Source organism: Archangium lipolyticum, from assembly GCF_024623785.1.
GTDB classification, from domain to species: Bacteria; Myxococcota; Myxococcia; order Myxococcales; family Myxococcaceae; genus Archangium; species Archangium lipolyticum.
On sequence record NZ_JANKBZ010000010.1, the window covers coordinates 115343 to 173013 of the forward strand.

General features: G+C 67.5%; 46 protein-coding genes and 2 tRNA genes (2 of these 48 running past the window's edge). 30 read left to right on the forward strand and 18 right to left on the reverse strand.

All coding sequences use genetic code 11. The features are described 5' to 3' along the window. Positions 1 to 884 carry the 5' portion of an ATP-binding protein gene (locus NR810_RS22375; RefSeq protein ID WP_257455280.1) on the reverse strand. 2473 nt of this gene lie to the left of the window's left edge, so the window shows 884 of its 3357 coding nt (coding positions 1-884); the start codon lies at positions 882 to 884; the stop codon falls past the left edge of the window. Positions 885 to 1419: 535 nt separating this feature from the next. On the opposite strand from NR810_RS22375, the gene NR810_RS22380 reads away from it, so the two are divergent. The 3 genes from NR810_RS22380 to NR810_RS22390 all read left to right on the forward strand — a co-directional run bounded on the left by NR810_RS22380 (position 1420) and on the right by NR810_RS22390 (position 4671). After that, positions 1420 to 2658 carry a right-handed parallel beta-helix repeat-containing protein gene (locus NR810_RS22380; RefSeq protein WP_257455281.1) on the forward strand — a complete coding sequence of 413 codons (1239 nt, stop codon included), beginning with the start codon at positions 1420 to 1422 and terminating at the stop codon, positions 2656 to 2658. A 73-nt stretch (positions 2659 to 2731) separates the two neighbouring features. Next, positions 2732 to 4189 (forward strand): DNA-3-methyladenine glycosylase 2, encoded by a 1458-nt coding sequence (locus NR810_RS22385; RefSeq protein ID WP_257455282.1) that lies wholly within the window; start codon positions 2732 to 2734, stop codon positions 4187 to 4189. Then, positions 4186 to 4671, forward strand: a complete 486-nt coding sequence (locus NR810_RS22390; protein ID WP_257455283.1) for a methylated-DNA--[protein]-cysteine S-methyltransferase — start codon at positions 4186 to 4188, stop codon at positions 4669 to 4671. The genes NR810_RS22385 and NR810_RS22390 overlap by 4 nt, the downstream gene beginning before the upstream one ends. Positions 4672 to 4695: 24 nt before the next feature. Here the strand turns inward: NR810_RS22390 and NR810_RS22395 are convergent, their stop codons facing one another. Further along, positions 4696 to 5559, reverse strand: a complete 864-nt coding sequence (locus NR810_RS22395; RefSeq protein ID WP_257455284.1) for a hypothetical protein — start codon at positions 5557 to 5559, stop codon at positions 4696 to 4698. A gap of 253 nt (positions 5560 to 5812) precedes the next feature. Between NR810_RS22395 and NR810_RS22400 the strand changes: the two genes are divergently transcribed. From NR810_RS22400 to NR810_RS22425, 6 genes are all read left to right on the forward strand, one after another. Next, complete coding sequence (locus NR810_RS22400; RefSeq protein ID WP_257455285.1) at positions 5813 to 11098, forward strand: trifunctional serine/threonine-protein kinase/ATP-binding protein/sensor histidine kinase; 5286 nt, start codon at positions 5813 to 5815, stop codon at positions 11096 to 11098. Between the two features lie 40 nt (positions 11099 to 11138). Continuing rightward, complete coding sequence (gene pdxY, locus NR810_RS22405) at positions 11139 to 11996, forward strand: pyridoxal kinase PdxY (protein ID WP_257455286.1); 858 nt, start codon at positions 11139 to 11141, stop codon at positions 11994 to 11996. Positions 11997 to 12786: 790 nt separating this feature from the next. Further along, positions 12787 to 15390, forward strand: a complete 2604-nt coding sequence (locus NR810_RS22410; protein ID WP_456062034.1) for a DEAD/DEAH box helicase — start codon at positions 12787 to 12789, stop codon at positions 15388 to 15390. A gap of 3 nt (positions 15391 to 15393) precedes the next feature. Further along, positions 15394 to 17415 carry a coiled-coil domain-containing protein gene (locus tag NR810_RS22415; RefSeq protein WP_257455288.1) on the forward strand — a complete coding sequence of 674 codons (2022 nt, stop codon included), beginning with the start codon at positions 15394 to 15396 and terminating at the stop codon, positions 17413 to 17415. Between the two features lie 41 nt (positions 17416 to 17456). After that, positions 17457 to 18146, forward strand: coding sequence for a hypothetical protein (locus NR810_RS22420; RefSeq protein WP_257455289.1), 690 nt, complete (start codon positions 17457 to 17459; stop codon positions 18144 to 18146). Positions 18147 to 18154: 8 nt separating this feature from the next. Continuing rightward, complete coding sequence (locus NR810_RS22425) at positions 18155 to 19564, forward strand: EH signature domain-containing protein (protein ID WP_257455290.1); 1410 nt, start codon at positions 18155 to 18157, stop codon at positions 19562 to 19564. 222 nt (positions 19565 to 19786) lie between these two features. On the opposite strand, the gene sitI6 is transcribed toward NR810_RS22425, so the two are convergent. The 4 genes from sitI6 to NR810_RS22445 form a co-directional block, all read right to left on the reverse strand. Continuing rightward, a complete protein-coding gene (sitI6, locus tag NR810_RS22430; RefSeq protein WP_257455291.1) occupies positions 19787 to 20512 on the reverse strand; it encodes a SitI6 family double-CXXCG motif immunity protein in 726 nt (241 codons plus the stop codon). Between the two features lie 24 nt (positions 20513 to 20536). Continuing rightward, complete coding sequence (sitA6, locus tag NR810_RS22435) at positions 20537 to 21247, reverse strand: SitA6 family polymorphic toxin lipoprotein (protein ID WP_257455293.1); 711 nt, start codon at positions 21245 to 21247, stop codon at positions 20537 to 20539. Positions 21248 to 21308: 61 nt separating this feature from the next. After that, the gene (locus NR810_RS22440) at positions 21309 to 22208 is read right to left on the reverse strand and encodes a glycoside hydrolase family protein (protein WP_257455294.1); all 900 of its coding nucleotides are present in this window, start codon (positions 22206 to 22208) and stop codon (positions 21309 to 21311) included. Positions 22209 to 22239: 31 nt separating this feature from the next. After that, positions 22240 to 23421, reverse strand: a complete 1182-nt coding sequence (locus NR810_RS22445; protein WP_257455295.1) for an alpha/beta hydrolase — start codon at positions 23419 to 23421, stop codon at positions 22240 to 22242. Positions 23422 to 23611: 190 nt separating this feature from the next. Between NR810_RS22445 and NR810_RS22450 the strand changes: the two genes are divergently transcribed. Then, the gene (locus NR810_RS22450) at positions 23612 to 24904 is read left to right on the forward strand and encodes a carboxypeptidase-like regulatory domain-containing protein (RefSeq protein ID WP_257455296.1); all 1293 of its coding nucleotides are present in this window, start codon (positions 23612 to 23614) and stop codon (positions 24902 to 24904) included. A gap of 332 nt (positions 24905 to 25236) precedes the next feature. On the opposite strand, the gene NR810_RS22455 is transcribed toward NR810_RS22450, so the two are convergent. Next, positions 25237 to 25833, reverse strand: a complete 597-nt coding sequence (locus NR810_RS22455; RefSeq protein ID WP_257455297.1) for a hypothetical protein — start codon at positions 25831 to 25833, stop codon at positions 25237 to 25239. A gap of 249 nt (positions 25834 to 26082) precedes the next feature. Here NR810_RS22455 and NR810_RS22460 point away from each other — a divergent pair, with 249 nt between their 5' ends. The 3 genes from NR810_RS22460 to NR810_RS22470 all read left to right on the forward strand — a co-directional run bounded on the left by NR810_RS22460 (position 26083) and on the right by NR810_RS22470 (position 28883). Beyond that, complete coding sequence (locus NR810_RS22460) at positions 26083 to 26400, forward strand: hypothetical protein (RefSeq protein WP_257455299.1); 318 nt, start codon at positions 26083 to 26085, stop codon at positions 26398 to 26400. Between the two features lie 174 nt (positions 26401 to 26574). Continuing rightward, the gene (locus NR810_RS22465; protein WP_257455300.1) at positions 26575 to 27300 is read left to right on the forward strand and encodes a hypothetical protein; all 726 of its coding nucleotides are present in this window, start codon (positions 26575 to 26577) and stop codon (positions 27298 to 27300) included. Positions 27301 to 28004: 704 nt separating this feature from the next. Beyond that, the gene (locus NR810_RS22470; protein WP_257455301.1) at positions 28005 to 28883 is read left to right on the forward strand and encodes an endonuclease/exonuclease/phosphatase family protein; all 879 of its coding nucleotides are present in this window, start codon (positions 28005 to 28007) and stop codon (positions 28881 to 28883) included. 46 nt (positions 28884 to 28929) lie between these two features. Here the strand turns inward: NR810_RS22470 and NR810_RS22475 are convergent, their stop codons facing one another. Next, positions 28930 to 29703 carry an alpha/beta hydrolase gene (locus NR810_RS22475; RefSeq protein ID WP_257455303.1) on the reverse strand — a complete coding sequence of 258 codons (774 nt, stop codon included), beginning with the start codon at positions 29701 to 29703 and terminating at the stop codon, positions 28930 to 28932. 117 nt (positions 29704 to 29820) lie between these two features. On the opposite strand from NR810_RS22475, the gene NR810_RS22480 reads away from it, so the two are divergent. From NR810_RS22480 to NR810_RS22490, 3 genes are all read left to right on the forward strand, one after another. After that, positions 29821 to 30507: a response regulator transcription factor gene (locus tag NR810_RS22480; RefSeq protein WP_257455304.1), complete on the forward strand. Its 687-nt coding sequence runs from the start codon at positions 29821 to 29823 to the stop codon at positions 30505 to 30507. Continuing rightward, positions 30479 to 31672, forward strand: a complete 1194-nt coding sequence (locus NR810_RS22485; protein ID WP_257455306.1) for a sensor histidine kinase — start codon at positions 30479 to 30481, stop codon at positions 31670 to 31672. Before NR810_RS22480 ends, NR810_RS22485 begins: the two co-directional genes overlap by 29 nt. Before the next feature lie 108 nt (positions 31673 to 31780). Next, positions 31781 to 33538 (forward strand): ELWxxDGT repeat protein, encoded by a 1758-nt coding sequence (locus NR810_RS22490; RefSeq protein WP_257455307.1) that lies wholly within the window; start codon positions 31781 to 31783, stop codon positions 33536 to 33538. 37 nt (positions 33539 to 33575) lie between these two features. Here the strand turns inward: NR810_RS22490 and NR810_RS52615 are convergent, their stop codons facing one another. Continuing rightward, on the reverse strand, positions 33576 to 33869 hold the full coding sequence (locus NR810_RS52615) for a peptidoglycan-binding domain-containing protein (protein ID WP_257455309.1): 294 nt from the start codon (positions 33867 to 33869) through the stop codon (positions 33576 to 33578). Between the two features lie 385 nt (positions 33870 to 34254). Here NR810_RS52615 and NR810_RS22500 point away from each other — a divergent pair, with 385 nt between their 5' ends. Next, positions 34255 to 34866 (forward strand): hypothetical protein, encoded by a 612-nt coding sequence (locus tag NR810_RS22500; protein WP_257455310.1) that lies wholly within the window; start codon positions 34255 to 34257, stop codon positions 34864 to 34866. 123 nt (positions 34867 to 34989) lie between these two features. Then, positions 34990 to 35526, forward strand: a complete 537-nt coding sequence (locus NR810_RS22505; protein WP_257455311.1) for an N-terminal phage integrase SAM-like domain-containing protein — start codon at positions 34990 to 34992, stop codon at positions 35524 to 35526. A 45-nt stretch (positions 35527 to 35571) separates the two neighbouring features. Here the strand turns inward: NR810_RS22505 and NR810_RS22510 are convergent. Together NR810_RS22510 and NR810_RS22515 are read right to left on the reverse strand one after the other, a co-directional pair. Beyond that, a tRNA-Asp gene (locus NR810_RS22510) sits at positions 35572 to 35648 on the reverse strand. Between the two features lie 36 nt (positions 35649 to 35684). Continuing rightward, positions 35685 to 35756: transfer RNA gene (locus NR810_RS22515), tRNA-Val, on the reverse strand. Between the two features lie 192 nt (positions 35757 to 35948). Between NR810_RS22515 and hemE the strand changes: the two genes are divergently transcribed. The 5 genes from hemE (at position 35949) to fadJ (ending at position 41865) form a co-directional block, all read left to right on the forward strand. Beyond that, positions 35949 to 36986, forward strand: coding sequence for a uroporphyrinogen decarboxylase (hemE, locus tag NR810_RS22520; protein WP_257455312.1), 1038 nt, complete (start codon positions 35949 to 35951; stop codon positions 36984 to 36986). An 82-nt stretch (positions 36987 to 37068) separates the two neighbouring features. Continuing rightward, positions 37069 to 37629: a hypothetical protein gene (locus NR810_RS22525; protein ID WP_257455313.1), complete on the forward strand. Its 561-nt coding sequence runs from the start codon at positions 37069 to 37071 to the stop codon at positions 37627 to 37629. Further along, complete coding sequence (locus NR810_RS22530; RefSeq protein WP_257455314.1) at positions 37629 to 38198, forward strand: hypothetical protein; 570 nt, start codon at positions 37629 to 37631, stop codon at positions 38196 to 38198. Before NR810_RS22525 ends, NR810_RS22530 begins: the two co-directional genes overlap by 1 nt. Positions 38199 to 38320: 122 nt before the next feature. Beyond that, complete coding sequence (fadI, locus tag NR810_RS22535; protein WP_257455315.1) at positions 38321 to 39625, forward strand: acetyl-CoA C-acyltransferase FadI; 1305 nt, start codon at positions 38321 to 38323, stop codon at positions 39623 to 39625. After that, positions 39625 to 41865, forward strand: a complete 2241-nt coding sequence (fadJ, locus tag NR810_RS22540) for a fatty acid oxidation complex subunit alpha FadJ (RefSeq protein ID WP_257455316.1) — start codon at positions 39625 to 39627, stop codon at positions 41863 to 41865. The genes fadI and fadJ overlap by 1 nt, the downstream gene beginning before the upstream one ends. 63 nt (positions 41866 to 41928) lie before the next feature. On the opposite strand, the gene NR810_RS22545 is transcribed toward fadJ, so the two are convergent. Continuing rightward, positions 41929 to 43860 carry a CocE/NonD family hydrolase gene (locus NR810_RS22545; protein ID WP_257455317.1) on the reverse strand — a complete coding sequence of 644 codons (1932 nt, stop codon included), beginning with the start codon at positions 43858 to 43860 and terminating at the stop codon, positions 41929 to 41931. A 117-nt stretch (positions 43861 to 43977) separates the two neighbouring features. Here NR810_RS22545 and NR810_RS22550 point away from each other — a divergent pair, with 117 nt between their 5' ends. Beyond that, entirely contained in the window at positions 43978 to 45108 is a 1131-nt protein-coding gene (locus NR810_RS22550) for a mannosyltransferase family protein (protein WP_257455318.1), read from the forward strand. Then, positions 45105 to 45791 carry a class I SAM-dependent methyltransferase gene (locus NR810_RS22555; protein ID WP_257455320.1) on the forward strand — a complete coding sequence of 229 codons (687 nt, stop codon included), beginning with the start codon at positions 45105 to 45107 and terminating at the stop codon, positions 45789 to 45791. Before NR810_RS22550 ends, NR810_RS22555 begins: the two co-directional genes overlap by 4 nt. Here the strand turns inward: NR810_RS22555 and NR810_RS22560 are convergent. Continuing rightward, positions 45746 to 46612, reverse strand: a complete 867-nt coding sequence (locus tag NR810_RS22560) for a ChbG/HpnK family deacetylase (RefSeq protein ID WP_257455511.1) — start codon at positions 46610 to 46612, stop codon at positions 45746 to 45748. The two genes, NR810_RS22555 and NR810_RS22560, sit on opposite strands and share 46 nt — an antisense overlap. Before the next feature lie 4 nt (positions 46613 to 46616). Then, positions 46617 to 47411, reverse strand: a complete 795-nt coding sequence (locus NR810_RS22565; RefSeq protein ID WP_257455322.1) for a glycosyltransferase family 2 protein — start codon at positions 47409 to 47411, stop codon at positions 46617 to 46619. A gap of 240 nt (positions 47412 to 47651) precedes the next feature. On the opposite strand from NR810_RS22565, the gene NR810_RS22570 reads away from it, so the two are divergent. The 3 genes from NR810_RS22570 to NR810_RS22580 all read left to right on the forward strand — a co-directional run bounded on the left by NR810_RS22570 (position 47652) and on the right by NR810_RS22580 (position 51721). Then, positions 47652 to 48494, forward strand: coding sequence for a diguanylate cyclase (locus NR810_RS22570; RefSeq protein ID WP_257455513.1), 843 nt, complete (start codon positions 47652 to 47654; stop codon positions 48492 to 48494). Positions 48495 to 48704: 210 nt separating this feature from the next. After that, the gene (locus NR810_RS22575; protein ID WP_257455323.1) at positions 48705 to 50255 is read left to right on the forward strand and encodes a response regulator; all 1551 of its coding nucleotides are present in this window, start codon (positions 48705 to 48707) and stop codon (positions 50253 to 50255) included. Continuing rightward, positions 50252 to 51721, forward strand: a complete 1470-nt coding sequence (locus NR810_RS22580) for a sigma-54-dependent transcriptional regulator (protein ID WP_257455324.1) — start codon at positions 50252 to 50254, stop codon at positions 51719 to 51721. Before NR810_RS22575 ends, NR810_RS22580 begins: the two co-directional genes overlap by 4 nt. On the opposite strand, the gene NR810_RS22585 is transcribed toward NR810_RS22580, so the two are convergent. Further along, positions 51718 to 53049: a replication-associated recombination protein A gene (locus NR810_RS22585; protein ID WP_257455325.1), complete on the reverse strand. Its 1332-nt coding sequence runs from the start codon at positions 53047 to 53049 to the stop codon at positions 51718 to 51720. The two genes, NR810_RS22580 and NR810_RS22585, sit on opposite strands and share 4 nt — an antisense overlap. 100 nt (positions 53050 to 53149) lie before the next feature. Between NR810_RS22585 and NR810_RS22590 the strand changes: the two genes are divergently transcribed. Together NR810_RS22590 and NR810_RS22595 are read left to right on the forward strand one after the other, a co-directional pair. After that, positions 53150 to 53995: an NAD(+)/NADH kinase gene (locus NR810_RS22590; protein ID WP_257455326.1), complete on the forward strand. Its 846-nt coding sequence runs from the start codon at positions 53150 to 53152 to the stop codon at positions 53993 to 53995. 6 nt (positions 53996 to 54001) lie between these two features. Continuing rightward, a complete protein-coding gene (locus NR810_RS22595) occupies positions 54002 to 54772 on the forward strand; it encodes a YdcF family protein (RefSeq protein ID WP_257455327.1) in 771 nt (256 codons plus the stop codon). A gap of 3 nt (positions 54773 to 54775) precedes the next feature. Here NR810_RS22595 and NR810_RS22600 read toward each other — a convergent pair whose 3' ends face one another. From NR810_RS22600 to coaD, 3 genes are all read right to left on the reverse strand, one after another. After that, complete coding sequence (locus tag NR810_RS22600; protein ID WP_257455328.1) at positions 54776 to 56350, reverse strand: bifunctional metallophosphatase/5'-nucleotidase; 1575 nt, start codon at positions 56348 to 56350, stop codon at positions 54776 to 54778. A 241-nt stretch (positions 56351 to 56591) separates the two neighbouring features. Further along, entirely contained in the window at positions 56592 to 57338 is a 747-nt protein-coding gene (locus NR810_RS22605) for an MBL fold metallo-hydrolase (RefSeq protein WP_257455329.1), read from the reverse strand. Continuing rightward, on the reverse strand, positions 57338 to 57671 hold the 3' portion of the coding sequence (coaD, locus tag NR810_RS22610) for a pantetheine-phosphate adenylyltransferase (protein ID WP_257455516.1). 161 nt of this gene lie beyond the right edge of the window; the window shows 334 of its 495 coding nt (coding positions 162-495); its start codon lies beyond the right edge, outside the window; the stop codon is at positions 57338 to 57340. Before coaD ends, NR810_RS22605 begins: the two co-directional genes overlap by 1 nt.

Here is a 57671-nt window from a genome sequence, read left to right on the forward strand (position 1 = left end):
GACTCGTCCAGTTCCCTGTGCGGGGACACGCCCGCCACCAGCACGCCATAGGGCGCCTTCTGTCCCGGCTGGGAGATGGGGAGCAGCACCGCCGAGTGGGGCGACTCGTCCCAGGGTCCTCCCGGCAGGTCTCCGAAGCGCGCGCGCACGTCGGTGACCACCTCCATGTGCCCGGTGGCCGCCACGCGCGCCAGGGGCCAGCCCTGGCCGTCCGGCCCGGTGAGGCTCGGGTGCCCGGGGCTCGCCGCTCCGCCTTCCACCAGCCCCGCGGCGCTCAGCAGGGTGGCCTGGGTGCGCCGCTCATCCAGCTGATACATCAGCGCGAACGGCACATCCGCGGGGTTGGCCGAGAAGGTGCGCGCGGCCTGCCGGCACGCCTCCTCCACGGAGCGTGCCTCGCTGACGTGCCCGGCGAGCTGCCGGAGGGTGCGCAGCCGCCGCTCGCCGATGACACGCTCGGTGGTGATGTTCACCGCGGCGAAGATGCCTTCCACCTGGCCGGTCTCGATGCCGATGGGGCTGTAGGAGAAGGTGAAGTATGCCTCCTCCAGGTAGCCCGCCCGGTCGATGAGGAGCAGCTGGTCATCCGACCACGTCGCCGCGCCCGTGGTGCGGACGCTCTCCAACATGGGGTGGATGACGTGCCAGATCTCCGCCCAGGCCTCGCGGGCCGGACGGCCCAGGGCCAGGTGCGGGTGCTTGCGCCCGAGCGTGGGGATGTAGGCGTCGTTGTAGAGGACGACGAACTCGGGTCCGCAGAAGAGGACGATGGGGAAGCGCGAGGTGAGGCAGATGCTCACCGCGCTGCGCAGCGACTGGGACCAGCCCTCCACGGGGCCCAGCGCGGTGGCCCCCCAATCGAGGGCCCGCATGTGAGCGCCCATCTCTCCGCCTCCCGCGAAGATGTCGCCGGGCTTCAAGGAGGCGGGGCAGGGGGTCGTCTCGGGTCGTCGCGGGGTGAGGTGACGCACGGGTTCCCTGTCGAAGTGCTCTCTCATGTGGGTCGTGGAGGCGGGCCCTTCCGCTTCCCAGGCTCCAGGGGAACAAGAGCGCCGCCGGACATGGCTAACAGCAGCGCCGGACGGAGGATTCGCCCCGGAGATTTTCCGGGTGGCGGCGGGGCTTCCTCGGGTGGGCGATCGGCTGTCCCCTTGGCTCTCCCAGAGAGCACGCACGCCGGGTGCGGGGGGATTGGCCAGTGGCATGCCGTTCTCCCTCCACAAGGGCTTCTCATTTCGTGAGAAAACCAGAACTCCCTGCTTCTCTTGATTTCTGATGACGCTTGAGCGTCATGATGTTATGGTGTGGCTGTCGTTTTTTGGGGTGGCTGAAATGTTTCCAGGTCGTACCAGGAGTGAGTCTTGTTGTGTTGCCCGGTGCCACGCGTCTGGTGGCGGCGGGTGGCGGGGGTCGAAGCGGGTGCTGCGCGCGCTCCTGGTGGTGTGGGGGTCGCTGACCCCCGTGGTGGCATCCGCCACGCAAGTCCAGGGTACGCTCTCCACGCCCACGGTCTGGAAGAAGAGCGGCAGCCCCTACGTGCTCACGGGGGATGTGACGGTGGGGTGGGGTACGACACTGGTCATCGAGCCCGGGGTGAAGGTCATCGCCGCGAAGCAGGACGCACTGCGGTCCGGGGCGGATGAGCAGCGCGTGGAACTCATCGTGGACGGGGCGCTGGTGGTGCGAGGCACCGAGGCCCGGCCGGTGCGGTTCACGTCTGGAGAGGAGCCGGGGTCCTGGTACGGCATCCGGGTGAGGGGAGGCCGGGGGACGGTCATCGACGGAGCGGTCATCGACCGGGCCTGGCAGGGCCTGTCGCTGGACATGGGCGCGGTGGTGCGGAACACCTCGGTGAGCGACACCGTGGAGGACTGCGTGCGCGTGGGCTGGGGCAGCGCGACGCTGGTGGACAACCGGCTGAGCGGGTGTGGGGCCAACGGGGTGAGCGTGGCGGAGGGGGCGCGGGTGCGGATGGAGAAGACGGTGGTGACGGGCAGTGGGGGCCACGGGGTCGAGCTGCGGGGCTGGGGCGAGCTGATCCACGACACGTTCCACGCCAACGGGGCCGCGGGTGTGGCGCTGCTCGGCGAGAACGAGGCGTCGGTGGTGAGGGACAGCCTCATCACGTCCAACGAGGGCCATGGCGTGTACAAGGCGTCGGCGGCCCGGGGCGTCCTGCTGTCCAACAACGTCTGGGGCAACGCGGGTGGGGACTACGGGGCCGCCGCGTTCGCGGGGCAGGGCTCCATCTCCGTCAATCCGCTCTACGTGTCCGCGACGGATCTGCGGCTGAGCGCCGGCTCGCCGGGCAGGGGCGTGGCCACGGATGGGTTGGACCTGGGTGCCTTCTCGAGCCCCAGGGGCGCCTCCCTTCCGGACGGTCTGCTGGCGGCGGCCTCCGTCCGTGGCACTCGGGTCTTCACGGTTCCGGTTCCGGGGCGCGCCCGGGAGCGCATCGTGGCGGCCAGCGGTGTCGCACTGGCGTCCAGCAAGGTGGGCAAGGCGGGTGGCCGGTCCACGCGGTGGCACGGGCTCTCCCCCGAGCGCAGGAGACGGGGCAAGTCCTCCGTGGCGGGCACGCTCGCCTCCGTGTCCCGCAATCCGTCCCGCATCCGCTCCGTGGTTCATGAGAGCGGGCTGACGGCCCTGGAGCGCTAGGGACCCTATTTTCGCGGTCGGGTCCGAAAACGGCCAGACAGGGGTATTCGTCCACGCTACGAATGCCCTCGTGATGCAGACGCTGGAAACGGAAACCTGCTACCGGGCCCTGACCGCGCGAGACCGGCGCTTCGACGGGCTCTTCTTCGTCGGGGTGTCGACGACGGGCATCTACTGCCGGCCGGTGTGCACGGCGAGGACGCCCCGCCAGGAGCGGTGCTCGTTCTACCGCACGGCGGCCGAGGCCGAGCGCGCGGGCTACCGGGCGTGCCTCCTGTGCCGCCCCGAGCTGGCGCCGGGCAGCGCGCCGGTGGACTCGGTGCCCCGGCTCGTCGCGTCCGCGGTCTCGCGCATCGAGGGGGGCTTCCTCAATGAGTCCTCGATCGACGCGCTCGCGTCGGAGCTGGGGGTCACCAGCCGGCACCTGCGCCGGGCGATGGAGTCCGAGCTCGGTGTCTCGCCGGTCGAGCTGGCCCAGTCGAGGCGGCTCGCGCTGGCCAAGCAGCTCCTCCAGGACACGGCGCTGCCGTTGGCGGAGATCGCCTTCGCGAGTGGCTTCCAGAGTGTCCGGCGCTTCAACGCGCTCTTCCAGTCACGGTTCGGGATGCCGCCTTCGGCGCTGCGGCGGAAGAGTGGCGACACGGAGGGCGCGCGCTCGCTGGTCCTGCGGCTGGATTACCGCCCGCCGCTGGATTGGGAGCAGCTCCTGGGCTTCCTGCGCGGGCGCGCCATTCCCGGGGTGGAGCTCGTTGGTGGGGACGAGTACCGGCGCACGGTGCGGCTGGGGGGCAGGACGGGCTGGCTGACGGTGCGGCGGGACGGGAAGCGCCCCGCGCTCCTGGCCGAGGTCTCGCTCTCGCTGGCGGGGGTGCTGATGCAGGTGGCGGCGCGGTTGCGCGCGCTCTTCGATCTGGACGCGAGGCCGGAGGTCATCGCGGAGTGCCTCGGGCGGGACGCGCTCCTCGGGGAGCGGGTGAAGCAGCATCCCGGGCTTCGTGTGCTGGGGGCGTTCGATCCTTTCGAGCTGACGGTGCGCGCCATCCTCGGGCAGCAGGTCTCCGTGCGCGCGGCCACGACCTTGAGTGGGAGGCTCGTCGCGCGCTTCGGCGAGCCCGTGGACAGCCCGCATGCGGAAGCCTCCCGGCTCTTCCCGTTGCCGGAGACGTTGGCGGCGGCGGGGGAGGACGACGTGGCGGCGCTGGGAATGCCCGGAGCCCGGGCTCGAAGCCTCCTGGCCGTGGCGAAGGCCGTCGCGGAGGGCACCGTGCGGCTGGACGGGCACGCGGAGGTCGACGCGACGATGGCGGCCCTCGAGGCGCTGCCGGGCATCGGGGCCTGGACGGCGCACTACATCGCGATGAGGGCCCTGCGCTGGCCCGATGCGTTTCCCGCGAGCGATCTCGGAATCCGCAAGGCACTCGGAGGACTCACGGCGAAGGCGGCCGTGGAGCGCGCCGAGGCCTGGCGGCCCTGGCGGTCCTACGCGGCGGTACACCTCTGGACGTCTCTCTCGGAAGGAGCAGGCGGATGACGCTGTACACCACGACCTTGAAGAGCCCGGTGGGGCCCCTGCGTGTCTTCGCCACGGAAGGAGCGCTGACGGCCATCTACCTGGAGAACCACAAGCGGGCTCCCGTGCTGGAGGCGACCGGGCGGGAGGATCACCCGGTGCTGCTGGCCGCCCGGCGCCAGTTGGAGGAGTACTTCGCGGGGGAGCGGGTGACCTTCGAGCTGCCGCTCGAACCGGAGGGAACGCCGTTCCAGCACGTCGTGTGGAAGGCGCTCCGGGAGATTCCGTCGGGCGTCACCTGGTCCTACGCGGACCTCGCGCGCCACATCGGGCGGGCGGGCGCGGCGCGGGCCGTCGGGTCGGCGAACGCGAGGAACCCGCTCTCCATCGTCGTCCCCTGCCACCGGGTGGTGGGCACCGATGGGAAGCTCACCGGGTACGCGGGGGGCGTACCCGTCAAGCAATGGCTGCTCGAGCACGAGCAGCGGCACCGGAGGCCATAGCGGGGACGGCCTCCGGAGCTGTTCTCAGATGTTCCAGCGGATCATGCCCTGGAGGGTGTTCTCCGCCTTGCCCGGGATGAGGTAGCGGTGGAAGGCGAGCTGGTACTCGAAGCCCAGGTACAGCTTGGCCGGGGTGAACCGGATGAGCTTGCCGAAGTCCCACAGGAACTGGGGCTGGGCGAGGAAGAAGCGCTGGCCCTTGGTGAGATCGAAGGGACCGGGGTTGCGGTGCGCGCCCTCACCAAAGAGGCCGGTCTGGAAGAAGCCGGCGAAGATGAAGTCCTGGGTGCCCAGCGCGAAGGACTTCTGCCACGCCGCGCCCACCTGGAAGTCCACGCCGCGGAAGACGTAGTCGTCACGGATGACGGTGGTGACCGTCACGAAGTCCATGGCCGGCACCGCGAGGTCCCACTGCAGGCCGTAGTAGTTGAGCATGCCGAACTTGGAGACGTGCTCCGCCTCGTACTTCAGCGACACGTTGGAGATGGGGCCCCAGTTGAGCGGTCGGCCCAGCACCTTCTCGGCGAAGAACTTGCCCGACAGCGTCAGCGTGATGCCGCCGAAGAAACCGCCCTTCTCGTTGAGGCTCTTGACGTCGGCGAGGGCGCTGTTGAAGGGGCCGGTGATGTCGTAATAGAGGAACATCGTCCCGAACTCCCACGCCTGGAACGCCTTGATGCTCAGCGTGGTGCGGGAACCCCCACCGTTGAAGTCCTCGTTGAAGCAGTCGACGGCGCCCCGGTAACGGCCGCTCACCGGGTTGATGTTGTTCTCGTTGCCCGTCCAGCACGGCGCGTGGAGAAGCTCGAACCACACCCCGGCGGAGGCGTTGGTCGAGGACAGCAGGGCGGCGAGCAGCGCGAACAGGTACAGCGGTTGACGGATCATGGGGGTCCCCTGGGTGCGCGCGTGTTGTGGATTGCCGGGGGGTGAGCAGTCAAGCACTCGCTTGACGGCTCCCTGGGGATCGTAGCCACACCTGGAGTCATGGGCTCGCGGGTCTTGACGCATCCCTCCTTCCCGGGGAAGGAGGCGTTCCCGGGCCTGGTCCCGCCACGCGTTGCGGAGCATGCGGGGGTCGTGTTCCCATCCTCGAAGGACTCGCGGGCGATTCATGCCGAGCCGAGCCACGGGGGGCACCATGCTCAACATCCCAGGATATACCCTCCGAGGGGCCATCAAGCCCACCGGCGCCAACCAGCTCTTCCACGCGGTGCGCGATGCCGATGGCCAGTCCCTCATTCTCAAGACGCCCACGGCCGCGTCTCCCGGACCGCGCGAGTCCGAGCGCTATCGCCGCGAGCTCGGCATTCTTCAGCGGCTTCGGGGCGTGAAGGGAGTCGTCCAGGTCCACGCCTGCGAGCGGCTCCGCGACCGCCCGGTCCTGTTGTTGGAGAAGGTGGAGGGCCAACCCTTGTCGGAGCTGCTCACGGGGCAGCCCCCCGAGGTGGCTCGTGCCCTGGACCTGGCCATCTCCCTGTGCTCCTCACTGGCCGAGCTCCACTGCCGCGGCATCATCCACAAGGATCTCAAGCCCTCCAACATCATGGTCGCGCCCTCCGGTGAGACGTGGCTCATCGACTTCGGCTCGGCGACCCCGCAGCTCGTCGAGCATGTGGAGGCGGTGCCCGTCCCCCTGATGGAGGGGACGCTGGCGTACATGTCCCCCGAGCAGACCGGGCGCATGAACCGCGCGGTGGACTACCGCACGGACTTCTACTCGCTGGGCGTCACCCTCTACGAGCTGCTGACGGGCGTCAGGCCCTTCCAGGGGCGCGATGCGCTCGAATGGTTCCATGCCCACATGGCGGTGGCGCCCGTGCCGCCGGTGGAGCGGGTGCCGGGCCTGCCGCCCGTGCTGTCCTCCATCATCGTGAAGCTGTTGGCCAAGGTGGCGGAGGAGCGCTACCAGAGCGCGGAGGGGCTCAAGGCCGATCTCGATCGGTGCCGGGACAACCTGTTCCGGGGCGTGCACGAGGATTTCCCGCTGGGGGTGTACGACCTTCCCACCCGCTTCCAGCTCCCACAGCGGCTCTACGGGCGGGACGCGCACGCCGCCGCGCTGCTCCAGGGCTTCGAGCGTGTCGCCCGGGGAGGGAGGCCGGAGCTCGTCCTGGTGAGCGGCTACTCGGGTATCGGCAAATCCGCCGTCGTGCACGAGCTGCACAAGCCCGTGGTGCGCCAGCGCGGCTTCTTCCTCAGCGGCAAGTTCGACCAGTTCCAGCAGGCCAGCCCCTATGCCACCCTGGCCCAGGCCATTCGAGGGCTGACGCAGCAGTTGCTGGCCGGCAGCGACGAGGAGCTGGCGCGCTGGCGGGAGCACCTGGTGGAGGCCTGGGAAGGCCATGGCCAGGTGCTCGTGGACGTGGTGCCGCAGCTCGAGCTCATCGTCGGCAAGCAGCCCCATTGTCCCGAGCTGCCGCCCTCCGAGGCCCAGCACCGCTTCCAGCGGGTGGTCCGTCAGTTCCTCGGCGTGTTCGCCACCCCGGAGCATCCGCTCGTCGTCTTCCTGGATGACCTGCAGTGGGCGGATCAGGCCAGCCTCCGGCTCATCCATCACCTGCTCACCCATCCGGAGACGCCGCCGGTGCTGCTCATCGGCGCCTGGCGTGACAACGAGGTCGGTCCCTCCCACCCGCTGGCACTGGCGCTGGCGGAGCTGCGCAAGGCCGGCGCGCGGATGACGGATGTCCAGCTCGAGCCGCTGAGCCTCGGGGAGGTGCGGCAGCTCGTCGCCGACACGCTGCCCGGTGCGGGCGCGGAGGTCGTCGAGCCACTCTCGGCGCTGGCGCGTGAGAAGACCGGCGGCAACCCCTTCTTCCTGCGGCGGTTCCTGCTGACGCTCCACGAGGACGGGCTGCTGATGCGCACGCCGGAGGGCAGGTGGCGCTGGGATGCCGAGGCCGTCGGGCGCAAGGGCTACTCGGACAACGTCGTCGACTTCATGGCCGGCAAGCTGCGTCAGCTGCCCCTGGAGACGCAACACCTGCTGCGGCTGGCCGCGTGCGTGGGCAACGCCTTCCCGCTCCAGATGCTGGCCCGGGTCTCCTGCGTCGCGGAGGCGGCCGAGGTGGAGCGGGGGCTGGAGCCCGCGTTCCAGGAGGGTCTCCTGGTCCACGTCGGTCCGGAGCAATACCGGTTCCTCCATGACCGCATCCAGCAGGCGGCCAGTGCCTTCATTCCCGACGAGGAACGCAAGGCCGTCCACCTGCGCATCGGCCGGTTGATGCTGGAGAGCCTGTCTCCGGAAGAGGTGCAGCAGAAGCTCTTCGATGTCGTGAGCCAGTTCAACGCGGGCGCCGTGCTCCTCGCTGCCCCCGAGGAGCGCATGCGCGTGGCGCGCCTGAACGAGCAGGCGGGCTCGCGGGCCAAGGCCTCGAGTGCGTTCCGTTCGGCCGCCACCTATTTCTCCACGGCCTTCCAGATGCTGCCCGGCAACCCGTGGGACACGGACCCGGATCTGGCCTTCAAGCTCCGTCTGGAGCACGCGAGCTGCGAGTTCATGAGTGGCAACGCCGCCGAGGCGCGCCGCCTGGTGGAGGGGCTCCTGGCCCGGACCCGCACCCGCCAGGAGACGGCGGCCGCCTACTGCCTGAAGACCAACATCCTCATCGGGGGAGGGGACATCCATACCGCCGTCACCAGCCTCCTGGAGGGGCTGTCCCTGATGGGCATGCCGATGTCTCCCCATCCCTCCTGGGAGGAGGTGATGGCGGCCGACGAGGAGCTGCGGACGCTGCTGGGGGACCGCTCCATCGAGAGCCTCATCGAGCTGCCCCTCACGGACGACCCGGACCTGGAGGCGGCGATGAGTCTGCTCGGGGCCTTGTTCGCACCGGCGTACGTCACGGACTCCAACCTGCTCATCCTCCACCTGAGCCAGATGGTCATCCTCAGCCTCCGCCATGGCAACACGGCCTCCTCCGTGCACGGGTACTCCTGGTACGGCATCGTGCTGGGCCCCGCCTTCAAGCGGTACCGGGAGGCCCAGGCCTTCGGCCAGCTCGCCTGTGACCTCGTCGAGCGCCACGACCTGGCCGCCCTCCGGGGGAAGGCGTTCTACGGGCTGGAGATCATCAGTTATTGGACCCAGCCCCTCTCCACCTGCCTGGAGCTCATTCGCGAGGCCTTCCAGTCCGCGCTCGAGGCCAGTGACATCCAGGTCGCCGGCTACTGCTGCAACCACATCGTCACGGATCGTCTCACGCTGGGACACGACCTGGAGGAGGTCTATCAGGAGTCCGTGGCGCGCCTGGACTTCGTCCGTGGGGCTGGCTTCGTGGACTCACGGGACATCATCCACTTCACCCAGCGTTACGTGCAGCAGCTGCGTGGCCTCACGCCCTCGTTCGACTCCCTGAGCGGGGATGACTTCGACGAGGAGGCGTTCGAGGCGGCCCTGTCGGCGGAGCGCATGAGCACCTTACGGTGCTGGTACTGGATCATGAAGATGCAGTCGCGCTTCATGTGCGGTGCCTACCAGGAGGCGCTCACGGCGGCGGCCAGGGCCCGCGAGCTGCTCTGGTCCTCACTTGGCCACATCCAGCTGCTGGACTTCCACTTCTTCCACGCCCTGTCCCTGTCCGCGTGCCTGGGGGAGCTGCCGCCCGGGGAGCGGGAGCGGGCCCTCGAGCGGGTGCGCGAGGACCATCGGCAACTGGCGGAGTGGGCCAGCACCTCGCCCGAGACCTTCCACGTGCCCGAGCGGCTCGTCTTCGCGGAGCTGGCTCGCGTCTCGGGCCGGCAGGATGAAGCCTTCCGCGCCTACGAGGACGCATTCCAATCCGCTCGGGCGCGGGGCTTCGTCCATTACGCCGCCCTCGCCAGTGAGCTGGCGGCCCGCTTCTGGCGCGAGCAGCGGATGCCCTCCATCGCGGACTCCTACGCTCGCAAGTCCCACGAGGACTGGCTGCGCTGGGGCGCGAAGGGAAAGGCCAGGCACCTGGAGACCTGGTGGCCGCACCTGGCCTTCAGTGACACCCCCGAGGACTCCTCCACGGACACGGGCTCCGCCCAGATCGACGCGCTCACCGTGGTGAAGGCCCAGCAAGCCATCTCCGGGGAGATCGTCCTCGAGCGGCTGGCGGACACGCTGCTGCGCGTCGCCATCGAGAACGCCGGTGCCCAGCGTGGAGCCCTGTTGCTGCCCGACGGAGACAAGCTCTCGGTCGTCGCCGTCTCGGACACCTCACCCGAGGGCTCCGCTGTCCGCCCGGACGGGCCCGTGCTTCCGTGGCCCCTCATCTCCTACGTGAAGCGCACCCGGGAGCACGTGCTCATCGGCGATGTCACCCAGCCCCACTCCTTCTCCTCCGAGGCCTGGTTCGAGCATGGCCGTGCCCGCTCCGTGCTGTGCCTGCCGCTGCTGCGCCAGGAGGAGTTCCGCGGCGTGCTGTACCTGGAGAACGACCTCGCCACCAACGCCTTCACCCCGGCGCGCCTCTCGTTGCTCGGCCAGCTGGCCTCCCAGGCGGCCATCTCCATCGAGAACGCCCGGCTTTACGCCGAGGTCCAACGCGCCGAGACGGCCCTGCGCCGCGCCAATGACGAGCTGGAGAAGCGGGTGGAGGAGCGCACCCGCGAGCTGAAGCAGACCCAATCCCGGTTGGTGGACATGGCTCGCTCGGCCGGCATGGCGGAGATAGCGGCCAACGTGCTCCACAACGTGGGCAACGTCCTCACCAGCGCCGTCATCAACCTCCAGACGATGCGCGGGATGGTGGGCTCCTCACGCATGGGGCGGTTGAAGCAGGCCACCCTGCTGCTCGAGGAGCACCGCGACGACCTGGCGGACTTCCTCACGCGGAACCCCAATGGCTCCCGGCTGACGAGCTATCTCTCCGCCCTCGCGGACGCGCTGCTCTCCGAGCGGGTGTCCCTCGAGGAGGGGCTGAATGCGATGGGCCTGCACATCGAGCACATCCGCGCCATCGTCCACGTCCAGCAGAACTACGCCAGCAACACGATCGTCACCGAGGAGTGCGACCTCTCCATGCTCGTGGATGATGCGCTGAGCATCCAACGGCCCTCGCTCCAGCGCCACGGCATGATCGTCACCCGGGGGGTGTTCCCCTCGCTGCCCAGGGTGCGCCTGGACAAACACAAGGTGCTGCAGATCCTCATCAACCTGTTCAGCAACGCCAGGAACGCGACGCAGTCGCTGCCATCGGGACAGCGTCACATGAGCGTGCGGCTCGAGGCGGTGGGCGACGTGGCGCGCATCCAGGTGGAGGACAACGGCATCGGCATCGCGCAAGAGCACCGCGAGCGGCTCTTCTCCCAGGGCTTCACCACGCGCGAGGGCGGGCATGGCCTGGGCCTGCACTCCAGCGCGCTGGCGGCGAAGATGCTGGGGGGCCGCCTCACGCTGGAGAGCGAGGGACCCGGCAAGGGTGCCATCGCCACGTTGGAGCTCCCACTGTCGTAGGAGGTGGACGCGAGGGCTGGCTCGTGGCAGTGAATACCTCGTGGCCATTCTCTCGATCCAGTCTCATGTCGCCTATGGGTACGTCGGCAACCGGGCGGCGACCTTTCCGCTGCAGCGCCTCGGTCACGAGGTGTGGACGGTCAACACGGTGCAGTTCAGCAACCACACCGGCTACGGCCAGTGGCGAGGCCAGGTGTTCGAGCCCTCGCATGTGGCGGAGGTGGTGAACGGCATCGCCGAGCGCGGTGTGCTGGCGGAGTGCCAGGCGGTGTTGTCCGGCTACATGGGCAACGCGGAGACCGGCTCGGCCATCCTCGAGGTGGTCGCGAAGGTGCGGGCGGCCAACCCGAAGGCGCTGTACTGCTGTGATCCGGTGATGGGGGATGTGGGCCGGGGCATGTTCGTGAGGCCAGGCATTCCCGAGTTCATGCGCGAGCGGGCCGTCCCGGCCGCCGACATCACCACGCCCAACCAGTTCGAGCTGGAGTTCCTCACCGGCCGGAGCGTGCGCTCCCTGGACGATGCGTTGAAGGCAGCCGCGGCCCTGCGTGAGAAGGGCCCGCGCGTGGTGCTGGTGACGAGCCTGCTGCGGGAGGAGACGGCTCCGGGGACGATCGAGATGCTGGCGGCCACGGATGCGGGTGCCTGGCTGGTCCTCACCCCGCAGTTGCCGATGCAGCCGCCGCCCAATGGAGCGGGCGACGCCGTGGCGGCGCTCTTCCTCTCGCACCTGCTGCGGGGCCGGGACGCGGGGGAGGCGCTCGGGGAGACGGCCGCCTCCATCTTTGGCATCTTCGCCGCCACGCATGCGGCGGGCTCACGGGAGCTGCGGCTCGTCGCCGCCCAGGAGGAGCTGGTCTCGCCTTCGCGGCGCTTCTCCGTGGAGCGGGTGGCCTGAGCCAGGAAGGACGAAGGGCCGGGAGCCGACTCGCGATTTCAGGCCCTTTATTGGTGAAGAGTACGGGAGCACCTGGGGGGCTCACGTAAGGCGAGGTTGGCCTCATCCTGGTGGCCCATGCCCATCATCCTGTGTGATGTTGAGGCTCGAACTGCCACATCCAAGAAGGCCCAAGCCCCCTGGCTCCCTGTGGTGCCCCTTCTGGGATGGTGGCCAAGATCGGCGTATGCTCCGCAGGGACTGCACTGTGAGTGTACCAGCGTGGTGCTCCGGCCCGGGGCTCTTGTCAGCGGTCTTTCTCTGCCTGCTGCCTCCAAGATGAGGAATGGCTCGAGGAGTTCGGCTCCTTGAAGGCGTGACCTCGCGTCCCTCCGAAGCACTCCTGCTGCCTGGGTGTTTCCGGCTTCGTATGTTCAACGGCGACTTCGGGTCTCACCGCGTCGAAGAAGACTTCCGGTCCGGGTTTCCATGCACTGGCGCAATCTGAGATGCTCAAGCCACCCGCCCGGAAATCTGCCAAGCCGTGCATCCAAACTCTCACGCTCCGTCCTGCTTTTGGTCCATCGAATCCGACCGGTTGAGCATTTCCCTGAGCGCTCTTCCTCCGGAGATTGCCTCCCGTGTCGCTTTGCGCGAAGACGAATGGCTGGCGAAGGGCTGGCTCGACGCCCATCATGTGCGCTTCTCTGCGACACAATGGGTCGCACTCGGACGCCCCGTCGAGCGCGGGGCGGACGAGGAAGAGCGCACTTGTCTTCAGGATGAGTGGGTTGCACTTCAGCACCTGCTCATGGACTTGCTCGGTCTCGAACGGCAATCCATCCGTTGTGACGTGGTGGGCGTCCCAGGCAGCCCTAGTGCGAAGTACAGAGTCCGAATCGATGGGGAACTGATTTCGACCACATCTGTCGTTTTCCCGTGGTTCGTGGCTGCTGACGGCAGCGCGCCTCGCCCCTTGAGCCCGACGGCTGCCTGGGCCTGCGCCGAAGCTCGTCTCGCGAGCCACGCATCAGCACAGGAACAGCTTGCGCGTGTGGCACGAATCCGCAATGTGCTGGACGACACCTCACGGCTACTTTCTGGACGGGTTCAGTTCACCCCTGCAGGCTATTTTGGAATGTTCGAGCCCCAGTCGGTGGTGCGAGTGGGGCTGCGCTGGGAATCGGACCCAGACGCGACGGACGTTGTCTCTTTACACCCCTACGCCGTCCTTCCGGATGGCACTCACGCTTCGCTGCCTCTGGGCAGCATACGACCTGGTGGGATCGCAGGGAACGACAGCCGCCGACCCCTGGTTCTTCCCGAGGGGGCTACTGAAGTACTGGAAAACATCCGTCCTCTGCAGCGGCGCCTTGTTGGTGACGTCCAGCGGGAGCTGGCAGACCCATCAGCCGTCGTTCCCGAGGGACTGGACGCGGATTCCATCCTGGACCTTTCTCAATACTCTCAGAGAGTCATGGGGTTCGAAGTCCTTCGTGGCCGACAACCTCCTGAGAGAACGGAGGGCTCCGGGCTGGAATGGATCGATCCTCCCGCCGACGCCGGAGCGTTCTCGTTCACGTTCCAGGTTGAGCAGGGCGAGGGCCTTGCGCCCATGTCGCTCCAACTGCGCTCACGGGAAGAGGCTCTGCTTCTTCTTTCGCAGAACGACACCGCGATGGCTCGGGGGGACGGTACTCCGTTGGTTGTAGGAGGAAATCGGCTGCTTCCGAGCGAAGAATTGGGACGTCAGCTTCGCATTGCGCTCCAATTGTCGGAGCCACCTTCGGATGAGGGAGTGCCTGGAGCGGGCTTGGAGAAGGCACAGGGTACCAGGGGGCGCCAGGCTGCCATCGTACGCGAGCTGGAGGCCACTCTTGTCAACCCCGACAGAACCCTCGTGGATGCAGATCCTGTTCCATGGGACCTCCTGCATACCGCGCTGCTGCCGGGCGTGGAACTCAAGCCTCATCAACGTCATGGAATCGAGTGGCTGTGGCGCCACGCCAAATCCCAAGATTCCGGCGTCCTGCTCGCGGATGACATGGGGCTCGGCAAGACGTTGCAGGTCGCCTGTTTCCTCACGCTCAGACGCTTGGATGCTCTGGGGGTTGTGCGTCCGCAACTCGTCGTTTGTCCCACCATCCTGCTCGACAACTGGCGCCAGGAACTTTCTCGTTTCTTCGAGGCGCGAGTCTGGCCGCAACCATTCATCCTGCACGGTCCTGGGTTGCAGGCGGTAGCACGCCCAGATGGGCTCAACACTGCCTTCCTTGAGCGTCAGGACCTGATTCTCACCAATTACGAGACGCTCGGAGCACATCAGCGCTCCCTGCTGAAGATGGACTTCGATGTCGTCGTCTTTGATGAGGCGCACAACCTCAAGAATCCGGACACGCTGCGCTCGCGCGCCGCACGCGCCCTCAAGCGCTCCTTTGCGGTCGCATTGACGGGTACCCCAGTCGAAAATGAATTGATCGATGTTTGGGCCATCTACGACGCCGTCCAGAGCCGGGAGCCGCGCGTATTCGGAACACGCGCCTCCTTTCGCGAAGAATACCAGGGCGAACGCGCCGTGGAAACCTTGCGGCAGCGGCTTGGCTATCCTTCCGCCAACTGCACGCTCCTTCGGCGCGAGAAGGCAGATGCTCTCAAAGACCTTCCTCCAAAGCTTTCCCAGAGAATTGCCGTCGAGATGACCATGCTTCAGGAGGAACAGGAACGGCTCATCGCCCAGCAGGCGCAGAAACGAGGCATGCTCTGGGCGCTCGCGGCATTGCAAAAGCTTTATCAGCATCCGGCTCTTCTCTCGGAGTCTCGTGGAATGTCAACCGCGACAGCGCTTCGCGAAAGTCCGAAGACGCGACTGTGCCTGGAGTTGCTGGAGCGGATAGAGAGTCAGGGAGGAGGCGCTCACGCTGAGAAGGCCCTGGTCTTTGTCCTCTCCCGCGCGATGCAAGATCTGCTGTCGCAGCTCCTCAAGGAGAAATTTCAACTCAAGCGCGTTCCCATCCTCAATGGAGAGCCTGAAAACCGTCGATTGGCCCTGGATTTCATCGATGAGTTCTCACGCGCCCATGGCTTCCAGGTTCTCATTCTGAGTCCGTTGGCCGCAGGGGCCGGGCTCAACATCGTTGCCGCGAGCCATGTCATCCACTATGGGCGATGGTGGAATCCCGCGAAGGAGGACCAGGCTACGGACCGCGCCTATCGCATCGGTCAGGTTCGCCCGGTCCACGTTTACTACCCGTTGCTCCACCGCCAGGGACGCGCAGACGCGGGGTTCGACATGCGGCTGCACGAGTTGGTGGAGCGCAAGCGAGCCATGGCACGTGACTTCTTGTCACCCGAACTGAACGACGCGAAGCAGTACACGAGCGTTTTCCAGGAGCAGGGTGCCGCAGGAAAAGGCTGAGACATGTCACTTGTATCACTTCTGCAGAACATCTCTCTTCTCCAAGCCCTCGGGTTCATCGTAGGGCTCACGCTGCTTGCGGTAGGGCTCGTGTTGTGGCGGTGGAAAAATCTGTTGCAAGCCATCCGTGCATTGGATGGAAGCCTGACGGACCTTCTTTCCGGCAGGATAAAAGAGCCTGACTCCGGAGTAGAAGGACGGGCCTTATGGCGCGCCGTCCGCGAACAGCTTGTCTTCCCCCCTGGACTCCAGCGGATCCCAGGGCCTGTGCTCATTCGGGCTTCTCCCTCACAAGAGCTGCGTGAGAGTTGTCGCGCCTTGTTCCGCCACTCTTCTGGCCATGGGCTTGGCAAAAACCTGACGGGAATTGCGCTGGTCATCACGTTCAGTCTTCTGGGCAGTGTACTCGTCGGGCCCGTTCAGGGTGCACTGGCCGGCAATGGGGCTGGTTCTGGCTCTCAGGCGGACTTGCTCTCTCAAGCCATTGGTCAGATGGGTGCCAAGTTCTTCGTTTCCGCCGCAGGCCTCATTGGCTCGTTCATCTTCCAATGGATTGCTTCCACACTTGAGGGAAGGCTGTTGGCCCGGCTGGACGCGATGCGTGCAGGATTCGAGTCCAATACCCAGACGCTCGAAGCGCATGAAATCGAGCTGGCGTCCGCGCGCAAGGACGTCCTGGGAACGCTGAAGGGCGAACTTTCCCAGACTCGCAGGGAGCTGTCCGAACGGCTCGAACACCTGGAGAGCGTGAACGTCTCCATCCAGGACATCGGCACCGAAGTACGGACCCACTTCGGGACAATGATGAAGGAGCATGTCGGCGATGTCATCACTCGACAGCTCACCGCCGTGGAGAAGGCTGTTCGAGAAATCGCCACGGAATTGCAGCGCTCCATCGCGTCAGGCTTTGCCACGACGCTGCAAGAGGAGATGTCGAGGGTTCGCGAGCACTTGGAGACAATCCAGAAGGCGCTCTCCGAACGGCAGGAGCATGACCTTGGCCGCATCATCGAGCAGCTCCGGGATACGGTGTCTGGAGGCTTCCAATCTCAGTCCCAAGATATGGCACGCCAGATGGCCGAACTCGTGGGTGTGCTTCCTAGACTTGAGCGCCAGTTCGATGCCATGTCGCAGACGATGGGCAGCAATGCGCGTCAGTGGGGACTCGAAAACCAGCGGGCCATCGACGCGCTGGGCGAGAAGGTCACCGCTCTTGTGGGGAGCTTCGATAAGGTTCGTGACGGTTTGGAGACCGCTGTAGCGCGGGTGCTCAAGGCTTCAACCGAGTCTTCCCATCGGCTTGGTTTGGAGAACCAGCAGGTACTCGGTCAGCTGGAGAGTACCGTCTCTTCCGTGATGGGCGGCTTCAAAGATGTTCTCGCGGGAATGAACGAGAGTACCCAGCGACTCATGAATGCCGCGTCTCGTTCTGCCCAGAACCTCCAGGAGCACACGGTGCGCCAAGCGGGAACCCTGAACGAGCAGGTGGAGGCACTACGCGCTGCCGCAGCGGCGGACATGAGCAACGTTCAGGCAAGGTCTGCGGAGTTCGCAGAGATCATGGGGACGACCCAGGACGGACTGCGCAAGCTGACCGAGCAGTTGCGCGACACCGCAGCTCGGCTTGTCTCCGCGACACGTGAAGTCGTGGGCACTCAAGATGGTGCGAAGGGGGTCTCGGTCAGGATGGAGCAGGTAGCGGAGCGCCTGATTGCGACGGCAAACTCGTTCCAGCAGCTTTCGGAGGAACGCTTGAGCGTGGTCAGGCAGGAGGAGCATCTGCTCAGTGCCCAGCGTCAGGCCCTCGACCAGGTCAGCCCCGTCCTCAATGGGTTGACCCGCACCTACGAGGAATCAATAAATCGCCAAGCACAGGTGTTGAGCAGCCAGTGGGCAACAGTCATAGAGCGGCTCGACTCGGTGGTGGATCGGACATCGGGTGAATTTGTCCAAGGAGTAGAGGAGCTTACCGATGCGGTGAAAGAGCTCAAGCAGACCCTACAGCCACGGGTGAGGCATACGTGAGTTCGTCAGGAGAGGGGAGCGACCGGTCTCTTGCGGATCTCATGGCCGGTGTCGCGGTGGTGTTCCTGCTGTTAGCGGTCATCTTCATTCTTGAGGCGCGTAAGCAGCGGGAAGCCGCCATCCTGGAGAAGGAAGCGGCCATTGGAAAGGTGGATTCACAGAAGGAAGGTGTCCAGGCCTCACTCCTGGCCTTACGAGAAGACCTGATCTCGCTGGATGCCACGCTCGATGGAGGATTCATCGCGCTTAGCGGGTTGGATGGTGGAGTGAATGCGTTGGAAATCGAGTTCAAGAACCTGCAATTCGGACTTGGCCAGTGCCGCACGCCCCTTGCCTACGTGGAGCAGTTCGAGCGAGGCGCCATTCCTCTCATCCACCGGGTCTGCGAGGCCGTAGACGGCATGAGGGACGCTGGTGCGGAGCCCAGCATCATTCTGGAAGGGCACACGGACGACCGCCCATTCCTCGGTACGAGTGGAGAATGTGGTGTCCGCAACGGGGTTGCACAGGTCAGCTTCGAGAACAACGTCCGCGCCAGCGCTGCCCGTGCGCAGGAGGTGTTCTTCACGATACGCAGTCAGCTCAGGGATGCAGGCTACGAATTGGACTGTCTGGATGCGAACTTCGTCGTTTCGGGGCGGGGCCAGACGGCACCGCGTTCCGGAACGACTGGCAGTGACCCATCCAATCGCCGGCTCGTCATCCGGGTCCGCGGCGACTTGCGTTTGTAGGAGGCGTCATGGGCCTGGATTCGTGGCTCAAGGAGACTTCTGACCGGCAGCGACTCTTTCTGGCTGGGCTCGACACATTCCATGAGCAGGTCGTAACCGGGATGCGACAACTCTCCGCACGCGTGGAATCCGCTCATCAGAGGGCCGACGACCGGGAGCCGGATCGCATTTTCCGAGCGCGCCAGACGCTCGACGTCCAAGCCGTTCTCGGCAAGCTGGACGCACGCAATCTCGCCAGCCTGTCGCGTCGTGAGTTGAGGGCGATGCCTGGTCTGTGGCGCGAGGTGGGGTTGGAGCGTATGGAATGGTTCCTCACGCAGAATCCCGAGAGTTGGCCTCGGTTGGTACGCCAGCGACTTCGTGACTGGAGCCTGTACGAGGATGGCTCGCAACAGGTTGCATGGGCGCGGCTCGCGGGCAGGTGTCCGACGGACTCTCGCTCATTACGGGGGAACTTGCCCCTATCAATCGAGGGGGTGCTCGGTCGAGAGGGTCCAGGGCTTCTCGCTACGCATTGGAAGGACCGGCCTTTGCTTGAGGTAATTGAGACGCTGCGAGGCGCGGGGGTGAAGCCAAACACCGCCTATGCAGGCCACGTCGTGGCGGAGTACCTCCTCCGAAGAGTTCAGGCGCGTTGGGATGTCTCCGAGAGCTTGGCGTTTCTCCTGGACGACTCACGCGGACGGGCATGGTTGCCGCACGTGGCCACGGAAGGGACTGTGTCCTCCGTTCCATTGGTGGCCCGCGTGGCCGTGGTGGCGGCGGCGCTGGACTGCCGGGCGCGTGGGCAGATCAGCGCGGGAGTCCGCGGGCGTCTTGAGGAGCGCCTCGTGTCTAGGGATAGTGTTTTTGGCGATCCCCGTCTCAAGACCTTGACCGAGGCATGGACCCAGGTCCGACAGCGCGCCAAAGAGGCTTTCGATGACTTCTTGGCCGCTCTCATTCAGCAGGATCTTGAGTTCTTCTTTGAGCGTGCGATGAGGGAGCAGGATCGACGTAGATTCTGGCTGCGCTATCTTGGTTCCATCCGGAGGACGACGTGCTGGCTTGACTCGATGACGTACGACGAGTTGTTCCGAAAGGTCGCGACACTTCCGCCAGAGCAGCAGGCCGCTTTCAGGAGAGCCAGGAGGCTTTCAAAGGGGCGGGTGAGTGCATTCTGTCTGTGGTTCGAGAGCTACGTGGTGGTCGAGTTTTCTGATACTGGCAACGCGGCTTTCATTTATCGGCATGCGAATCTCGAGCAGAAGCTTCGGGGCGAGGAGGCCGAGAGCGCCAGCGATCTCAATGACGGCCTCAGCGGGGGATTCGCCTCGCGACGGCTGATTCACGGTGGACAATGGCAGACTCGGTTCCAGCTGGCACTGCTGGAACTCGGCATCGAATGGGACCGTCCTGCTCAGAAAAGGACTCGCTGAGGTTCCTGTTTCGGCGCGACCCGATGCTGTCCTACCAGACCTCAAGATGCAGGGGGTGTACCGGACCATGTGGAACAGTGATCCTACCCTGAGTTTTGTGGACGCACGGTGGTGCACCACCGGGTGTTGTGCGTCCAGGACGGAAGAGGGGTTCTTCCCGAGCAAGGATCCCTTGAGGTGTGCGGGGCTGGTCGTCGGGGGCGCAGGTGCCGCCCACGCGGCTCAGCGAGCCTCCACCTCCTGGAAGACGACCCCATCCAGCTCCAGGCGGTGCACCGCGTCCACCAGTCGCTCGTTGGCGACGATGATTCCCGAGACCTCGCCCAGGCGGAAGATGTCCACGTGCTCTGGAATCCGTGTGGCGTCGAGCCAGTAGGGGTCCGGGAGCATGAAACCCTTGTCGACATTGCACACGGGACACCGGGGCTGCTCGGGCGGCAGGCAGCCTGGGTGGAGCTGCCCGTGGGACTCGAGCTGGATGTCCCGCAGCTCGGGTGCCTGTTTGGTGCGGAAGCGCACCTGGGTGGGGCAGCCACGGAGGCCGCGGATGCCCGCATCCTGCAATCGCTCCAAGGCCTCGCGGCGCATGCAGAGGGACATGGCGTTTTGCATGAAGAGCTGGCCGAAGTAGCCCAGGCCTGTTCCCTGGAGTGGGCCGAACACCGCTCCTGGTTGCAGCACGGCGCCAGGAGGTGCCAGTGGACGCACGAGCTCGCGCCGCCGGATGAATTCCTCGTGTGGGACGGGCCAGGCACTGGACAACTTCTTCAGCTCTTCGGGTGGCAGCCCCGAAAGGTCCACGCACGGGTATTGAGCAAATGTATGCATCTCTGGCTGCAGATGACAGGCCGGGCAGGGCTCCACACCGGGCAGCTTCCACGCGTGCGAGGCGTTCAGGTTGCCCGTATTACGCGGCGATGGGTCTCTGGTGAGCGCGTAGAACTTCATACGTTCGTGTCTGCTTCCTGGCTGTCAAGGAGCGAGAAGCTGGGGTCCAGGCGGAGACACTGGAGCGGAGTAGGGCCTGACGGGACCGGCAATGTCGAAGCGCAAGGCCAGCTCAAAAGCCTTGCGAAGCAGCTCCTCCGGCGGCACCCGGCGGTACCGATTGGCCTCGTAGAACTGCCGCCATGCCGCGTTCCATGATCCGCCATTCGCGCCGCTGTGGATGCGCAGATGCACGTGCTCGGGGAGGACCATGGTCCACTGGTGGATGTTGATGCCACATTGATTGAACCAATCCCTGAACTCCCGCGCTTGGGGAAAGAGGTGATGCTTGAGCAGCTTGCCTTCGAGCCGGGGAAAGGCGGGTAGGAATCCCTGGCGATAGCGGAAGTGGAAGGTCAGCCGGGGTCGGGCGTCCTCCCGAAGCCCCGCGCGTCTCCAATTGCGCTGAGTCCCAGGGGGGCGGAAGGGAAGGCGATAGAACTGCGCCAGCTCCGCGTCATGCGCCAGGGGCACGTGCGCGAGTGCCTCAGGGTCCACGTCCGCACAATCGAAGAAGGCGCATTCGCCTTCGTCACAGGCGAGTACGACGCACTGGTCGGCGTCCGCGTCGTCGCAGGCAGTGGTGTCGTCAGGCTTCGTCCTCTCCCCTGCGTGCGAGACAGGTGCGGAGGTGGCGCACGCGGCCAGTAGAAGCGTGGCAAGTAATAAAGCCCGGTGTGGGAGGGCTCGAGTCATGTCCGGCTTCTCCGTGGAGCGGGTGGCCTGAGCCTGATGGTGGCCGGGCCCTCGCCGCGTGTCAGCGGAAGGGCAGGGAGAGGTAATGGGCGCCCAGCTCCGTCACTGTTCCCGGAGCGCCCAGAAGGCTGGCGAAGCACGGATCGTTCGTCCACCGCCCCGTGAACCAGGCGTAGCGGAACACATCCTCACGGCTCTCGCAGACCGCCACCATCTCCGTCATCTGGGCCTTCTGCTTGGCGACCGAGTCGATCTGCGCGCCATCCTTCTGGCTGTGGCAGTTGGCGAATTCCGTGACCCAGAACTGCTTGCCGTACTTCTTGAGCCGGTCCAGCTGGCCCGCGAGCCCGTAGTCGTACCAGTGGAACGCGAGGTAATCGATGCGCGGGTCACGGTTCCCGTTGGCCGCGCGGTAGGCCGCGTAGAACGCATCGAGCCAGACGACCGGATCCGAGTAGCCCGGATAGGTTCCCCAGTTCATCCCGGGGCCGACCAGCTTGACCCCCGTATTCGCGGCGACGCTCTCGTACCTGGGCCACAGCCGCGCCGCGTCCTGGGGCGACATGTTGGCCTGGTCCGTGAGGTTGGGCTCGTTGAGGAGCAGCAGGTACTTGATGTCGGGATGGGCCTTGAGGAACGCCTCGATGCTCTCGGCGTTGAAGTTTCCGTTCCACAGCATGGGGATGAAGTCCATGCCGTAACGGGACTGATGATCCGAGGGCACATTCCGGTGGGGCTGCGGGCTCCAGTTGTACCACCAGCTCACCCCTGGAGAGAGGGCGGCGAGGTCCTCCGGAGTCGCGAGGTCGAAGGCGATTCCCCGCTTGGCGCTCTTGGTGGGAAGGGTGGGCGTCTGGGTGCCCGCGTCCTCGGGCGATGAGTCGCCCGTGTTCGGCGTGCTCGAACCACAACCCAGCAGCATCAGGATCGCGATGAATGACGGCGCGACTCGGCGTCTCATGTGTCTTTGCCTCCGACTGAGAGGCGTTCTATCAGGCGGGGCGCTTGGGAGTGTCCTGAAAGGCGGCGGCGAGGAACCGCTCCACGGCCCAGGTGGTGATCTGTCCTCCCGGTCCCGCGGGGTTGGCATCACAGCCGTGGGTGGCCCAGGGGAGCTCGAGCTGCAGGTGGGGGACGTTGGCCTGATTCAGGCGCCTGGCCAGACGCCGGCTCTGTTCCGCGAGGACCAGCTCGTCCCGGGTCCCATGAACCAACAGGGTGGCAGGCGAATTGGGGAGCACGAAGTCGATGGGCGACGCGGCATCGAAGCGCTCCTGGACTTGTGCAGGCGTTCCGCCGAGGTACTCGCTCAGGGTCTTGGGGCTGTCCATCACCCGGGGGTTGGTGGGGTTGGCCCAACCCCAGTTGAGATCCGTGGGCGCATACAGGGCGACGACCGCGCGGATCGCCGGATCTCGAGCCGTGTAGGCGGCGAGCAGTGCCAGCTGGCCACCAGCGGAGCGCCCGAGGATGGCGATGCGGGAAGCATCCAGCTCCAGCTGGGAGGCGTTCTCTCGCAGCCAGTCCAGCGCGGCGAGCACGTCATCGCGCTGGGCCGGGAAGGTGTGACGGGGCGCGAGCCGGTAGTTGATCGCCGCGACCGCGTGGCCTCGGGCGGCGAGATAGCTGTTCAGCCAGTCGAGCTGGGTGCTGTCCCCGCTGTTCCAGGAGCCCCCGTGGATGACCACGACGAGCGGCAGGGGCCGGGGCGCCTCGGCGCTGCGGTACAAGTCCAGTTGCAGGGCATGGCCGTCGACCTCCCGGTAGGTGTGCCGGGTGGGGGTCACCCTGGGGGTGGAGACCGAGAGCAGATCACCCAGGACCAGGGGCGCGGTCCGCGCGGGAGCACCGGGGAGCGCACGGGGCTGGACGGGTCCGAAGGTCTTCGCGAAGTGCGCCTCCAGCTCTTTCACGTACCGGAGGGCCCGGAGCAGGGAGGAGAGCAGGAGAAGCACGGCGAGCGTGGCCAGGACCCACGTGAGCCGAGCGCCGAAACCCGTTCCACCGGGCAGCAGCAACAAGAGGAGCGGAAGGCCGGCCAGCACGTGGCCCCACTCGGTCGCGGCCACGGCGGGCTTCCAGAGGGAGCCCAGGGGAGCCTTGAAGAAGCCCAGCAGACCCAGCCCGAAGAGCAGGCCGGCGAGAATCAGACGAAGGGTGTCGAGTGGTTCCACTGAAGGAACACTACTCCAGACCGCGACGGAGCTGGCACCCGCCTCGATGAAGCCGGGTCAGCGCCTGCTACTCGGTGGCCCCCTGGTCCCCGACGCGCTCGGAGTCCTCGAAGACGTCGAGCTCGGGCGCTGACTGGGAGGTGTCGCCCGCCGCGTTGACAGCGCCAGGCGGCTGCGCTGGTGTGTCGCCATGCTCCTGCCCCTGGCGGCCACCCTCCTCGCGCTCGCATCCGCTGCGGCGCCCTGGCCTTACGGCGACTCGGCGAAGGTCCCCGAGCACACGCTGAGGGTCCGCGTCCTCGTTGGGGACAAGCCGGCGCCGCTCGAGACCGAGGTGCGCTTGTACGCACCCAGCATGCTCTGTGGTACCAGCCAGCGCAGCTCGGCGCCGCTGCGCCACCCCGACGCCGAGGGCTGGGTCACCTTCGAGAAGGTCGGCGAGGTGAGGGACGTCCAGGCCGAGCACCCGGCGCTCGGCTCCGCCTCCGTCTGGCCGGAGTCCACCGACGAGACCGCGACCATTGTCTTTCCCACCGGCCTGTCGATCAGCGGAAAGGTCGTCGACGAGAAGGGGAGGGGAGTCGCCGAGGCCCGGGTGTACGCGGTTCCCAAGGTCGAGGTCGAGGGGGGCTACCGGGCCCTGGTGGAGACGAGGTCCGGGCACACCGCCTACGCCGAGCGCTCCCGGCTGTCACAGCCCGACGGCACCTTCGAGTTCTGGGGCCTGCGCGAGGGGGCCTGGGCCATTGTCGCGGACGGCTTCGATGGCGTTCCCTCGCCGGCGGTCGAGGTCCAGGCCGGTGCGCGGGAAGTGAGTGTTCCCCTCTTCACCCGGTTCCGCTTCGGCGGACGGGTGGTGGACGCGGACGGGCGGCCGGTTCCCAAGGCCCGGATCGTCGTGGCGTTGTCTCCCCGCGTGAAGGTGTCGCCTCGTCCGGAGGGCGGTTGGGAAAGGTCGAAGGAGGCCTACGCCCGGCTCTTCGAGCCCATCCCCGACGGTTTCAACCTCGAGGGCTACGGGAAGGGCTTCGACGCCGACGCGCAGGGTGCCTTCGATGGCTTCGTCCCAGTCGCCGGCCCGATCGTCGTGGAGGCGCTCGCGCAGTGCATGGCCAGCCAGAAGGCCGAGGTCTCGGCGGGCGGCCCCGCCATTGAGCTGCGCCTCCCGCCCACCGCGCGGTTGACGGGCCGCGCGCTCGGTCCCGACGGAAAGCCCGTCACGAAGCTCGAGCTCAGGTTCGAGGCGCGGCGGAACGCGAAGATCCATTGCCCCGAGAAGTCCAACCTCGAGCTGACCACTGTCGACGGCCGGTTTTCGGTCGACGGGTTGCCGGGGTTCGACACGATGATCGCCCAGGTGCCCGGCTTGCCCTCCGTGCGCAGGAAGATCGCGCTCAAGCCGGGCCGCGAGCTGGATCTCGGTGAGCTGCGGTTCACCTCGGTGGAGCCGCGTGTGCGCCCGCGCAAGAAAGAGGCCCCCTGAGCGGCTCGGGTCGTATCTTGACGTCCATGCGGACGTCCCTCATCCCCCTGTTGACGCTCCCCGACTTCCCGCTCTCGGAGCACGAGCCTCTGGCCCAGGGCTTCCTCGCGCTCGGGTTGCGGAGTTGAGTGGATCTGGCGTGTGCGCGAGGCGTGCATCGCCGCGCTGGGCCCTCGCGCCCTCCCTTCGGGCACACGGAACCAGACATAGACGCGGACGTGGGCGTCGCTGCTGCGCTGGGCGATGATGCCCCGGCAGTTCCCGACGCCGGCCGGAGGAGATGACCTGGAAGCGGGAGGGACCCTGCTCGAGGTCGAGTCTGTCCCTGACGCCTACCACACGTTCTGGAAGAAGAATGACCCGCCCAGCAAGGCCGGGTTGCCCAGGGCCTGCTCGGCATGCAGGAAGTCCTCGGCCGTGCCGAGCAGCAGCTTCGGCGCCTCTCCCAGTGACGGCACGAGCGCCACCACCATCGTGACGGGTACGCCGTCTGCTCGCAGCTCGAACGAGAGGAGGCGCCCGCTCCGGCTGGGGCCCCGCATGCCGAGCCGTAGGTTTCGCAGGAACACTTGCGTCTGTACCCATTCCCGGGAGAGGGATGCGAAGTCCGGCGTGTCCGGCTCGCCGCCCAGGAGCACCGCGCGCATCCGCTGCGTGGCGGGCTCGTCCCTGGTGGACAGGAGCAACTCGCACAGGAGCTTCAGGGCCGGCCGGGCGAGCGACTCGGGAGTGCGTGGCATGAGGAACGCCTGGCCCATCAGCCCCACCTCGTCGACCAGCGGAGTCACCTCTCGGAGTGACACCTGGCTCACCTTCGGTCCCCTGGCCTGTTCCTGGTTCAGCACGTGCATCCGCGCGGTCGTGTAGGACTCGCCCGTCTTCTCCTGACGTGCGCGGACGCGCTTCTTCAAGTTCTTCTTGAGGGTCATCGCCCACCTCTCGCGGCGCGAGAAGCCCCATGCGCTCGTCGCCCGCTCGAGAAGCGAGTGCGATGTGGACCCACGGCCCGAGGAGAGGACTCCCCTTTGCCCTCCCGGCGCGCCAGGCATGGGCTGGCGAACGAGGGTTGCGCGTGGACCGACGCGCTCATCGTCAAAGCTATGGGTCCGGTTTCCAGGGCGCCAACGGATACGCGTGAGACATCACCCGGGTCGGGAAGGTCGTCGGTGGAGCGACCCATGTGGCAAAGGCTTGCTCGCTGGGCCAAGGCCTGCGCCGGTACGTGGAGCGGGACACGCGCCAGGTTCCTGAAGCAAGGCCCTGCCAACGACAGGCAGGGGCTGGAACGGCTGTGCCGCTACGGGGCGCGCGGCGCGGCGCTGCTTACTCCCACGTCTCGCAGTCCTTCACCATTTGGCAAGGCGCTGGTACCGCGCTGGTTCGCCGAGGAGGAGGGCGGCCTCGTCGAGGCGGAGCAGGAGCGCCTCGGGCCTGTGGGTTACGTCACCACGGCCTTGGGCGAGGACTTACAGACCAACCGAGCAGACACGAAATGATTGAACAAAATTCCGACGCACGTAATTACTCTGCATTGTGAGCACCTGAAGACAGGGATGTTTCTGACCTCCCATGAAGGTTTGTCTGAGTAATACATCCAGAACGATGTTGCTGGGTTGGATGCTGCCAACCTGACATTTGCGTGGCACCTTGCATGCCGAGGAGGGCTCCAGATGGAGCAGCCCGAGTCGGAAATCAAAGTCTCTGCTGAGCAAGCTAGTCAGGCAACGACTCCGGTAACTGGCCACCAGCCAGCGCCACCTTCCGCCCCTGTGCAGGTTCCCACTGAGCCCTCCGCCAAGGAGGTTGCGGCAGGGGTCATCAAGGAAGAGTTGCTTCTCATCGGACTGCTGGTCCTGTTGGTTGGACTTGTATCGACGCGCGCCTATTACGGAACGTTCGGCGTCCGGTACCAGTCTCTAGATCTGCCTCCCACCCACTTCATCATCCGTGGACTCACGACCGTCGTGGAGCAGCCCTTGCTGCTTCTTCCGTACGTGGCTTCACTTGGAATCGTCGCCTTTTTTGGCGTCGGCTCCTCCAAGAAAAGCACTCTGCGGAAGCTGCTCGCCTATATCAGCATCCTGGTAATCATCGCTGCCTCTGGATGGCTTGCGTTCTGGACAGGATACCTCTCTGCGCGCCGCGATATGTACGACAAGACGAGCATGCTTCCCCGCATCGTGGCTCTCGATGGTCTGAATGTGTCAGTAGCTCAGGAACTTCGAATTGCCAACGAGCAAACCCGTCTCTTGTTCTCAGGGGACGACTTCATGGTCGTCTTCACCCCGCACTCCGATGCAGAGAATGCAACCCCCGGACGGGAGGATGACTTCCGTCCCATCCTCTTCTGGGTGAGCAATGACACCATCAAGATTCTCCAGACGACGTATCCTTAGCGCCTGTTTGTTCTGGCTCGGCACTCTGGCACCAGTTGGTGCGGCGTGGGCCGACTCCGTTCGAACCTCGACCGGAGTACAGAAGGGCAGAGTCGTCTCTATCGACAAGACCGGTGTCGCCATTGCTCTTTCCTGTGACGAAACCAGGACTACGGTGCTCAACGACTGGGAGTCAGTGATGTTCGACTCCAAATGCAAGAACTACATTACAAGGAACGAGGCGGCATTTGGCGGCTCTGGTAATGCTGGCGTGGAGCCATTACACGATACGGGGGAGGTCGCCATGGGGGGGACCGGGTCCAAGGATCCTGCCAATCCGAATGAGGTGGAGCATCAGCGGCGCCAGGCCTGCTCCTTCGTCGTCTCACACAAGCAGGGCGAGCCCATCTGGGCGCGAAGCGTTGAGCTATCGGCGGACCGGTCCACGGTCTACATAACCCCCCTCCAGGGTGCAGCGCAGGCCCTTGGCCGTGAGAAGGTCATCCTCGTTCGGCTCGACTGCTGAATTGAGCCTGCGCCTACATTGCTCGTCGCGAAGGCCCGCCGGAGAAACCTTTCCTGGGTTGCTGACGGGTAGCATTGTCCCAAAAGGCTTGTGACAGCAGGGCGCACGGAGCGAAGCCGGTTCCCTCGCCCATGGTGCGTACGACCTTTCCGAAGAGCACGCTCGTAACGGCTCGCCGCCCCCTCTGGACGGGACGAGGATGCGCGCGCCCAGCTCGGGCTGGGTGGCGGGCCGCGCTGGCTCAGCCACCGCTGACAACTCCCAGCCGCTCAGTCCGCCTATACTTCCGCCGATGACGGTGGATCTGCGAATTGCCTCGTACAACATCCTGGCGGACGCCTACGTCAAGCCCGAGTGGTTCCCGCACACGCCCGCGGACCTCCTTCGGCCGCGGAGGCGCCAGGAGGCGCTGGCCGGCCGGATCGTGGGGTTGGATGCGGACATCGTCTGCCTGCAGGAGGTGGAGCCCGCCAGCTTCGCCGCGCTCAAGAGGGCGCTGGAGCCGCGCGGGTACGCGGGCGTGCTGGCTTTGAAGCAGCAGGGCCGGCCCGATGGCTGCGCGGTGTTCCACCGCCTGGGGCATTGCCTGGGCCACCGGGCCCATTACTTCAAGGACCGGCTGGAGGACGGGCGCATCTCCGGGCACCTGGCGCTGGTCGTGGACTTCGACGTCGGAGGGGACCGGCTGCGCATGGCGTGCACGCACCTGCGCTGGGATCGGCCGGACAGGCCCGTGGAGCAGCACCAGGGGATGCAGGAGGCGGCCGAGCTGCTCGAGGAGCTGGTCCGGAGGGAGCCGGAGGCCCTGTGGGTCGTGTGCGGCGACTTCAACGCGCAGCCCGGGGAGCCGCTGGTCCGAGCGTTCGCGGAGGCCGGGCTGCTCGATGCCTACGAGGGGCGGCACCAGCCGACCTGCAACGCGAACGGCAGGCCCAAGGCGATCGACTTCCTCTTCCACTCGCGCGCGCTGCGAGCGCAGCCGGTCCGGTTGCCGGAGCTGGACGACCGGACGCCGATGCCGTCGGAGACCGAGCCCTCCGATCACCTGCCGATCGCCGCGCGGCTGCTGCGCGCCTGAAAAGACGAAGGGCCTGGAGGGCTTCTGCCTGCATGCCAGGTGGGGGCTATCGCGTCTCGCTCAACCAGCGGCGCACCTCGTCGAGGTACTCGCGCGGCAAGGCGTGCCCACTGTCGAAGGCCTTGCGCGCCTTGTGCTTGGAAGGCGCGGCCTCGAACAGCGCCTGGCTGTTCTCCGCCGTGGAGAACGGGTCGCGCGTCGCGGTCAGCAGCAGCCAGGACTGATGAATCCCGCCCATCCGGTTCACTGGCGCGGCGTCGCCCAGCACGGGGTCGACGTGCGGTGGCACCATCGTCACCAGATGCGTGACTCGTGGCTCGCGTGAGGCCAGCAGGAGCCCCACCTGGGCGCCCATGCTGTAACCCGCGACGAGCACCCGCGGTGGCCTGCCCTTGGCCAGCACCCGCGCGAGGAGCGCCCGCGCATCGCGCACGGTGTCCACGATCATCGCCTGATAGGGCGCGGTGTCCCCGCTGTGCGCCCGCTTCGCGAGGTTGCCGGGCCGCGCGTCGGGAGTCGCCCGTGCCCCGTGCCGCCTCGCGTCCATGAGGTAGACCCGGTAGCCGGAGCGCAACAGGTGCTCCGTCAGCGCCCCGCCATACGTGGGAGCGGTATCGGACAGCCAGTCCTCCTTGTTTCGGGTGAGGCCGTGCAGGAGGACGGCCACGGGCGGATTCGCGGCGTCCCCTTCCGGTTCCAGCACCAGGACGGGAATTCGTTCCCCATCCTCTGCCTGGACCTCCATCGGCACGGGGGGGCGGGCGGCATGGGCCACGGAAGTGGACAGGAGCCAGAGACCCAGCAACAGGAAGCGCGTCATCGCGGTACTCCTCCTCGAGAGAGGGCACCCACACTGCCAGCGCACAGGTCAAACCCGTGTCAATCACGCGTTGACACTCGTTTGACACGGCCGCTGGTACCATCCTCCGCTCCCTCCATGCGCGTGCTCATCGTCGAGGACAATCGTGACCTCCAGGCCAACATCGCCCGGTTCCTGGAGCCGGACTTCCTCCTGGACTTCGCGGCCACCGGCCCCCAGGGGCTCGCGCTCGCACTGGCCAACGCCTACGACGTCATCGTGCTCGACCTGATGCTGCCCGGCATGAGCGGCATCGAGGTGTGCGAGCGTTACCGGCAGCTCGCACCACGGCTCGTTCCCATCCTCATGCTGACGGCCCGGGACACGCTCGAGGACAAGCAAGAGGGCTTCCAGGCGGGCGCGGATGACTACCTCGTCAAGCCGTTCTCGCTCCGGGAGCTGCGCTGGCGCCTGGACGCGCTGGCACGCCGGCCCATTCCCCCGAGCGGGCGGCGACTGACCTTGGGAGGACTCGCACTGGAGCCCGAGAGCGGACAGCTGCGCTGGGGCGAGCGCACCGTCCGGCTCCATCGCACCGAGGCCCTCATCCTGCGGCTCCTGATGGAGGCCGCGCCCGCCGCCGTCTCCACGGAGACGCTGGCGGAGCGGCTCTGGGGTGAGGACGTGCCGGACTCGAGCGCGCTACGCACCCACGTCTACGCCCTGCGGAAGGCGCTCGCCGGGCTGGGAATCGACCATGCCATCACCACGCGGCGAAACGAGGGGTACAGCCTGGATGCGCGCAGGTGCCAGACCGGTCCGTGAGCTCCTGCTCCGCTCCATGTGGCTCTCCGCGGCGTTCGCGCTGCTGCTCATGGGCGCGTTCTTCACGCTCTTCAGCTATGACCTCGAGGACGTCATCTTCAACCGGCTCGTCGCCGCCGAGGCGGACCGGCCCGAGCCGGGGCCTATGCCGGGAATCACCACGTATTCCGGCCATGCCTCGCTGCCTCCCTGGCTGAGAGAGCGGCTGGCGGAGGATGCGTCCCAGGGCGAATACGAGGTTCCCACCAAGGGCCACGGACACTTCCACGTCGCGGTGCGCCCTGGCGAGGCGAACGGGAACCCCCGGTATGTCGCGTTCGACGTGTCCGCACTGACGAGCACTACGTCCCAGCTCCGGCGGACGGCCGGCCTGCTCCTCACCAGCGCGCTGCTGGCGCTGCTGGCCGCCGCGCTGCTCGGCCACGTCGTGGCCCGCCGCCTCGGTCGGCCGCTGGAGCAACTCGTGGAACGGCTGCGGGAAGAGGACGGAGCGCTCCCCGAGGACGATGGCGGAGTGGCCGAGGTGCGCGCGCTGCTCGACGCGCTGCGAACGCGGGACGAGCGTATCCAGGAGTTGCTGGAGCGCGAGCGGCGGTTCAACCGCGACGCGAGCCACGAGCTGCGCACGCCCCTGGCCGTGGCCCAGGGGGCGGTGGAGATTCTGGAGCTCGACCCACCACGAGACGCGGAGACGTTCCGCCGCCTTCGCCAGGCCGTGAACCAGATGGGCCTGCTGACGGAGGGCATCCTCTGGTTGGCGCGGGAGCGCCGCTCCGAGGAGCGCTGCGAGCTGCTCCGAGTCTCACGTGAGCTGGTCGCGCTGTACGAGCACCTGCGCCAGAGCGACGGCGTCGAGCTCTCCATCGAGTCCGAGGGGGAAGTCCTGGCCCCCCTCCCAGCGCCCGTGGCCCGGGTGATGCTGGGAAACCTCCTCAAGAACGCCCTCGCCTACACGAGCGAGGGGCGCATCGTCATCGGCATCGAGCCCACGGCGTGGACCCTCTCCGACACCGGCGTCGGCTTCGGCTCGGTCGAGCCGGGGCAGGAGGGCTTTGGCATTGGACTCTCCCTGGTGGAGCGGCTCGCCCGACGGTTCTCGTGGGGAATCGCCATCGACACATTGGAGCCCCATGGCACGCGGGTGCGGCTGACCTGGGAACGGTAGAGGCCGGAGCGCTCGCGCGGGAGGTGGAGTTTCTTGGGCGAGCAGTTGGCGACCGTGTTAGCATTTGCCCAACTGCGGGGCCGGACGCGGGTTGTGAGAGGAGTTCTCATGCGTCCTCCCTTTATCTACCGAGCAGGCGTGCTCGGGCTGTTCCTCTCGCTGTCCGTTGGCTGGGTCGCGCCGTCTCCCTCGAACGATACGACCCGGGCGCTCGGCGAGAGTTCTCGGTTTGGCCCCCCTCTCAAGTTGGACCCCGGTGAGCCGCGCTCCAATCCCCGCGAGCTCACCGCCGTGGGGGGAAAGCTGTTCTTCGCCGCCACGACAGAGGGGCAACGAGAGCTGTGGACGACGGACGGCACTCCCGCGGGGACGCGGCGCGTGCGCGACGTCTTTCCGGGCCCGGAGTCCTCCAATCCTCAACACCTGGCCGCGCTGGATGGGGTGCTCCTCTTCAACGCCCGGACCCTGGGCCGGGCGTCCGATGGAAACATCCACGTCCTCGGCCAGGAACTGTGGCGCTCGGATGGCTCCCCCGAGGGCACCTGTCTCGTCAAGGACATCAACCCCGGCCGGCCCCCCTCTTCAGAAAGCCCCCATGGCTACGAATACTCGGACTCGTCTCCCACCGGCCTGAAGAACGTTGGGGACGTCGTCTACTTCAGAGCGAAGGGCGGCGATTCCTCCTCGACCAACCTGGAGGGGCTGTGGCGCTCGGACGGCACCCCCGAGGGCACCTCGTTCATCCGCGACCTCTACATCCGCGTCGCCAACCAGGCCTCCTCCACGTTTGTTGCCATGGACGGGGTCATCTACTTCGCCGCGAATGGCAACTTCGGGCAGAGTGAGCTGTGGCGCTCGGATGGCACTCCCGAGGGCACCTGGCGCATCGCGGGCCCTCCCTTGTGGCGGGACGTCTCCCAACTCAAGGTGGTGGACGGGGTGCTCTATTTCATGGCCTACCAGGAGAGCACGGGCACCGAGCTGTGGCGCTCGGACGGCAGCCTCGAGGGCACCCGGCGGGTGACGGACATCAACCCCGGCCCCGGGCACTCGGTCATCTCGTGTGTCACGTCCATGGGCGGGGCGCTCTATTTCTCCGCCTACCAGGAGGGCACGGGCAGCGAGCTGTGGCGCTCGGACGGCACGCCCGAGGGCACCTGGCTCGTCAAGGACATCAACCCGGGCCCGGAGGACTCGGGCATGAACTGCCCGATCGTCCTCGATGGCGCGCTGTATTTCACCGCCCTCGAGAAGAGCACCGGCATGGAGCTGTGGCGGAGCGAGGGCACCGCGGAGACCACCCGGCTCTTCAAGGAGCTGGTGCCGGGGACGGGCTGGGGCGTGCCCTGGCAGCGTCTCCATCCCTTGGAGTCGGGAGGATTCCTGTTCAGCGCCACGGCCCCCGATACGGGCACCGAGCTGTGGATGTCCGACGGGACCGTCGAGGGCACCGCGCTGGTGGCCGATGTCTTCCCGGGTGCCGAGTCCTCCAATCCCGGTGACTTCGTGCGCGCCGGCAACACCCTCTACTTCACCGCGGGTGATTCGGTGAGCCGCGAGCTCTGGGCGCTCCCCCTGCCTGGCGCGACCCCTCCGGACGAACCCGACACCTCGCGTTCCGCGGGGCCGAACCCATGTCCACAGGAGCCGGACGCGGGCGGCGCACCGGATGGGGGCAGTGCACCGGACGCGGGTGACCTGGGGCCCGGCGGCGACGAGCAGCCTCCGGAAGTCCACCTCCATCCCAACGAGGTTGGCTGCGGGGCGCTGCCGTCGGACGCGCTCCCCCTGGCGGGACTGCTGGTGATGGCGGTGCTCGCGAAGCGCCGTGGCCATCGCCCTCGCCCGAAGGAAGGTACCTATTAGAGACCGGAGCGAGGATGGGTGGAAGGCATTGGCCCTGTCAGCTCAGCAGGGCCTTCCAGGTCTCCGGGCCGATCCACCCGTCCACCGTGAGTTGGCGGGAGGTCTGAAACTGACGTACCGCCTTGTCCGTCTGGGTCCTCCAGTCGTTGTCGACTGAAACATCAAGACCCTTGTCCTTGAGCAGGCGCTGGGCCTCGCCGACCCAGGGGTTCTGCATGCCTACACACAGCGAGGGTCGGTGCGCCCAGCCCTGCTCCTTGAACTTCCACAAATCGAAGCCGCGCCAGACGGTGACGTTGAGGACCGTCCTGTTCTGGAAGTGGATGTCCACATACTCGCCACCTCGAGCAGAACGAATCGCACCAAGTCGATGGCGCGGGAGATGCGTCGCATCCACTGGGCCAGCGATGCAAGTGCCGCAAGCGGAAGGGGTACGAGCGATTCGGGAGCACCAGGGATTGACCACAATCCCCTTCAGGCACGAGCGCACGCGACGAGACGGATTGAGCGTGCTGCTGATCAAGCGCCCGAAGGTCCGGGTACGACTGGAGTCCTCCACGAGCGAGTGGGTAGCACCGGGCCTGGAGGGTGTCGGCATGCACGAGGGTGCTCACCCTGCGATTGATGAGGGGGATGGCGCGTGGAAATGCTCCACGAACGCCGGATGATTGGCATGCCTGCAACACATTGCCACGCCTCTCAAGACGGGAGTCATCATGAGAGCCCAATGCACTTCCAGCGTGTTGTTAGCCTTACTGGTGTCTGTGTCTGCCTACGAGGGTGCGAATGCCCAGCCCGCCCCCGAGCCGGCAGACGCGGCGGATCCGGTCTCGAAGGTCCTCAAGGCCCCTGATCCGAAGGCGGCGTTCGAGGCCCTCGACGCCAAGGAGAAGGCCGACTTCAACACCCGCATGGAGGTCTCGGAGGTGACTGTGGAAGAGGAGAAGGTCGAAAAGATCGAGGCCCTCGACGCCAAGGCCGGAGCCCAGGCCTGCTGGAAGGGACAGGCCAAGGGCAAGGCCAAGGCGGTGACGGGCAACACTCTCTTCACCTACTGGGTGGTGGGCGAATGGTGTGCATCCGGGGGCAAGGTGACGAGCGCCAAGTTCAGCAGGGGAGATGGGGAGACCAAGACCCCCGGCTGGCGGTACGTCGGCGTCGAGGCCAAGGGCGGGGAAACCGTCAAGGGAATGGCCCGCGTGTGGGCGAGGCATCGCTTCATCCTTGGTGTCGGAGGCATTGACGTCAAAACCGATGATCGGTGTCTGCGTTTCACCGGCAATGCCAAGGGCAAGCTGAAAGTCGAGCACAAATGCGACGTCTTCTAGAAGGCCGGCCCCCTCGGCGTTCCGGGTGGTCTCCCTGCGGTGGTGTACCGGGTGAACACGGACGAGCTGCCGGGGACGAGCTCCCTTGAGCCAGTGGATGCGCCCCACCCCCGTGGACCGTCGATGAGCGTGAAGGTCAGGGAGTACAAGAAGCGCGGCAAGAGCGGATGGGAGGTGGACATCACGTTCAAGTGGCCCGATGGCGAGCCGTACCTCGAGCGCGTGAAGGCGCCGGTGGGCTCCTGGTCGGGCGCGAAGGCGTGGGGTGAGCAGCGGCAGGCCGAGCTGCTCGCGCGGGGCCGCAGGGTCGTGGACGTGGAGAAGAAAAGGGAGGTGCCGACGTTGAAGGAGTTCGCCCCCAGGCTCATCGACGGGGACTCCAGGGCCAATCGGCAGAAGCCCAGCAGCACCATCACCAGCAAGGAGTCCTCGTTGCGGCTCTACCTGCTGCCGCGCTTCGGCGAGCGGCGGCTCGACGAGGTGACGAACGAGGACCTCCAGCACCTCAAGGCGGAGCTACGCGACCTGTCCACCAAGACGGTGAACAACGTCCTCACGGTGTTCAAGCGGCTGTTGAAGTGGGCTGCTCAGCGGGGAGATCATCGCGCTGGAGTGGCCGGACATCGACTTCCGCCGGGGCCAGCTCCACAAGGTGGGTGAGAAAAGACGAAGGGCCCGGAACCTTGCGATTCCGGGCCCTTCTTTTGGCGAGGAGTACGGGACTTGAACCCGTGGCCTCCGGCGTGACAGGCCGGCGTTCTAACCAACTGAACTAACTCCCCACGACACCGCTCTTCACTCCTACTACAGCTGCTGCTTGGGCGGAACAGGGATTGAACCTGTGACCCTCGCCTTGTAAGGGCGACGCTCTACCGCTGAGCTATCCGCCCCTCGCTTGCGTCACCGCGTTGCGACGGGGCGGCCTTGTATCGACCACGACCGTCACTGTCAAGCATACGTTTCCAACGGACGGATCATTCCGCAGCCCCCTGACAGGAGCGTTGACCCTGATGGTTCCTCCTGACAACCCTCGCCTCCCGCCCGCTCCCCAAGCGAGAGGGGGCACACATGGAGCCCACCCCTTGAACGATCGCCTCCTCCGAGCCGCTCGCCGCCAGCCCACCGACACCACCCCGGTGTGGCTCATGCGCCAGGCCGGCCGCTACCTGCCCGAGTACCGCGCCATCCGCGGCAACATCGGCTTCCTCGAGCTGTGCAAGAACCCGGACCTCGCCGCCGAGGTGACCGTGCAGCCCATCACCCGCCTGGGCGTGGATGCCGCCATCATCTTCTCGGACATCCTCATCCCCGTGGAGGCCATGGGCATCGAACTGGAGCTCGGGGACAAGGGGCCTCACTTCCCCAACCCCGTGCGCACCGCCGCGGATATCGAGCGCCTCGCCGTGCCCGACCCCGTCCAGGGCACCGGCTTCGTCGCCGAGGCCATCCGCCGCACCCGGCGCGCCCTCAATGACTCGGTGCCCGTCATCGGCTTCTCCGGCGCTCCCTTCACCCTCGCCGCGTACATGGTCGAGGGCGGTGGCTCCAAGAGCTACATCCTCATCAAGCGGCTCCTCTTCGAGCAGCCCAGGCTGGCCCACACCCTCTTCGAGAAGCTGACGAATACGCTCATCCCCTATCTGCTGATGCAGGTGGAGGCGGGCGCGAGCATCGTGCAGATCTTCGACTCGTGGGGCGGCGAGCTGTCGCCCTGGGACTACGAGCGCTTCTGTCTGCCGTACCTCACGCGCATGGTGAAGGAGGTGCAGGCCAAGGGCGTGCCCGTCATCGTCTTCGGCACCGGCATGTCCAACCACCTGCCGCTGCTCAAGCGCACCGGCGCGGACGTCATCGGGCAGGACTGGCGCACGCCCATCGACGAGGCCCGCCGCGTCCTCGGCCCCGATGTGGCCGTGCAGGGCAACCTGGATCCGCTCCACCTGTTCCTGCCTCGCGAGGAGCTGGAGCAGCGCGTGGTGGACATCCTCCGCCGTGCTGGCCCCGTGGGGCACATCTGCAACCTCGGCCACGGCATCCTCCCGCCCACGGATCCGGAGGCCGCGAAGTTCTTCGTGGACGCCGTCCACAAGCACGGCGTCGCGCTCCGCCAGGGCACCTGATGGCGTCACCCCGTGAGTCAGCCGGGGATGTCAGAGGCGCCCGGTAGGGTGGCGTGAGGTGTTGGGGAAGGGGACGGGCGCCGTGACGGACGAGGGCAGGGGCGGTGAGTACCAGCGCAGGGTACTCGCGCTTGAGCATCGCGAATTGATGGAGCTGTGGGAGGGCCTTCGGGCGGGCGTCGCGCCTGCCGATTGGCCCGCCGGTGTGCTGCTGGAGTACCTCATCCTGCGGGCCTTCCAGTTGGAAGGCGTCGAGGTGACCTGGCCGTACCGGGTCTACCGGGATGGGGTCCTCCTGGAGCAGATCGACGGGGTGGTCTATTTCGATGGGGTGTTCTGTCTGGTAGAGTTCAAGGACATGACCAGACCCGTAGATACCGTGGCCATCGTCAAGCTGAAGTCGCAGATCCTGCGCCGGCCGCGAACCACCATCGGGGCGTTGTTCTGCACGGGTGAGGTCTCGCAGGCCGCCTCCTCGCTGATGGAGATGCTGCCTCCACCCGATGTGCTGCTGTGGGAGGGAGGGGAGATCGATCTGGCCCTCCGGGGACAGCGTCTCCTCGATGGAATGAGGAGGAAGCTGCGGCATGCGGTGGAGATGGGGTTCGCGGAGCTGGGCAGGAGAAACAGGAGGGTTTTCTGATGGGCGCGTTCATCGTGACCTCGGGATTCGTGGCAGGAGGGCTCATGCGGCGTCTGTTGGACGGGCATCCCCTCCTGCGTGATCGTGCCATCAAGATCTGGGCGGCCACGAGCGGGAGTGGGGCCACGTCCCTGGCGCGGGAAATCCTCATGAACCAGCGCGAGCCCGTGATCGTGGTGCGCGATGCGGACACGCTCTCACCAGACCTGATGGCGGAGCAGCGCGGTTGGGTTCAACTGCTTCTGGAGCGGGTGGCGCCTCCGAGTGAATGGCGGATCCTGCAGATCGCACCCGAAGTCGCCGTGCTCCTCTTCCGTGACGAGTCCCTGCTGCGCTCCCTGGTTCCGGTGAGCCCCTCGTTCGAGCAGCTCATCCGGGGCCGCTACGAGCCCAACCGGGTGCTCGCCGAGCTGTTCGCGCAGGCGGGTGGGCAGCCCTTCCCCGAGCCCCTGCTGGAGCGCCTCAAGCAGGCCGATGTGTCCTCGCTCTGGGCCGCTCCGGAGCTCCGTCCCCTGGAGGAGTTCCTCCTCGAAAAGTCGGCTGCTCAACAGCCGGGCACGGCCCCCTGATCTCGCTCCGAGGGAGAGCAACCAGGGGCCCTGTTTACGTTGATTCTGGAGTCAATCTCCCGTTGACGCGATGCGACACGGGTCATTAGATGCGCCTCATTCTGCAGGAGGGTGAGGCACACATGGCACGCGAGAAGCAGCGCAACGGTCACCGCAGGGTGGCCATCGTCCGCGGTTTGCGGACGCCCTTCGTGAAGGCGGGAACCGACTTCGCGAAGCTCACCGCGCTGGACCTGGGCCGCATGGTGGTCCAGGAGCTGGTGCAGCGCGCGGACATCGATCCCCAGGAGATCGACCAGCTGGTGTTCGGCCAGGTCATCCCCACGCTCACCGCGCCGTCCATCGCGCGCGAGGTGGTGCTCGCCGCGGGGCTGCCGCGGAAGATCGAGGCCTTCACCGTGGCGCGTGCCTGCGCCACCTCCATCCAGGCCATGACGACGGCGGCCAACGCCATCGCGGTGGGCGAGGCGGACGTGGTCGTCGCCGGTGGCACCGAGTCCATGTCGGACGCGCCCATCTTCACCAGCCGCCCGCTGGCCCAGGCGCTGGTGGCCGCCTCCAGGGCCCGCAGCCTCACGGAGAAGCTCAGGGCCTTCCAGGCGCTCAAGCCGCGCGACCTGGTCCCCGTACCTCCGGCCATCGCCGAGTACTCCACCGGCCTCACCATGGGCGAGAGCGCGGAGAAGATGGCCAAGGAGAACGGCATCTCCCGCGAGGAGCAGGACCGCATCGCGTACGCCTCGCACCAGAACGCCGCGCGCGCCTGGAAGGACGGCTTCTTCGACCCCCAGGTGATGCACGTCGTGGTGCCGCCCAAGTACGAGAAGGTGGCGCAGAAGGACAACATCGTCCGCGAGGACACGAGCCTGGAGGCGCTCGCCCAGCTCAAGCCCGCGTTCGACCGCAAGTACGGCTCCATCACCGCCGGCAACGCCTCGCCGCTCACCGACGGCGCCGCCGCGCTGCTGCTGATGAGCGAGGAGAAGGCCAAGGCGCTCGGTCTGGAGCCGCTCGGCTACCTGCGCGCCCATGCCTATGCCGCCACCGACCCGGGTGGCCAGCTCCTCCAGGGCCCGGCCTACGCGGCTCCCATCGCGCTGCAGCGTGCGGGGATGAAGCTCTCGGACATCGACATCGTGGAGATGCACGAGGCGTTCGCCGCCCAGGTGGCCAGCAACATCCAGGCGCTGGCCTCCAAGGAGTTCGCCCAGAAGGCCGGCTGGAGCGCGCCCGTGGGGGAGGTGGACCGCACGCGCCTCAACCTGGCCGGTGGCTCCATCTCCATCGGTCACCCCTTCGGGGCCACGGGGGCACGCATCGTCACCCAGGCCCTGCATGAGCTGAAGCGTCAGAACAAGAACACGGTGCTGTGCACCGTCTGCGCCGCCGGTGGCCTGGGTGCCGCGGTGGTCCTGGAGCGTGCGTGATGGCTGCGATGAAGGCACAGGTGCTCGAGGCGAAGCAGGGCTTCACCTACCAGGTCGAGGACAACGTCGCGATCCTCTCCTTCGACCTGCCGGGTGAGTCGGTGAACACGCTCTCCCCCGACGTGGGCGAGGCGTTCGCCGAGCTGCTCGGACGCGCGGAGAAGGACCCCGTGGTGAAGGCGGTCGTCTTCACCTCCGGCAAGAAGGACGGCTTCGTGGCCGGGGCGAAGATCGACTTCCTCCAGACCCTCAAGACGGCCTCGGATGCCACCGCCGCCTCGCGCCATGGGCAGCAGGGCTTCGACAGGCTGGACGCGTTCCCCAAGCCGGTGGTGGCGGCCATCCACGGCGCGTGTCTGGGCGGCGGCCTGGAGTGGGCGCTCGCGTGTGACTACCGCATCGCCACCGACAGCCCGAAGACGACGCTCGGCCTGCCCGAGGTGCAGCTCGGCCTCATCCCCGGCGCGGGTGGTACCCAGCGGCTGCCGGCCCTCATCGGCGTGCAGGCCGCGTTGGACCTCATCCTCACCGGCAAGAACGTGAAGCCCTCCAAGGCCAGGAAGCTGGGCCTGGTGGACGAGGTGGTGCCCGCGCCCATCCTCCGCTCCGTGGCCGTGCGGCGCGCCCGCGAGCTGGCCGAGGGCATGCTCAAGGTGGAGCGTCCTCGCGGCCAGGGCCTCAAGGCGGTGGCGCAGCAGGGCAAGAAGGGCCTGGGCGGGCTGCTGGCGGGGTTGGCCAACAAGGAGCTGTGGGCCGAGGTCGCGCTCGAGGACAACCCGGTGGGCCGGAAGATCCTCTTCGATCAGGCGCGCAAGCAGCTGCGCAAGAAGACGCGGGGCAAGTACCCGGCGCCGGAGCGGGCGCTGGAGGCCATCCGCATCGGTGTGGAGTCCGGCCACGCGGCGGGCCTGGAGGCCGAGGCCCGGTTCTTCGGCGAGCTGGTGGTGTCCGACGTCTCCAAGCGGCTGGTGGAGATCTTCTTCGCCACCACCGCCCTCAAGAAGGAGAACGGCACCGCCAACGCGGACGTGAAGCCGCGCGAGGTGAAGAAGGTGGCCGTGCTCGGCGGCGGCCTGATGGGCGGCGGCATCGCCTACGTCAGCTCGGCGCTGCAGGGCGTGCCGGTGCGCGTGAAGGACAAGGACGATGCCGGCGTGGGCCGCGCCCTCAAGCAGGTGCAGGGCATCTACGATGAGCGGGTGAAGAAGCGCTCGCTCACGTGGCGTGAGGCGGCCTCGAAGATGGCGCTCGTCACCGGCGGCACCGGCTACGAGGGCTTCAAGAGCGCGGACGTGGTCATCGAGGCCGTCTTCGAGGACCTGGCCCTCAAGCACCGCATCATCGGCGAGGTGGAGGCCGTCACCCGCGAGGACTGCATCTTCGCCTCCAACACCTCCAGCATCCCCATCACCGAGCTGGCCAAGGGCTCCCGCCGGCCCGCCCAGGTCATCGGCATGCATTACTTCAGCCCGGTGAACAAGATGCCGCTGCTGGAGATCATCACCCACAAGGGCACCGCCGACTGGGTGACGGCCACCTGCGTGGAGGTGGGCAAGAAGCAGGGCAAGACGGTCATCGTCGTCAACGACGGGCCGGGCTTCTACACCTCGCGCATCCTCGCGCCGTACATGAACGAGGCCGCGTACCTGCTGGCCGATGGCGCCGACATCGCCGAGCTGGACAAGGCGCTCGTCGAGTTCGGCTTCCCCGTGGGCCCCATCACCCTGCTGGACGAGGTGGGCATCGACGTGGCCCAGAAGGTGGGCCCCATCATGGAGGCCGCCTTCGGCAAGCGCATGGCCGCGCCCAAGGCCCTGGAGAAGGTCGTGTCCGAGGGCCGCCTGGGCCGCAAGAACAAGAAGGGCTTCTACACCTACGACGGCAAGAAGAAGAAGGAGGTGGACGTCTCCGTCTACGAGCTCCTGCCGCACGGGAAGAACCGCAAGCAGTTCGACTCGCGCGAGATGGCCGAGCGCTGCGCCCTCCAGATGGTGAACGAGGCCGTGCGCTGCCTGGGCGAGGGCATCCTGCGCAGCGCGCGTGACGGCGACGTGGGCGCCATCTTCGGGCTCGGCTTCCCGCCGTTCCTCGGTGGCCCCTTCCGCTACGCGGACAGCATCGGCCCCGCCGAGCTGCTGCGCCGCCTGGAGCACTACCAGGACAAGTACGGCGAGCGCTTCACCCCCGCGCCGTACCTGGTGGACATGGTGAAGGCGGGCAAGACGTTCTACCCGCGCTGACCCCGGAGGCCAGGAGGGCAGGGGAGTCGCTCCTGCTGCCCTCCGGCCCGTGTCAGGCCCGCGTCACTCGTCCGCCGCGGGCAGCACGCTCACCTTGAGCGAGCTCGGGTGCGCCGTCGAGCGGTAGACGCGGTGGAAGGCGCGCACGAAGTCCTCCTCCTTCGCCTCGAAGATGTTGGGCACGAAGGTCTGCGGGTTCCGGTCGATGAACGGGAACCAGCTCGACTGCACCTGGATCATCACCCGGTGCCCGCGCTCGAAGGTGTGGAAGACGTCGTTGATGACGAAGCGCACCTTCGTCACCTCGCCCGGCTTGAACGGCTTGGGCTCGCTGTAGCTGTCGCGGAAGCGGCCGCGGAACGGCTCACCGCGCACCAGCGTTTGCTGGCCTCCCCGGTTCTTCCTTCCCGCCGCCTCGTCCTCCCTCGAGAAGCCCGGCATCCTGCCCGGGTTCACGTCGACGAGCTTCACCACCCAGTCCGCGTCCGTTGCCGTGGTGGACACCCACAGCTCCGCCTCCAGCGGACCGGCCAGCGTGAGATCGTTCTCCAGCGGCTCCGTCTGGTACACGAGCACGTCGGGCCGGCGCGCGGCGAAGCGCTGGTCCTCGGTCATGTAGTTCCTGGTCCAGCCCGTGGTGATCTCCGTCGTGTAGGGCACCGGCTTGTTCGGGTCGCTCACGTACTCGTCGAAGGACTCCTCCTTGGCCGTGGGGGCCGAGAAGGTGAGGCCGCCCTTCGGCTGGAAGTAGAGCTTCTGCTCGCGCACCTGCTTCGGCGGCCACGTGTCGAAGCGCCGCCAGCGGTTGGCCCCGGTCTCGAACACCAGGGCCTCGGGCAGGTTGGGCTTCTCTCCCCCCTTGAGGTGGTGCTTGAAGAAGGCGAGCTCCAGTGCTTGGTAGAGTTCGCCCGTCTGGAAGCCGAACTCGGCGTCACCCAGCGCGGAGCTGTCCCCGCGCGTCCAGCCTCCGTGCGGCCACGGGCCCATGACCAGCGTGTTGGCGATGCCCGGGTTCTGCTTCTCGATGGCGCTGTAGGTGCGCAGCGGCCCGTACAGGTCCTCGGTGTCGAACCAGCCGCCCACCACCATCACCGCGGCCTTGATGTTCTTCAGGTGCGGCAGGAGGTTGCGCGACTGCCAGAACGCGTCGTAGTTGGGGTGCGCGATGATGTCCTTCCAGAAGGCGATGTCGCCCTTGAGGTAGCGCGTGTCCGCGTTGCTCAGCGGCCCCATGTCGAGGAAGAACTGGTAGCCGTCCGGCGTGCCGTGCTCGAAGCGCTTCCAGTCCTCGCTGGAGGTGGGGGCCGGGCGGGGCTTGCCGAAGGAGGAGAAGAAGTTGAACGCCAGCACCAGGTTGAAGGCGCCGTGCCGGTGCATGTCGTCCCAGAACCAGTCGGCGATGGGCGCCTGCGGCGACACCGCCTTGAGCGCCGGGTGCGAGTCGATGGCGCCCGCCGACGTGTAGAAGCCCGGATAGGAGATGCCCCACTGGCCCACGCGGCCGTTGTTGCCCTGCACGTTCTTCACCAGCCACTCGATGGTGTCGTACGTGTCCGTGCTCTCGTCGATGTCCTTGGGCCCGCTCTTCTTCGCGAGGTGCGGGCGCACGTTGACGAACTCGCCCTCGGACATGTTGCGGCCCCGTACGTCCTGGAAGGCGAAGATGAAGCCGTCCTTCTCGTACTGCGCGGTGGACCCGAGCCTGCGCGCGTACCGGTCCTGGCCGTACGGCGCCACCGAGTAGGGCGTGCGCACGAGCAGCACCGGGTAGCGCTTGCCGGGGCTTGCGTCGTTGGGGACATAGACGGACGTGAACAGCCTCGTGCCGTCACGCATCGGGATGCGGTACTCGAACTTGGTGTAGTTCGAGCGGATGTACTCGGCGCGCTCGGGCGATTCGCCATGGGGTTGCTGGGGTCTCGCGGTCTGCGCCCGGGCCGGGCCGGCAAGCGCGAGGCACACGAGCACCACGAGGCTACGGAACGTGAGGTGCATGCACTCTCCTGATGAGGGAGCGGCATTCTCCGTGAAGGGTCGGGGGTCGGAAAGCCTCGCGTGCGCCCGATGGGATGCTTGACCCCGAATCGTTTCTGGACCATGCCCCGGGCGCCCATGCCCCGCTCCGCGTCCCGCATCGTCGCCCTCGCCGCGCCTGGCGCCCTGCTCGCCTGCACCCTCGCCGTGGTGGTGGCCGCGCGCTCCTTCCCCGAGAGCTACAGCCCGGCGCGGCTCTCCTGGCCCAACGCATCCCTGCTCCTGGGCTGGGTGCGTTTCGACGCGGGTTGGTACGCGGAGATCGCCACCCAGGGATACGGGTACACCCCTGGCCAGCAGAGCTCGGTGGCCTTCTTTCCCGCCTATCCGCTCGCCATCCGCGGGCTCGGCGCGCTGGGCGTGGACACCTTCATCGCCGGCGTGCTGCTCACCGTGCTCTGTGGCCTGGCCGCCGTGCTGCTCTTCACCCGCTGGGCCTCCCACCTGAAGGGAGAGGAGGCCGCACGCGACGCGGGGCTCCTGCTCGTCTTCTACCCCTTCGCCTTCTTCCTCTATGGGGCGATGTACTCGGACGCGCTCTTCCTCCTGCTGCTGGTGGGCGCCTTCTACCTGCTCGAGCGCGGCCAGCTGCTACCCGCGGTGCTGCTGGGCGCGGTGGCCACCGCCGCACGCCCGGTGGCTCCGGCGCTGGTGCTCGGGCTGCTCGCGCGCCGGCTCGAGTGGAAGCACCAGCGCGGCGAGAAGTGGACCCTCTGGGACGCGCTCCCGGTGCTCGCCGGCCTGGGGCTCGTGCTCTACGTCCTCTACCTCTGGCATGCCTTCGGCGAGCCCTTCGCCTTCGCCAAGGTGCAGTCCGCCCCGGGGTGGGACCAGCGGCCCGGTTGGCGCACCTGGCTCAAGGTGCGCTGGTTCCAGGGCTTCAGCTCCTCCATGACACTCGCGGACGGGCTGCGGCTGGTGGGGCATGCCGCCTTCTCCCTCGGGGCGCTCGCCCTGGTGTGGCCCACCGTGAAGCGGCTCGGTTGGGGCTACGGCGCCTATGTCGCGGCCATGGTCGGAATGCCCACCCTCTCCAGCAAGGACTTCATGGGCATGGGGCGCTACCTGCTCGCCGCCTTTCCGCTCTTCCTCACGCTCGCGCTGTTGCTGCGCGAGCGGCCTCGTCTACGCTGGGGGGTGCTCGCCACCAGTGCCGTGTTGCTCGTCTCTCTCGCCGCCGCCTACGGCGCGGGAGCCTACGTGTCATGAACGCGCCCATCTCCGCCGCCCTCTCGCTCTTCTCCCGGCTGCCCCCCGCCGAGCGCTTCCACGTCCACGCTCGTGCCTTCTCCGCGCCACTCGAGGCCATCGCCGCCCGTGTGCCCCACGGTGGCACCGTGGCCGATGTGGGATGCGGTCATGGACTGCTCTCCGGGCTTCTCGCCCTGAGCGATTCCCGGCGAATGGTGCATGGGGTCGATCCTGACCCACGCAAAATCGAGTGGGCCCGCCAGGGACCCGGCTGGCTGTCCAACGTGAAGGTCGAGGTGGGCACCGTGGAGACATTGGCCGCGCGGCTCCCCGGGCACTTCGACGCGGTGGTGGTGAGCGACGTCCTCTACCTGCTGCCGGTGGAGCGCTGGCCCGGCTTCCTCCGCGAGGCCCGTCGCCTGCTGCGCCCCGGTGGGCGGCTCCTGGTGAAGGAGGCCGAGGGGGATGGCACCTGGAAGCACCTCAAGTGCCTCGCGCAGGAGGTGGTGATGGTGAAGCTGCTCGGCCGGACGAAGGCCGGTGGCTCGCTGGTGCTTCAGTCCCGCGGCGCGGTGGAGGCCCTGCTGCGCCAGACCGGCTTCACCCCGCGCGAGACGGTGGCGCTGGGGGCGGGCTACTCCACGCCCCACATCCTCTATGTGGCGGAGGCGGCCGGGGAGGCCGCGGCCAGCGCGCCGTAGGTGGTCAGCCGTACTCCGAGCCGCTCGATGCGCGCCAACACCCTGGGGCTGGTGAGCGCGTCCAGCTCGGACTGCCAGCCGTAGCTCCAGGCCGGATCCTCCGGCACGTGGGGGCGGCCCTCGCCCGGGTGGCAGCCGAGCTCGAAGTCTCCCGGTGGCAGCGACTCCAGCAGGGAGAGCAGGGCCGCCTCGGTGAGCTGGCCCGCCTCGAAGACGCCGCCCGCGCTCACCCGCCGCACGCCGGGCACTGGCCCCGGTGCGGCGCGGGCCAGCAGCGTCAGCAGCGTCGTCTTCACCGCTGGCCCGGGTGCCCGCAGCCACGAGACGCGGGGCAGCCGGTCCGGCCAGCGCAGGGGCAGTCCCTCGCGCTTGGCCAGGGCCTCCACCAGCGGACGCACGCCCGGGAGCAGGTGCAGGTGCTGGTGTGCGTCCAGATGGTCCACCTCCGCGCCCAGCTCCCGCGCGAGCCTCAGCTGCGCGGCCAGCTCCAGCTCCACCTCCTCGCGGCGCACCTGTCCGGTGAGCCACGCCCGCGCGAAGTCCGCCCAGCTCGCGCGCATCCGCCCTCCCGGGGCCACCGTGGGCACGTGCGAGGCGGGAGCCGCCGGGGGCAGCCGGGTGGAGAGGCTCAGGTGGACACCCAGGGCGAGCCCCTGGGCCCGTGCGCTCGGCACCGCTCGAGCGGCGCTGGGGCCCTTCACCAGCACCGTGGCGCTGGTGACGATGCCCTCGCGGTGTGCCCGGAGGATGCCGGCGTCCAGGGCCGGGTGCAGCCCGAGGTCGTCCGCGTTGACGACCAGGCGCGTGGGGGCGCGTCCCACCGTGCTACCCGTGGCCGCGCGTCCGCTCGCGCTGCGCACCGTGCAACGGCGCCACCGAGGGCGGCAGCCGCACCGGACGCCTGGCGGCCTGCGGCTTCTTCGTCTCCGGGTACAGCTTCACCAGCTCGCGCACCATCTTCACGATGACGGAGGGCGAGGACAGCGTGGAGATGCCGCGCGTGCGCGGGAAGTAGTCCACGCCCATCTGGAACACGCGGAAGCCCTGGTTGATGGCCTTCACCACCAGCTCCGCGTCGATGAAGGAGCCCTGGCTGTTGAGCTCCACCGCCTCCAGCACCCGCCGGTGCATCACCTTGAAGCTGAAGTTGATGTCCTTGACGTGGACACCGAACAGCGTGCGGATGAGCGTGTTGTAGGCGAACGAGTAGACGATGCGCTTGGGTCCCTCGCTGGTGCGGTCGAACCGGAAGGCGCAGATCATGTCCGCTTCCAGGTACTTCATCAGGTGCAGCGCCCGCTCCAGCTCGTTCAGGTCGAAGGGCAGGTCGATGTCCGAGTACACCACGATGTCCTTGGTGGACGCGGACAGGCCCGTGCGCATCGCCCCGCCCAGCTTCAGGTTGACGGGGTGGGTGATGACGCGGAACTGTGGGATGCGCGCGGCCAGCTGCTCGCAGATTTCCTGTGTGCGGTCCGTGGAGGCATCGTTGACGACGATGATTTCGTAGTCGTCCGTGAGTCGGGAGAGCACGGTCTGGGCGCGCGACACCGCACGCTCCACGTAGTCCTCCTCGTTCCAGGCCGGAAAGAAGAGGCTGATGCTGGGGGATTTGCCCACGATGAACCCTCGGCAGAGCGTCGCCGTGACAGAGCGGAGTGGATGCGGCTGCTATCAAACATTGACCGGCACGTGCAATCCAACGGTCGCGGGCGTCACCAGGGCGTGCTAGCTTGGCTTCCTCGGTTTTCGGGGGTCGATGTGGGAGACAGGCGCCTCATTCTGCTGGTGGACGACTTACCCGGACGACAGGCGGACCTGGCGAGCACGTTGGAGCAGGAGGGCTTTTCCGTAAGGTTGGTGGCCGCTGGTCCCGAGGCCCAGCGTCGCATCGACGAGGCCCACCTGGTTCTTCTCGTCCTGGGTCCCGCTGGTGGGCCGTCGCGTGCGCTCTTGCAGCACCTGATGGCTCAGGACGACGAGGGCAAGGGGCCCCCGGTCATCGCGCTGGTGCCCGCGGACGAGCGCTCCGCGGTGCTGGCCGTGCTGCGGCTGGGCGCGGAGGTGGTGCGCACCCCGGTGGATCCGGAGGAGCTCATGGCGCGCATGGCACGCTGCATCCAGGAGCGGCAGCGCTTCAACGCGCTCGTCGCCCGCGTGGCCTCGTTGGAGCGCCTCTCCATCACCGACGGCCTCACCCAGGTCCACAACCACCGCTACTTCCAGGACCGGCTGCGCGAGGAGTTCCGGCGCGCCCAGCGCTATGACGACCCGCTGTCGCTCATCCTGCTCGACCTGGACCACTTCAAGGCCTTCAACGACGAGCACGGCCACCAGGTGGGCGACATCGTGCTGTGCGACGTGGCGGCGGCCCTCCAGCGCAGCGTGCGGGAGACGGACCTGCTCGCCCGCTACGGAGGCGAGGAGTTCGCCATCCTGCTGCCGCGCACTCCGCTGGCCGGTGCCCTCACCGTGGCCGAGCGCGTGTGGCGCGAGCTGGGCCTGCTGCTCACCGGTCCCCAGCGGACGTTGCGCGTCACCGCGTCCGTCGGCGTCTCGTCCTTCCCCCACCACGCCGTCAACAGCGCCGAGCAGCTCGTGCGCTCCGCGGACCAGGCGCTCTACCGTGCCAAGAGCGAAGGGCGGAATCGCATCTGTGTGCATTCCTCTCCCTCGCCCCTCGCCAATCCTACTCCTCGTTAGTCTCCCCTACGTCTCGCATCTGGGTCATCGTTGACCCGATTGCAGGGTCGGGGTATGAAGAGACCCAGGGTGGGCGAAAGCCCCGGGTGCTGAAACACCCGGTATCTATGGGCTTTGCGGTGTGGCGGACGTTGGCAGCGTCATTGCAAAAGCGAGGGTCTCGGACCCGGGACGAGGTTGCCACTGGAACTGGCGCAGACACAAGGAGCGGTGCCACGCGGACGGCTGCTGCTGGTGGACGACGAGGAGTACATCCTGAAGTCCATCCGGCGGGTGCTCCGTCGCGGCGATTGGCAGATCGAGACGGCCTCCGATGCGGAGGAGGGCCTCAAGGCCCTCGAACGCTTCACTCCGGAGGTGGTCATCTCGGACTTCCGCATGCCGGGCATGAACGGCGTGGAGTTTCTCAGCCGGGTGAAGGCGCAGGTGCCACGGGCCCAGCGCATCATGCTCACCGGACAGGCGGACCAGCAGGCCATCGAGGAGGCGATCAACCGGTCGGAGATCTTCCGTTTCATCTCCAAGCCGTGGAACGACAGCCACCTGGTGCTCACGGTCAAGAGCGCCTTCGAGCAGTACGCGCTCCAGACGGAGAACGAGCGGCTGCTCCGGGTGACGCAGCAGCAGAACGAGGAGCTGCGGCGGCTCAACGCGGAGCTGGAGACGCGCGTGGCGCTGCGCACGCACCTGCTGAGCCAGGCCAAGCGTGAGTGGGAGCTATCGTTCGACTCCATGGACACGCCGCTGGCCGTGGTGCGCAAGGACTACGGCGTGCGCCGGGCCAACCGGGCGTACATCGACCTGGCGGGCGACCGGCTCAAGGAGCCGTTGTCCGAGGAGGAGGCCGAGCAGCGCTGCCACAAGCTGCTGTTCGACCGGGACACACCCTGCCAGGGCTGCCCTCTGCCCGAGGCGCTCCAGAGCGGCAAGGGCACGCGCTCGGAGATCTCCCAGCGTGGGCGCACCTACGCCATGTCCGCCTACCCGCTGACGGGTGAGGGGCGCGCCGTGTGCTCCTACCGGGACATCTCGGATGAGCGCGAGATGACGCGCCGGCTCATCGAGACGGAGAAGATGGCGGCGGTGGGCCAGCTCGCCGGTGGCGTGGCGCACGAAATCAACAACCCGCTGGGCGGCATCCTCGCCTTCGCGCAGTTGATGAAGCGCGACGAGGGGCGCACCCCCTCCGACATGGAGTCGCTGGATCTCATCGAGGAGAGCGCGCTGCGCTGCAAGCGCATCGTGGAGAGCCTCCTGAAGTTCAGCCGCCACAGCAAGACGGAGGACCGGCGCACCTTCCAGCTCAACAAGTGCGCGGAGGACTCGGCGGTGCTCTTCGGGGCGCAGCTCAAGTCGTACTCCAAGGTGCGCATGGAGCTGAGGCTGGCGTCGGATCTGCCGGAGCTGTTCGGAGACCCGGGCCAGCTGTCGCAGGTGATGCTCAACCTGCTGCAGAACGGGCTGCACGCGCTGCCTTCCACGGGGGGCGTGCTGACCCTGGAGACGGGGCGCGATGGCGACCGGTGCTACTTCCGGGTCATCGACTCGGGCAGTGGCATCGAGGAGCGCTACCTGTCGCGCATCTTCGATCCGGCGTTCACCACCAAGCCTCCCGGCCAGGGCACGGGCCTGGGGCTGGCCATCGCCTACCGCATCGTCGAGGACCACGGCGGCATCTTCAAGGTGGACACCCGGCTCGGTGAGGGTTCGCGCTTCACCGTCTTCATCCCCATCCCCCTGCAGCTCGAGAGGTTGCCGTGAACCCGCAGCCGTCCACCACCGCCGCTCCCAAGCGCGCCAAGATCCTGGTCGTGGATGACGATCCGATCGTCCTCAAGGCGGTCACGGTCATCCTCACCCGAGAGGGCTACCAGGTCGTCTCCATCGACGATGCCGTGGAAGGACTGACCGCGGCGAAGGATCCGTCCATCGACGTGGCCGTCCTGGACATCAAGATGCCCAACCTGTCCGGGATGGACCTGCTGCGCGGCATCAAGGCGGCGCGTCCGGACGTGGAGGTCATCATGATGACCGCCTTCGCCACCGTGGAGACGGCGGTGGAGGCGGTGAAGTCCGGCGCGTACGATTACCTCACCAAGCCCTTCGAGAACATCGACGAAGTGAGCATGACGGTGGCCAAGGCCGCCGAGCGCAAGGCCCTGCGAGACCGGGCCCGCGCGCTGGAGGAGGCGCTCACCGCGCGCAACCAGTTCGAGGAGCTCATCGGCCAGTCGTCGCAGATGCGCGCCGTCTTCAAGCTGGTGGAGACGGTGAGCCACTCCACCGCCACGGTGCTCATCCAGGGCGAGAGCGGCACGGGCAAGGAGCTGGTGGCTCGCGCCATCCACTACCGCAGCGCGCGCAAGGACAAGCCCTTCGTGGCGGTCAACTGCTCGGCGCTGACGGACACGCTGCTGGAGAGCGAGCTCTTCGGTCACATCAAGGGCAGCTTCACCGGGGCCACCTCGAACAAGAAGGGCCTGTTCGAGGCCGCGGACGGCGGCACCATCTTCCTCGACGAGATTGGCGACGTGCCTCCCGCCACCCAGGTGCGCCTGTTGCGCGTGCTGCAGGAGGGCGAGGTCAAGCGCGTGGGCGCCAACGAGCCGGTGAAGGTGGACGTGCGCGTCATCGCCGCCACGCACGTGGACCTGAACCGGGCCAAGGAGCAGGGCAAGTTCCGAGAGGACCTGTTCTACCGGCTCAACGTCATCACCATCGATCTGCCGCCGCTGCGCGACCGTCCCGAGGACGTGCCGCTGCTGGCCCACCACTTCCTCAAGCTGTACTCGGGGAAGGTGGGCAAGCGGGTGACGGGCTTCATGCCGCGCGCCATGGAGGCGCTCACCTGCAACCGGTGGATGGGCAACGTGCGCGAGCTGGAGAACGTCATCGAGCGCGCCGTCGTCCTCACGTCCAAGGAAGTGCTGGACGTGGATGACCTGCCGCCGGGCTTCCAGGACGCGCCCCAGGCCGGAGCCCAGGTCGAGGTCTTCAGCCTCGCGCACCTGCCGTACGCCCAGGCGAAGCGGCTGGCCATGCGTGCCTTCGAGCGGCGCTACCTCACCGCGCTGCTCGAGAGGAACAACCACAACGTCTCCAGCGCCGCACGCGCCGCGGGCGTCGATCGCTCCAACTTCCGCCGCCTGCTCAAGCAGTACGAGGTGGGGGGCCGCTCCATGAAGCGCGGCAAGGATGACGACGACACCCTCGAGGTGGCGTCCTAGCCTTCCTCGCCCGGCTCGCGGGGACGGCCCGCGAGCTGGCGTTGGATCTCCTCGTACCGCTCGGCCAGCTCGTGCTCGAAGCCGTTGTGCGTGGGCTGGTAGAAGCGCCGGCCGCGCAGGGCGTCGGGGAGGTAGTCCTCGGGGACGTAGTTGCCCTCGAAGTTGTGGGGGTACTTGTAGCCGGCGCCGTACCCGAGTGACTTCATCATCTTCGTGGGCGCGTTGCGCAGGTGCATGGGGACGGGCAGGGGTCCGCCCTCGGTGACGGCGGTGCGCGCCTCGGCGTACGCGGTGAGCACGGCGTTCGACTTGGGCGCCAGCGCCAGGTACGTCACCGCCTGCGTGAGGGGCAGGGTGCCCTCGGGCAGGCCCACCAGCTCGAAGGCCCGCAGCGCATCCACCGCCACGCCCAGCGCCCGCGGGTCCGCGTTGCCGATGTCCTCCGAGGCGAAGATGACCATGCGCCGGAAGATGAAGACGGGGTCCTCCCCGGCCTCCAGCATGCGCGTCATCCAGTAGAGCGCGGCGTCCACGTCCGAGCCCCGCATGGATTTGATGAAGGCGCTGACGACGTTGTAGTGCTCCTCGCCGCCCTTGTCGTAGAGGAGCGCCTTGTGCTGCAGGGCCTCCTCGGCGATGGCCTTGTCCACCCGGGTGCCGCCGTGCGCCGCCGCCGCCTCCAGCGCGGTGAGGGCCCTGCGCGCGTCTCCTCCCGACGCCTGGACGATGAAGGTGAGCGCCTCGTCGTCCACCTGCACCTTGCCATTCAGCCCCTTGGGGTCCGTCACCGCCCGGTGCAGCAGCGCCACGAGCTCCTCCTCCTCCAATCCGCGCAGGGTGACGACGCGGGCCCGGGAGAGCAGGGCGGCGTTCACCTCGAAGGAGGGGTTCTCCGTGGTGGCGCCGATGAGGGTGACGGTGCCCTTCTCCACGTGGGGCAGCAGCGCGTCCTGCTGCGCCTTGTTGAAGCGGTGGATCTCATCCACGAAGAGGATGGTGCGCTGGCGGTTCATCCGCCAACGCTCCTGGGCGCGGGCCACCGTCTCGCGGATGTCCTTCACGCCGGAGAGCACGGCGGAGAGCGACTCGAAGGAGGCGCCCGTGGAGCGGGCGATGAGGTGGGCGAGCGTCGTCTTGCCCGTCCCCGGGGGGCCCCAGAGGATGAGCGAGGGCACCTGGTCGTGCTGGATGGCCCGGCGGAGGAAGCGCCCCTCGCCCGTCAGGTGCTCCTGGCCGACGAACTCCTCCAGCCGGGAGGGACGCATCCGCTCCGCCAGAGGGGCCAGGGCCGCCTCGTCCTTCTTGCTGGCATGCTCGAAGAGGTCCATGGGGGTATCCTGCCGTCCGGGTACGACGTGTCACAGGGTCATCGAAGGGGCCATTTCGTCCAGCGCACCCCTGGCCGCCTGGACTAGAACCTCCCCTATCGTGCAGACCCTGGTGCTCGTTGCGAAGAAGGACAAGCCCGAGGCGGCGGAGTTGGCCGCGCGGATCCGGGAACGCTATCCCTCGCTGGAGGTGCTGGGAGACCGGCTCCTGGCCCACGTCCTCGGCTGGCCCAGGCTGGAGGATCGAGAGCTGGCCACCCGGGCGGATCTGGTGGTGGTGTTGGGCGGGGATGGGACCCTCATCCACGCGGCGCGGCTGCTCGGGGGGCGCCCCACGCCCATCATGGGGGTCAACCTGGGCAGCCTGGGCTTCATGACCGAGATTCCCGTGGAGGATCTCTTCGCCACGCTGGACGAGGTGCTCGCCGGTCGGTTCAAGGTGGACTCCCGGATGAAGCTCGGGTGCCGGCTGGTGCGCGCGGGCCGGGTGGTGGTGGAGGACGAGATCCTCAACGACGTGGTCATCAACAAGGGTGCGCTGGCGCGTATCGCGGACCACGAGGTGTCCATCGAGGGCGTGCCCATCGCCACGTACAAGGCGGACGGGGTCATCCTGTCCACGCCCACCGGCTCCACGGCGTACGCGCTGTCGGCGGGCGGTCCCATCGTCCACCCGTCGGTGGACTGCACGGTGCTGGCGCCCATCTGCTCGCATGCGCTCACGCACCGGCCCATCATCGTGCCGGCGGACCGCACCATCCGCATCGCCCTGCGCACCGAGACGGCGGACACCTTCCTCACGCTGGACGGACAGACGGGCCACAGCCTGCAATGCGAGGACATCATCGAGGTGGTGCGCTCGCCCAACCGGGTGAACCTGGTGCGCAACACCCGGGTGGGCTACTTCTCCATCCTCCGGCAAAAGCTCCACTGGGGCGAACGGTAGCGCGACGTGTTCGTCTTCCTGTCGAAGATATTGGATCTGCTGCTCTCGCCGCTCACCTGGAGCCTGCTGCTGGGCGTGGCGGGACTGGTGCTGCGCCGGAGGAGGGCGAGGCTGGCGCCGTGGCTCCAGGGGCTCGGGCTGGCGGTGCTGTACGTCTTCTCCACGGAGCCGGTGTCCAACGGCCTGCAGGTCTGGGTGGAGGCGGGCGCGGTGTCCACGTACCGGCCGGACGTGACCTATGACGCCGTCATCGTGCTGGGCGGGGCGGTGGACTCGTCCGCCATCGAGCGCTCGGGGATGCCCGAGTACAACCCGGCGGTGGAGCGCGTCCTGCGCGGGTTCGAGCTGGTGCGCGAGGGGCGTGCGCGCCAGGTGCTCCTCACGGCGGGCTCGATCGACAAACGGCCCGAGGCGCTGGTGGAGGCGGACGTGCTGTCGAAGCAGCTTCAGGCGTGGGGGATTCCACCCGAGCGGATCGTCACCGAAGGAAACAGCCGCAACACGCGGGAGAACGCGGTGGAGTCGGAGCGCATCGTCCGGGAGAAGGGGTGGAAGACCCTGCTGATGGTGACGAGCGCGGCGCACATGCCGCGGGCGCAAGCGACCTTCGAGGCGGTGGGGCTGAAGCCGGACACGCTGGCGGTGGACGTGCGTGCGCGCGAGTGGATCATCCGAAGCACCTGGTGGCAGCCGAGGGCCGCCAACCTGTCAGCGGGAACGGACGCGCTGCGGGAACTGTTCGGGCGCTGGGTGTACCGGCTGCGCGGCTGGGCCTGACAGTCACTGCGCCGCTACGGTCGGGCAGTCCAGCACGTCCTGGTCTTCCTTCTTCGACACGATGTCCCGCGTCCCACCGCGCAGCCGCTCGATGCGGCCTTCCGTGACCGGCGCAATGGCCTCGGCGGAGGAGAAGGCGTCGCGCAGCACGTCCTGCGTGGAGCGGCCCTTCTCCGGCGAGACGCGGTACTTCGCGCCCTTGAACATGGTGTACCCGTCTCCACCGCCCGACATGTACGAGTTGGTGGCGAGCGTGTACGTCCGCTTCGGATCCAACGGCTCGCCATTCACGGTGACGCGCACGATGCGCTCCCCCACGGGCCGGCACACGTCGAAGGCGTACTTGATGCCGGAGACCTGCGGGAAACGGCCCGGATCCGTCTCCTCGGCGCTGCGGCTCACGCCCTGCTCGAGCGCCTGGCGCAGCACCGCGCCCGTCACCTCGATGCTCACCACCGAGCCCGGGAAGGGATGGATGGCCAACACGTCACGCCGGGTGAGCGGGCCCGGCCTCAGCACCGAGTCCGAGCGGATGGAGCCCCCGTTGATCAGCGCCACCTCCGCCCCCGTGGCCTTGCGGTAGGCATCCGCGACGAAGGAGGCTAGGTTCGTCTCGTGGGTGCGGTTGGTCTCCTCGAGCGCGTTCAGCTCCACGGCGGTGCGGCCCACGGGCTGGGAGAGCTCGGCCAGCAGCGCGTCGTATTCGTGCATCGCCTGGGCGAAGGCGGCGTCCTCCGGCACGTCCGGCGTCACCGGCAGCACGTCGAAGTCCATGCTCTTGAGCTTGTGGCTCTGCGTGCCCACGTGCATCGTGACGCGGCCCAGCTCCCGCGCCTCGGACGACATCTTGACGATGGGCGTGCCGTTGGACACCGCCTGCATCATCACGTGCTCGTGGCCTCCGATGATGAGATCGATGGGCGCGCAGCGGGCCAGCACCTTGTCCTCGGCCACGAACAGATGCGTGAGCGCGATGATGACCTGGGCGCCCTCCGCCCGCATCTTCGGGACGATCTCCCGGGCCTTCTGGCACGTGTCCGTGAAGTACACGTCCGGTCCCGGCTTGGAGCTGTACTTCGTCTTGCCCAGCAGCACGCCGAAGATGCCCACCTTCACGCCGCCCACGTCACGGATGACGAAGGGCGGGGTGTTGCCGAAGGGGCGGGCGGTCCGCTTGTCCATCACGTTGGCGCCCAGCCACGTGAAGCGGGACTCCTTCATGCGTTGGATCAACACGTCCGGACCGAAGTCGAACTCGTGGTTGCCGAGCACCGCGAAGTCCACGCCCAGCGCGTTCCACGCGTCGATCATCTGCTTGCCCTTGTGGAAGGTGGATTCCACCGAGGGCGACAGCGTGTCACCGGCCATCAGGAAGAGCGTGTTCGGGGACTCGGCGAGCACCCGCTTGCGCAGCGTGGACAGCCGCGCCAGTCCGCCCCGGTTCCCGAAGTCCACCGGGGTGAACTGGTACACGTCGTTGACGTGCAGCAGCGTGAGGGTGACGGTGGGTTCGTCGTCCTGCTCCGTGTCCGCGGCGGACTTGGACCCCGCGGTGGACGCGGGCCCGCTCCGTGGCATTGATGCGCAGCCAGCGAGGAGCAGGGCAGCCAGGGACGAGGCCAGGGATCTCGGGAGCAGGCGGGACGGGAAGGACATGGGCGTGCCGTTGGGGCGGCGAATCTCCCACGTCCGACACCGTTGTGCACCATCGCCGCGTCACCTGCCCGTGACGCGCCGTGCCGAAGGGTGCTCCCCTCCCTGCCCTGGCAGCCGGGGACGGGGCAGGAGGCTCCCCGCCCGGGTGGCCTCCCGGAGGGCTTCACACCGTGTAGCGGCGCCCCTGCGCGAGCGGCTCGATGTTGCTCGCCTCGAGGTCGAAGTCATCCGGGTAGTGGATGAGCCGCATCTTCGCGCGCAGCTCCACCGGCAGTGCCGCGAGCTTCTCATAAGGTGTGTGCACGCCGTAGTTCGTCTCGTGCACCACGAGGTCCGCCTCGGCCAGCCAGGTGATGAGGCCTTCGTCATAGGCGGTGTCCGCGCTGTAGCCCAGGCAGCGGCCCCCGGCTCGGATGCGCAGGGCCGTGGTCGGCACGTGGTGGTACGTGCGGCGGCACTCGATGGAGAAGGGTCCGAAGCGCACGGCCTCCTCCGTGGAGAGCGCGAGCGGCTCGAAGTAGTCCTCGAACTCGTGCCGCTGGGGCTCGCCGCCAGGCTTGCGGATGAGATCCTCCATGCCCGCCGCGAGGTGGCCCTCCCACAGCCGGCGCTTCACCTCCGGGTGGGCGAGCAGCCGCAGCTTCCGTTTCAGCACGAAGAAGGAGAAGTAACCGAGCCCCTCGACGCCCGAGCTGTGGTCCGCGTGCAGGTGGGTGAGGACGAGCCCCGAGACGCGATCCACGTCCAGCTCCACGCCCGAGGACTGGCTGGCCTCGCGCATCATCTTGCGGATGGGGTGCGGGCAGTCCACCAGCAGCACCTGGCCCTCGGCCTCGAACGCCAGGCACGAGGAGTAGCGCAGTGCGGAGAAGGCGTCGCCGACGCCGAGGGTGACGAAGGTCAGGCTCATCACGGACTCCAGGGGTGGGGGCTCAATCGCTGCCGCAGCTTCGCCGCGACCGCGGGCGGGCAGAAGTCCGAAACGTCCTCGCCGCGCGCCAGCCTCTCCTTGAGGCGGCTGCTGCTCACCTCGGCGAGGTGGGCCTCGGCGGGGAGGAAGAGGGTGGACAGGTCCGGGGCCAGGGCCCGGTTGGCCTGCGCCAGCGACGTCTCGAACTGGGCATCCGTGGCGCCTCGCACCCCGCGCAGCAGCACGCTCGCGCCGATGGCCCGCGCGTAGTCCACGATGAGCCCCTCCGTGCTGGCCACGGTGACGTTGGGGTGGAGCGCCACCACCTCGCGC

What these genes read in the sequence shown, in the direction of transcription:
- sitA6 (WP_257455293.1), bottom strand. Translation starts at nt 21,247, where the DNA reads ATGACTCGAGCCCTCCCACACCGGGCTTTATTACTTGCCACGCTTCTA.
- NR810_RS22410 (WP_456062034.1), top strand. Translation starts at nt 12,787, where the DNA reads ATGGACTTGCTCGGTCTCGAACGGCAATCCATCCGTTGTGACGTGGTG.
- fadJ (WP_257455316.1), top strand. Translation starts at nt 39,625, where the DNA reads ATGGCTGCGATGAAGGCACAGGTGCTCGAGGCGAAGCAGGGCTTCACC.
- NR810_RS22490 (WP_257455307.1), top strand. Translation starts at nt 31,781, where the DNA reads ATGCGTCCTCCCTTTATCTACCGAGCAGGCGTGCTCGGGCTGTTCCTC.
- NR810_RS22550 (WP_257455318.1), top strand. Translation starts at nt 43,978, where the DNA reads ATGCCCCGCTCCGCGTCCCGCATCGTCGCCCTCGCCGCGCCTGGCGCC.
- NR810_RS22465 (WP_257455300.1), top strand. Translation starts at nt 26,575, where the DNA reads ATGGAGCAGCCCGAGTCGGAAATCAAAGTCTCTGCTGAGCAAGCTAGT.
- NR810_RS22545 (WP_257455317.1), bottom strand. Translation starts at nt 43,860, where the DNA reads ATGCACCTCACGTTCCGTAGCCTCGTGGTGCTCGTGTGCCTCGCGCTT.
- NR810_RS22460 (WP_257455299.1), top strand. Translation starts at nt 26,083, where the DNA reads ATGTGGCAAAGGCTTGCTCGCTGGGCCAAGGCCTGCGCCGGTACGTGG.
- NR810_RS22485 (WP_257455306.1), top strand. Translation starts at nt 30,479, where the DNA reads ATGCGCGCAGGTGCCAGACCGGTCCGTGAGCTCCTGCTCCGCTCCATG.
- NR810_RS22455 (WP_257455297.1), bottom strand. Translation starts at nt 25,833, where the DNA reads ATGACCCTCAAGAAGAACTTGAAGAAGCGCGTCCGCGCACGTCAGGAG.
- NR810_RS22530 (WP_257455314.1), top strand. Translation starts at nt 37,629, where the DNA reads ATGGGCGCGTTCATCGTGACCTCGGGATTCGTGGCAGGAGGGCTCATG.
- NR810_RS22555 (WP_257455320.1), top strand. Translation starts at nt 45,105, where the DNA reads ATGAACGCGCCCATCTCCGCCGCCCTCTCGCTCTTCTCCCGGCTGCCC.
- NR810_RS22600 (WP_257455328.1), bottom strand. Translation starts at nt 56,350, where the DNA reads ATGCCACGGAGCGGGCCCGCGTCCACCGCGGGGTCCAAGTCCGCCGCG.
- NR810_RS22395 (WP_257455284.1), bottom strand. Translation starts at nt 5,559, where the DNA reads ATGATCCGTCAACCGCTGTACCTGTTCGCGCTGCTCGCCGCCCTGCTG.
- NR810_RS22385 (WP_257455282.1), top strand. Translation starts at nt 2,732, where the DNA reads ATGCAGACGCTGGAAACGGAAACCTGCTACCGGGCCCTGACCGCGCGA.
- NR810_RS22505 (WP_257455311.1), top strand. Translation starts at nt 34,990, where the DNA reads ATGAGCGTGAAGGTCAGGGAGTACAAGAAGCGCGGCAAGAGCGGATGG.
- NR810_RS22425 (WP_257455290.1), top strand. Translation starts at nt 18,155, where the DNA reads ATGGGCCTGGATTCGTGGCTCAAGGAGACTTCTGACCGGCAGCGACTC.
- NR810_RS22400 (WP_257455285.1), top strand. Translation starts at nt 5,813, where the DNA reads ATGCTCAACATCCCAGGATATACCCTCCGAGGGGCCATCAAGCCCACC.
- NR810_RS22605 (WP_257455329.1), bottom strand. Translation starts at nt 57,338, where the DNA reads ATGAGCCTGACCTTCGTCACCCTCGGCGTCGGCGACGCCTTCTCCGCA.
- NR810_RS22480 (WP_257455304.1), top strand. Translation starts at nt 29,821, where the DNA reads ATGCGCGTGCTCATCGTCGAGGACAATCGTGACCTCCAGGCCAACATC.
- NR810_RS22470 (WP_257455301.1), top strand. Translation starts at nt 28,005, where the DNA reads ATGCGCGCGCCCAGCTCGGGCTGGGTGGCGGGCCGCGCTGGCTCAGCC.
- sitI6 (WP_257455291.1), bottom strand. Translation starts at nt 20,512, where the DNA reads ATGAAGTTCTACGCGCTCACCAGAGACCCATCGCCGCGTAATACGGGC.
- NR810_RS22475 (WP_257455303.1), bottom strand. Translation starts at nt 29,703, where the DNA reads ATGACGCGCTTCCTGTTGCTGGGTCTCTGGCTCCTGTCCACTTCCGTG.
- NR810_RS22500 (WP_257455310.1), top strand. Translation starts at nt 34,255, where the DNA reads ATGAGAGCCCAATGCACTTCCAGCGTGTTGTTAGCCTTACTGGTGTCT.
- NR810_RS22420 (WP_257455289.1), top strand. Translation starts at nt 17,457, where the DNA reads ATGGCCGGTGTCGCGGTGGTGTTCCTGCTGTTAGCGGTCATCTTCATT.
- NR810_RS22585 (WP_257455325.1), bottom strand. Translation starts at nt 53,049, where the DNA reads ATGGACCTCTTCGAGCATGCCAGCAAGAAGGACGAGGCGGCCCTGGCC.
- NR810_RS22390 (WP_257455283.1), top strand. Translation starts at nt 4,186, where the DNA reads ATGACGCTGTACACCACGACCTTGAAGAGCCCGGTGGGGCCCCTGCGT.
- NR810_RS22450 (WP_257455296.1), top strand. Translation starts at nt 23,612, where the DNA reads ATGCTCCTGCCCCTGGCGGCCACCCTCCTCGCGCTCGCATCCGCTGCG.
- NR810_RS22415 (WP_257455288.1), top strand. Translation starts at nt 15,394, where the DNA reads ATGTCACTTGTATCACTTCTGCAGAACATCTCTCTTCTCCAAGCCCTC.
- fadI (WP_257455315.1), top strand. Translation starts at nt 38,321, where the DNA reads ATGGCACGCGAGAAGCAGCGCAACGGTCACCGCAGGGTGGCCATCGTC.
- NR810_RS22440 (WP_257455294.1), bottom strand. Translation starts at nt 22,208, where the DNA reads ATGAGACGCCGAGTCGCGCCGTCATTCATCGCGATCCTGATGCTGCTG.